The organism is Actinomyces johnsonii (assembly GCF_006546835.1).
Taxonomy (GTDB): Bacteria; Actinomycetota; Actinomycetes; order Actinomycetales; family Actinomycetaceae; genus Actinomyces; species Actinomyces johnsonii.
In genome coordinates, this window is the sequence record NZ_VICB01000025.1 from 1 (window position 1) to 57,671 (window position 57,671).

45 protein-coding genes, 3 tRNA genes and 2 pseudogenes (1 of these 50 running past the window's edge) are annotated in these 57,671 nt (G+C 68.4%); 21 read left to right on the top strand and 29 right to left on the bottom strand.

Annotation, left to right across the window (positions count from 1 at the left end):
- Positions 1–95: 95 nt before the first annotated feature.
- Positions 96–1,259: a YwiC-like family protein gene (locus FK256_RS13100; RefSeq protein WP_211343582.1), complete on the top strand. Its 1,164-nt coding sequence runs from the start codon at positions 96–98 to the stop codon at positions 1,257–1,259.
- Positions 1,260–1,318: 59 nt separating this feature from the next.
- On the opposite strand, the gene hisC is transcribed toward FK256_RS13100, so the two are convergent.
- Complete coding sequence (gene hisC, locus FK256_RS13105; protein ID WP_141425047.1) at positions 1,319–2,434, bottom strand: histidinol-phosphate transaminase; 1,116 nt, start codon at positions 2,432–2,434, stop codon at positions 1,319–1,321.
- A 46-nt stretch (positions 2,435–2,480) separates the two neighbouring features.
- Between hisC and FK256_RS13110 the strand changes: the two genes are divergently transcribed.
- Entirely contained in the window at positions 2,481–2,888 is a 408-nt protein-coding gene (locus tag FK256_RS13110; RefSeq protein ID WP_009234578.1) for a phage holin family protein, read from the top strand.
- 95 nt (positions 2,889–2,983) lie between these two features.
- Here the strand turns inward: FK256_RS13110 and FK256_RS13115 are convergent, their stop codons facing one another.
- From FK256_RS13115 to FK256_RS13125, 3 genes are all read right to left on the bottom strand, one after another.
- Positions 2,984–5,098 (bottom strand): hypothetical protein, encoded by a 2,115-nt coding sequence (locus tag FK256_RS13115; protein WP_141425048.1) that lies wholly within the window; start codon positions 5,096–5,098, stop codon positions 2,984–2,986.
- Positions 5,095–5,322, bottom strand: coding sequence for a hypothetical protein (locus FK256_RS13120; RefSeq protein WP_009234580.1), 228 nt, complete (start codon positions 5,320–5,322; stop codon positions 5,095–5,097). Before FK256_RS13120 ends, FK256_RS13115 begins: the two co-directional genes overlap by 4 nt.
- Positions 5,323–5,860: 538 nt before the next feature.
- On the bottom strand, positions 5,861–6,571 hold the full coding sequence (locus FK256_RS13125; protein ID WP_141425049.1) for a class I SAM-dependent methyltransferase: 711 nt from the start codon (positions 6,569–6,571) through the stop codon (positions 5,861–5,863).
- 506 nt (positions 6,572–7,077) lie between these two features.
- Here FK256_RS13125 and FK256_RS13130 point away from each other — a divergent pair.
- Together FK256_RS13130 and FK256_RS13135 are read left to right on the top strand one after the other, a co-directional pair.
- Complete coding sequence (locus FK256_RS13130; RefSeq protein ID WP_021605593.1) at positions 7,078–7,836, top strand: siderophore-interacting protein; 759 nt, start codon at positions 7,078–7,080, stop codon at positions 7,834–7,836.
- A gap of 78 nt (positions 7,837–7,914) precedes the next feature.
- Positions 7,915–8,286: a hypothetical protein gene (locus FK256_RS13135; RefSeq protein ID WP_075408047.1), complete on the top strand. Its 372-nt coding sequence runs from the start codon at positions 7,915–7,917 to the stop codon at positions 8,284–8,286.
- A 137-nt stretch (positions 8,287–8,423) separates the two neighbouring features.
- Here FK256_RS13135 and FK256_RS13145 read toward each other — a convergent pair whose 3' ends face one another.
- Entirely contained in the window at positions 8,424–8,885 is a 462-nt protein-coding gene (locus FK256_RS13145; protein WP_141425051.1) for a GNAT family N-acetyltransferase, read from the bottom strand.
- A gap of 250 nt (positions 8,886–9,135) precedes the next feature.
- On the opposite strand from FK256_RS13145, the gene FK256_RS13150 reads away from it, so the two are divergent.
- The 3 genes from FK256_RS13150 to FK256_RS13160 all read left to right on the top strand — a co-directional run bounded on the left by FK256_RS13150 (position 9,136) and on the right by FK256_RS13160 (position 12,889).
- Positions 9,136–9,552: a hypothetical protein gene (locus FK256_RS13150; RefSeq protein ID WP_141425052.1), complete on the top strand. Its 417-nt coding sequence runs from the start codon at positions 9,136–9,138 to the stop codon at positions 9,550–9,552.
- A 5-nt stretch (positions 9,553–9,557) separates the two neighbouring features.
- Positions 9,558–11,003, top strand: a complete 1,446-nt coding sequence (gene purB, locus FK256_RS13155) for an adenylosuccinate lyase (protein WP_141425053.1) — start codon at positions 9,558–9,560, stop codon at positions 11,001–11,003.
- A gap of 185 nt (positions 11,004–11,188) precedes the next feature.
- On the top strand, positions 11,189–12,889 hold the full coding sequence (locus FK256_RS13160) for an RNA-binding domain-containing protein (RefSeq protein ID WP_141425054.1): 1,701 nt from the start codon (positions 11,189–11,191) through the stop codon (positions 12,887–12,889).
- Between the two features lie 134 nt (positions 12,890–13,023).
- Here FK256_RS13160 and FK256_RS13165 read toward each other — a convergent pair whose 3' ends face one another.
- The 8 genes from FK256_RS13165 to FK256_RS13200 form a co-directional block, all read right to left on the bottom strand.
- Positions 13,024–14,178, bottom strand: coding sequence for a thiopeptide-type bacteriocin biosynthesis protein (locus tag FK256_RS13165; RefSeq protein ID WP_141425055.1), 1,155 nt, complete (start codon positions 14,176–14,178; stop codon positions 13,024–13,026).
- Complete coding sequence (locus tag FK256_RS13170) at positions 14,175–16,817, bottom strand: lantibiotic dehydratase (protein ID WP_141425056.1); 2,643 nt, start codon at positions 16,815–16,817, stop codon at positions 14,175–14,177. The genes FK256_RS13165 and FK256_RS13170 overlap by 4 nt, the downstream gene beginning before the upstream one ends.
- Positions 16,814–18,031 carry a PqqD family protein gene (locus FK256_RS13175; protein WP_141425057.1) on the bottom strand — a complete coding sequence of 406 codons (1,218 nt, stop codon included), beginning with the start codon at positions 18,029–18,031 and terminating at the stop codon, positions 16,814–16,816. Before FK256_RS13175 ends, FK256_RS13170 begins: the two co-directional genes overlap by 4 nt.
- 96 nt (positions 18,032–18,127) lie before the next feature.
- On the bottom strand, positions 18,128–18,331 hold the full coding sequence (locus FK256_RS13180) for a thiocillin family RiPP (protein ID WP_141425058.1): 204 nt from the start codon (positions 18,329–18,331) through the stop codon (positions 18,128–18,130).
- 195 nt (positions 18,332–18,526) lie between these two features.
- Positions 18,527–19,267 (bottom strand): nitroreductase family protein, encoded by a 741-nt coding sequence (locus FK256_RS13185; protein WP_141425059.1) that lies wholly within the window; start codon positions 19,265–19,267, stop codon positions 18,527–18,529.
- Positions 19,257–21,029: a TOMM precursor leader peptide-binding protein gene (locus FK256_RS13190; RefSeq protein ID WP_141425060.1), complete on the bottom strand. Its 1,773-nt coding sequence runs from the start codon at positions 21,027–21,029 to the stop codon at positions 19,257–19,259. The genes FK256_RS13185 and FK256_RS13190 overlap by 11 nt, the downstream gene beginning before the upstream one ends.
- Position 21,030: 1 nt before the next feature.
- Positions 21,031–21,768, bottom strand: coding sequence for a cyclodehydratase (locus tag FK256_RS13195; RefSeq protein ID WP_141425061.1), 738 nt, complete (start codon positions 21,766–21,768; stop codon positions 21,031–21,033).
- A gap of 66 nt (positions 21,769–21,834) precedes the next feature.
- Positions 21,835–23,190 (bottom strand): YcaO-like family protein, encoded by a 1,356-nt coding sequence (locus FK256_RS13200; protein WP_141425062.1) that lies wholly within the window; start codon positions 23,188–23,190, stop codon positions 21,835–21,837.
- 266 nt (positions 23,191–23,456) lie between these two features.
- On the opposite strand from FK256_RS13200, the gene FK256_RS13205 reads away from it, so the two are divergent.
- Positions 23,457–24,215, top strand: coding sequence for a response regulator transcription factor (locus FK256_RS13205; protein WP_141425063.1), 759 nt, complete (start codon positions 23,457–23,459; stop codon positions 24,213–24,215).
- Between the two features lie 20 nt (positions 24,216–24,235).
- On the opposite strand, the gene FK256_RS13210 is transcribed toward FK256_RS13205, so the two are convergent.
- Positions 24,236–25,177, bottom strand: coding sequence for a variant leucine-rich repeat-containing protein (locus FK256_RS13210; protein ID WP_141425064.1), 942 nt, complete (start codon positions 25,175–25,177; stop codon positions 24,236–24,238).
- Between the two features lie 166 nt (positions 25,178–25,343).
- On the opposite strand from FK256_RS13210, the gene FK256_RS13215 reads away from it, so the two are divergent.
- From FK256_RS13215 to FK256_RS13230, 4 genes are all read left to right on the top strand, one after another.
- Positions 25,344–25,625, top strand: coding sequence for a metal-sensitive transcriptional regulator (locus FK256_RS13215; protein ID WP_034472833.1), 282 nt, complete (start codon positions 25,344–25,346; stop codon positions 25,623–25,625).
- Between the two features lie 86 nt (positions 25,626–25,711).
- Entirely contained in the window at positions 25,712–25,981 is a 270-nt protein-coding gene (locus FK256_RS13220) for a heavy-metal-associated domain-containing protein (protein ID WP_141425065.1), read from the top strand.
- A 192-nt stretch (positions 25,982–26,173) separates the two neighbouring features.
- The gene (locus FK256_RS13225; RefSeq protein WP_170197972.1) at positions 26,174–28,174 is read left to right on the top strand and encodes a family 49 glycosyl hydrolase; all 2,001 of its coding nucleotides are present in this window, start codon (positions 26,174–26,176) and stop codon (positions 28,172–28,174) included.
- Between the two features lie 113 nt (positions 28,175–28,287).
- Positions 28,288–30,939: a heavy metal translocating P-type ATPase gene (locus FK256_RS13230; RefSeq protein WP_141425067.1), complete on the top strand. Its 2,652-nt coding sequence runs from the start codon at positions 28,288–28,290 to the stop codon at positions 30,937–30,939.
- A gap of 132 nt (positions 30,940–31,071) precedes the next feature.
- Here FK256_RS13230 and FK256_RS13235 read toward each other — a convergent pair whose 3' ends face one another.
- The gene (locus tag FK256_RS13235) at positions 31,072–32,067 is read right to left on the bottom strand and encodes an alpha/beta hydrolase (RefSeq protein WP_211343583.1); all 996 of its coding nucleotides are present in this window, start codon (positions 32,065–32,067) and stop codon (positions 31,072–31,074) included.
- A 556-nt stretch (positions 32,068–32,623) separates the two neighbouring features.
- Between FK256_RS13235 and FK256_RS13240 the strand changes: the two genes are divergently transcribed.
- The 3 genes from FK256_RS13240 to FK256_RS13250 all read left to right on the top strand — a co-directional run bounded on the left by FK256_RS13240 (position 32,624) and on the right by FK256_RS13250 (position 37,249).
- On the top strand, positions 32,624–34,060 hold the full coding sequence (locus FK256_RS13240; protein ID WP_141425068.1) for a MalY/PatB family protein: 1,437 nt from the start codon (positions 32,624–32,626) through the stop codon (positions 34,058–34,060).
- 103 nt (positions 34,061–34,163) lie between these two features.
- Positions 34,164–35,369, top strand: a complete 1,206-nt coding sequence (locus FK256_RS13245) for a PLP-dependent transferase (protein WP_141425069.1) — start codon at positions 34,164–34,166, stop codon at positions 35,367–35,369.
- 113 nt (positions 35,370–35,482) lie between these two features.
- Positions 35,483–37,249 (top strand): alpha/beta hydrolase, encoded by a 1,767-nt coding sequence (locus tag FK256_RS13250; protein ID WP_141425070.1) that lies wholly within the window; start codon positions 35,483–35,485, stop codon positions 37,247–37,249.
- 105 nt (positions 37,250–37,354) lie between these two features.
- Here FK256_RS13250 and FK256_RS13255 read toward each other — a convergent pair.
- From FK256_RS13255 to FK256_RS13270, 4 genes are all read right to left on the bottom strand, one after another.
- Positions 37,355–37,430, bottom strand: a tRNA-Arg gene (locus tag FK256_RS13255).
- Between the two features lie 161 nt (positions 37,431–37,591).
- Positions 37,592–38,881, bottom strand: coding sequence for a hypothetical protein (locus tag FK256_RS14465; RefSeq protein ID WP_244936452.1), 1,290 nt, complete (start codon positions 38,879–38,881; stop codon positions 37,592–37,594).
- A gap of 118 nt (positions 38,882–38,999) precedes the next feature.
- Positions 39,000–39,356, bottom strand: a complete 357-nt coding sequence (locus FK256_RS13265) for a hypothetical protein (RefSeq protein WP_141425071.1) — start codon at positions 39,354–39,356, stop codon at positions 39,000–39,002.
- A gap of 174 nt (positions 39,357–39,530) precedes the next feature.
- Positions 39,531–39,620 (bottom strand) — tRNA-Ser (locus tag FK256_RS13270).
- Positions 39,621–39,998: 378 nt separating this feature from the next.
- Here FK256_RS13270 and FK256_RS13275 point away from each other — a divergent pair.
- Positions 39,999–40,364: a hypothetical protein gene (locus tag FK256_RS13275; protein ID WP_141425072.1), complete on the top strand. Its 366-nt coding sequence runs from the start codon at positions 39,999–40,001 to the stop codon at positions 40,362–40,364.
- A gap of 815 nt (positions 40,365–41,179) precedes the next feature.
- On the opposite strand, the pseudogene FK256_RS13285 reads toward FK256_RS13275, so the two are convergent.
- The 3 genes and pseudogenes from FK256_RS13285 to FK256_RS13295 all read right to left on the bottom strand — a co-directional run bounded on the left by FK256_RS13285 (position 41,180) and on the right by FK256_RS13295 (position 43,781).
- A pseudogene (locus tag FK256_RS13285) lies at positions 41,180–42,555 on the bottom strand (ISL3 family transposase).
- A gap of 146 nt (positions 42,556–42,701) precedes the next feature.
- The gene (locus FK256_RS14700) at positions 42,702–42,875 is read right to left on the bottom strand and encodes a hypothetical protein (protein WP_244936454.1); all 174 of its coding nucleotides are present in this window, start codon (positions 42,873–42,875) and stop codon (positions 42,702–42,704) included.
- 294 nt (positions 42,876–43,169) lie between these two features.
- On the bottom strand, positions 43,170–43,781 hold the full coding sequence (locus FK256_RS13295; protein WP_141425073.1) for a hypothetical protein: 612 nt from the start codon (positions 43,779–43,781) through the stop codon (positions 43,170–43,172).
- Positions 43,782–44,165: 384 nt separating this feature from the next.
- On the opposite strand from FK256_RS13295, the gene FK256_RS13300 reads away from it, so the two are divergent.
- Positions 44,166–44,327 carry a helix-turn-helix domain-containing protein gene (locus FK256_RS13300; RefSeq protein ID WP_244936455.1) on the top strand — a complete coding sequence of 54 codons (162 nt, stop codon included), beginning with the start codon at positions 44,166–44,168 and terminating at the stop codon, positions 44,325–44,327.
- Positions 44,328–44,404: 77 nt separating this feature from the next.
- Entirely contained in the window at positions 44,405–44,608 is a 204-nt protein-coding gene (locus FK256_RS13305; protein ID WP_141425074.1) for a hypothetical protein, read from the top strand.
- 216 nt (positions 44,609–44,824) lie between these two features.
- On the opposite strand, the gene FK256_RS13310 is transcribed toward FK256_RS13305, so the two are convergent.
- Together FK256_RS13310 and FK256_RS13315 are read right to left on the bottom strand one after the other, a co-directional pair.
- Complete coding sequence (locus tag FK256_RS13310; protein ID WP_141425075.1) at positions 44,825–46,084, bottom strand: IS110 family RNA-guided transposase; 1,260 nt, start codon at positions 46,082–46,084, stop codon at positions 44,825–44,827.
- A 291-nt stretch (positions 46,085–46,375) separates the two neighbouring features.
- Positions 46,376–47,821: pseudogene (locus FK256_RS13315) on the bottom strand (IS256 family transposase).
- Positions 47,822–48,147: 326 nt separating this feature from the next.
- Between FK256_RS13315 and FK256_RS13320 the strand changes: the two are divergent.
- A complete protein-coding gene (locus tag FK256_RS13320; protein WP_141425076.1) occupies positions 48,148–48,603 on the top strand; it encodes a transposase in 456 nt (151 codons plus the stop codon).
- Between the two features lie 1,495 nt (positions 48,604–50,098).
- Here the strand turns inward: FK256_RS13320 and FK256_RS13335 are convergent.
- The 5 genes from FK256_RS13335 to serS form a co-directional block, all read right to left on the bottom strand.
- Positions 50,099–50,187 (bottom strand) — tRNA-Ser (locus FK256_RS13335).
- Positions 50,188–50,372: 185 nt separating this feature from the next.
- Positions 50,373–51,722, bottom strand: a complete 1,350-nt coding sequence (locus FK256_RS13340; protein ID WP_021606084.1) for an AGE family epimerase/isomerase — start codon at positions 51,720–51,722, stop codon at positions 50,373–50,375.
- A 93-nt stretch (positions 51,723–51,815) separates the two neighbouring features.
- Positions 51,816–53,453, bottom strand: coding sequence for an ABC transporter substrate-binding protein (locus FK256_RS13345; protein WP_141425077.1), 1,638 nt, complete (start codon positions 53,451–53,453; stop codon positions 51,816–51,818).
- Positions 53,453–54,640, bottom strand: coding sequence for an HAD family hydrolase (locus FK256_RS13350; RefSeq protein WP_141425078.1), 1,188 nt, complete (start codon positions 54,638–54,640; stop codon positions 53,453–53,455). The genes FK256_RS13345 and FK256_RS13350 overlap by 1 nt, the downstream gene beginning before the upstream one ends.
- A 12-nt stretch (positions 54,641–54,652) precedes the next feature.
- A complete protein-coding gene (serS, locus tag FK256_RS13355; RefSeq protein WP_141425079.1) occupies positions 54,653–55,933 on the bottom strand; it encodes a serine--tRNA ligase in 1,281 nt (426 codons plus the stop codon).
- 502 nt (positions 55,934–56,435) lie between these two features.
- On the opposite strand from serS, the gene FK256_RS13360 reads away from it, so the two are divergent.
- The gene (locus FK256_RS13360) at positions 56,436–57,368 is read left to right on the top strand and encodes a LysR substrate-binding domain-containing protein (protein WP_141425080.1); all 933 of its coding nucleotides are present in this window, start codon (positions 56,436–56,438) and stop codon (positions 57,366–57,368) included.
- A 140-nt stretch (positions 57,369–57,508) separates the two neighbouring features.
- A protein-coding gene (locus FK256_RS13365; RefSeq protein ID WP_141425081.1) for a diacylglycerol/lipid kinase family protein crosses the window boundary here: on the top strand, positions 57,509–57,671 show its start. The gene runs 1,064 nt beyond the window's last position; 163 of the gene's 1,227 nt are visible here — the first part of the coding sequence; its start codon is at positions 57,509–57,511; the stop codon falls past the right edge of the window.

Sequence of the window (57,671 nt, forward strand, 5' to 3'; positions counted from 1 at the left end):
GAATCTTGCCCCGGCCGCGTGAGGACGGCGTGACGCTTTCGCCCGTGCAGAGCGTCCCCGGCCGCACGCGAGGGCGAACGACTAGGGTGACGGGTGTGAGCCAGTCCCGCCCGTCGAGGCCGTCCAAGCATCACGTCGAGCGCTCCCCTGCGTCCGCCAGCCACGCAGGGTCCTTCCCCGAGTCACCCGTGTCCTCTGCCTCGCCAGAACTCGTCGATTCCGCGGAGGGCTCCACATTCGCTCCGACCGGCTCGCCCGACGGCGCCGCCTCCCCGGCGTCGAAGGGCACCGCCGCGCCGCGCCGCGCCCCCTCCCAGCAGTCCCGGCCCGGCCCTCAGGACGACATCATGCTGGCCACTGGCAAGCCCCGGCAGACCGAGCGCCCCAAGCCCCCAACCCAGGAGCAGATCCGCCGCCAGCCCGGCCGTAAGGCCTGGGTCCCCAACCAGCACGGGGCCTGGTCGATGCTCGTGCTGCCTCCGATCGTCGGCTGGACCGTAGGTGGCTTCAGTTGGGTGAACCTCCTGTTCCTGCCGGCGTGGTGGGGCGGCTACCTCACCTACTGGTGCTGGTCGCAGTGGCTGCGCACCCGCTCGGCCCGCAAGCGCGCCCTCATTATGCTGCCGCTCCTGGTCTACACCGGCTGGACGGCCTCCCTGGCCCTCATCACCCTGCTCGTGGCGCCCTACCTCATCCAGTGGGCGGTGCCGCTGCTTCCCCTGTTCGCCATCGCACTGCACCAGGTGTGGCGCGGCCACGAGCGCTCGCTGATCTCGGGATTGTCGACGACGGCGGCCGCCTCCCTCATGGCGGCCGTCACCTACAGCCTGGCGGTGCGCGGGGACGGCGGGTTCTTGGGGCTGGGGACGCCGAGCGCCCCCTTGCCGGGAGCCTCCCCCAACGGCGCACTGACGGGCTGGTCATGGATGTGGCTGGTGACAGCACTGACCGCCGCTTACTTCTGCGGCACTGTGCCCTACATCAAGTCGATGATCCGCGAGCGCTTCAACTACGTGCTGCTGGCGGGCACGGTGGCGGCGCACTCGGCGGTGGCGGTGGCGACGATCTGGCTGGCGTCATCGGGAATGCTGCCGTGGGGACACGCCGTCTTGTGGGTGGTGCTGACCGTGCGCTCGCTGGTCATGCCGCTGTGGCAGTGGAGCCTGGTGCGCAGGCGCCACCGTCCGCTGCACCCGGGCACCATGGGCATCGTCGAGGTCGTCATGTGCCTCGTCTTCCTGGTGACCATCTCGGTCTGACAACTGGTCTGACAACTCGGTCTAAGTCCGACGGCGCCCCGACACCTGCGCAGCGGTCCTCAGCGGTCGAGCCAGGAGGCCGCAGCGGCCAGAACCCTCTCGTTGTCCGACGTCGTCCCGATCGAGATCCGCACGCCCTCACCGTCGAAGGGGCGCACAAGGATGCCGGCGGCGCGGAAGTGCTCGGCCAACGCCGTCGTCTCGTCGCCCACACCCAGCCAGAAGAAGTTGCCCTGGGCGTCGGGCACCTCCCAGCCCTGGGCGCGCAGGGCGGCCACCACCCTGTCGCGCTCGGCGGCGATGGTGGCCGAGCGCTCGGCGGTGCGGGCCAGCTCAGCCTCCCCCAACGCGGCTGCGGCAGCCGCCTGCGCGGGAAGGTTGACCCCGAAGGGCGTGGCCACGGAACGGATGGCGGCGGCCAGGCCCGGCTCGCACACGAGGTAGCCCACCCGCATCCCGGCCAGGGCGTGGGCCTTGGAGAAGGTCCGCGAAACCACGAGGTTGGGGGCCCCGGCCAGCAGGGTGAGGGCGTCTCCCGCCTCGGGGTCGGTGACGAAGTCGAGGTAGGCCTCGTCGATGAGGACGACGACATCGCGCGGCACCCCGGCCACGAGCTCGGCCAGCTCGCAGGCGGTCAGGATCGTCCCGGTGGGGTTGTTGGGGGTGCAGGCCATGACCACGCGGGTGCGGGGAGTGACGGCAGCCAGCATGGCGGGCACGTCGTGGCGCGCGTCGGGGGTCAGCGGGATGCGCACGGCCCTGGCTCCGGCGACGGCGACGCAGATCGGGTAGGCCTCGAAGGAGCGCCAGGGGATGACGACCTCGTCGCCGGGCCGGCAGACGGCGTCGAGCAAATGCTGGATGAGGGCGACCGACCCGTTGCCGACGACGACCTGCTCGCTTTCGACGCCCCACCGGCGGGCCAGCGCCTGCGTCAGCGACTCGCCCGTCATCTCCGGGTAGCGGTTGGCTCCGGTCGCGGCGCGGGTGATGGCCTCGACAACCGCGTCCTGAGGCGGGAAGGGCAGCTCATTGGAGGAGAGCTTGGCGATCTCCACCGGGCCCTCGGCATCGGGACGGGCCCCGGGCACGTAGGCGGGCAGGGCGGCGACGTCGGGGCGGATGCGAACCGTCGTCGATGTTTCGCCGGGCGCTGGAGTCGCTGCGGAAGTCATAGCCCCATCTTGGCACCGGTGCAGGCTCACTTGGCACAATGGGCCTATGGAGATCGTGGCACGAACTATCGGAAATGCAGCCGGCCTGTGGCTGGCCACGCGCCTCCTGTCCGGGCTGAGTGTGCCCGAGGGGGTGGGTACCGCTCAGATGTGGCTGAACCTGGCGATCCTGGGGCTGGTGCTGGCCCTGGTGAACTCGCTGGTCAAACCCGTGGCGAAGTTTCTGACGTTTCCCCTCTACATCGTCACCTTCGGGCTGTTCTCCCTGGTGGTCAACGGCGCGATGCTCTCGCTGACCGGCTGGCTGACCGACCATATCGGGGCATTGGGCGCAGGCGGCTCGGTGCCACTGGGGCTGGAGGTCTCCACCTTCGGTTCGGCGATCATCGGCTCGATCATCATCTCGGTGATCTCCTCGATCATCGCCGCGATGCTCGTGAGCCGCGAGGACTGAGGCCGTTCGCGGCCTCCGAGGCCTCAAGCCCGCCCGCCTCCTCTCCTCCCGCACGGTGCCTCGCCCCGGGCTCGTCTGGTCGTTCTCCCTCGGTTTCAGTGCTCTCCCGTCGGTTCGGCCGACGGCGTCGGCAGTTCGTAGGAGGAGGCCGACGACGGCGTCTTTCCCGGGTGGTCGGCGCCGTCGGTGTAGACCCCGTTGGAGTCGGTGTTGCGCTGGATCGCGAAGACGTGCTCGGTGGTGGTCGCCCCTTGCTCGCCGGCGCCCGAGACGCGGGAGAAGGAGGTGCTCCAGTCGGCCAGCTCAGGGGCCCTATCCTCCAGGCCCTCGGTGGTCTGCGCGTAGACGCTGGAGGCGTGTGGGTAGCCGTCCACATCCATCTGGTGGGTGTCGATCATGGCGACCTGGCGGTGGGGGCCGGTCGGCGTGGGGGCGGCATCGAGGCCCGGGACGGCGTCGCCGGTGTTCTCCAGGTGCAGGGCGTGGACCTCCTCGGGGATGTCGGCTCCCGCGGTGGGGGCCCCGGCGGTGAGGACCGTGGTGATGTTGTACCGGCTCTGGATCTCCGGGTCGGCCGCGATATTGGAGACGGTGATCCCGCCCTGCGAGTGGCCATAGAGGGCGACCTCGTCGCCCGACTGGATGCCGGCCTGGCGCATGGCGGTGACGACGGCGCTCTCCATGACCGTGGGGGTGCCGCCCACGCCCTCGAGGTTGGTGAGCAGGTCCTGCGGCTCGCCGTCGCCATTGGTCCAGTCGGTGGTGCCGGGGACGTAGACGACCCAGGAAACGCGGCCGTCGGCGTGCTCGACCCGCTGGATGGAGATGACGCCCGCCTCCTCGTAGCCCTCCCCCAGGGATCCCCTGGAGGCCTGCAGCTCCTGGCAGTGGAGGATCGTCTCGGAGATGTTCCGCGGGGGCTTGGACTCCTTGCCCTTGCCGGTCATTCCGGCCTGGACCGGGCTGCCCAGCCCCAGGGGATCCTTGGTGGCGGGCGGAAGCACGGTGGCTCCGCTGCCGCCCATCGGGGTGACCGTGATGCCGGTCTGGCGTCCATAGACCGTAGAGCCCAGCATCGCCGCGTTCAGCCCCAGGTACTTGGTGACGCGCTGCATGGGTGTGAGGCTCTTGGTGTCCACGGTCTGCGTCCCCACGGTCACCTGGGCGGGGAGGCGCTGCATCACCCAGGGGTCGAGGCGCTCGGAGACCTGCTTGAGGTAGGCCTCGATCGTGGCTGACTCCCGGCCGGTGCGGGCCTTCTGGAGCCAGAGCGTCAGCAGGACGAGCCGCGCGGCATCGTCCTTGACCCACTGGGCGGTGGCCGGGTCCAAGGCCAGGAGCTGAAAGGCCTCGAAGACCGCCTGTCCTCCCTCATTGTCCTTCAGCAGCGGGTATACCGGGCTGTTGGGAGCCAGAAGCAGCACCGATAGGCCGACGGCATCGGGGAACATGGTGGCGAAGGTGATCCCCAGTGCCTGGTGGACCAGGCCTCCGTCGAAGGCTCGGATGTCCACGGGCCCCACGAGGTCGGAGTCGGGGGTGGCGCCTCCGTCGGCGAGTGTGTGGGCCTGAGAACAGGCGGTGACATCGGAGGCGATGCCGCGCAGGGTGTCGGCGACGTCCTGGAGCGACCCGGCTCCGGTATTCAGGGCGTTCAGCGAACTGATGGCGGTATTGCGCTCCTGGTCGAGGGCCACGGCCTCGGAGTAGGACAGCGCGTTGAAGTGCACGGCCCCCGTTTCATCTGTTTCGTAGAGTTGGTCGGAGTACATCGATCGTGGAAGCCGCTCTCCGGCGACGCACTGCATTCCGTCGTCGTGCCACACCTCATTGCCATGGGGCTGCAGGTCATAGGAGCCGTATATCTTCGTTCCCGGGGGAAGAGGTGCTGAATTGACGTCGGAAATCGCGCAATCGATCCAGGATCTGGCGTCATCGAGTGAGCCGGCGGCGGAGTTCAGATCGGCGGACAACGTGTCCAGATCAGCTGTATTGACCGAGACGCTCCCACCATTCACCACCAGCGGGGCCGGCCCCTTCCATATGTGCCATGGATGCCCCGTATCCTCCGGTGCAGGTCCGTTGTATGGGGCAGTGGGAGCTGCGGGCGGGGCTGGGGCCGACTCGGACTTGGGCGCCTGCGTTGCATGAGAGTCCTGCGCCCATGCCGGGTAGGGGTTGTCGGAGCTTCTCGTGGATAGCGGGCTCATGACGGGCTCGTTCCACTCGATGAGCTGCGGGCGTCGATGACACCGACGTCGGAGAACGCCGTGTCATAGCGGCTCGCCAGCGCGCTCAGGAGCCCGGAGGCGTCGTCGAGCGCCAGTTGACAGGCGGTCGAGTCCGCGCCCACCCAGCTGGCGGGGACCGAGGCGGGAAACCGAGTGACTGCGGTGTCGTAGTCCGTCTTGGAAAGATACAACGAGAATGACATGACTCGACGTTAGAGCGCCCTCGGGACGGCCGCAGTGGCCGTGGGCGGCCCTGTGGATCAGCCCTGCTGATTGGCGCCTGTGGCCCCCCGGAAATCAAGCGCGAACAGGACGCCGAGAAACTCGCCGGCCTGCCCCAGGCCGGGACGCGCGCATCTGCTCAGTTCTGCTCGATAAAGGACTCGGCCCGCGGTCCGGTTCTCCGGACCGCGGGCCCAAGCCTCGCGAGGTCCTCCTGCTACCCGGCTTCCCATAAGGCCGGGGAGGCGGAACCTCCTTCGCCAGAACGTCCAGTCCGGGCTCCCTAAGACCCGTTCCAAACTCGGATACCTGTCAGTCAGCGGGCTCCCCAACCCTCGTGACCGGTTCCGTCCGGCGGCAGTAACTATGTAACCCACCGATCCTGAGCGGACCCCCCGAAAACTCCTATGAACATGCTGAGAAATAGGCGCTATCCCGCCATATTCACGTTGACTGCACCACACTCTGACCGTCGGCCGAATATTTCCAGCACTTTCCCGGGCCGGTTCTCGCTTTCCTTCAGGATGCCGGGGCTTCCGGCCTGCGCAGGCACACGACGGCGTCGGCCCGGCTGCCCTCCTGGCCGTCGGGTCCCGTCGCCTGTCGCCTGCGCTCCTCGGCGACGACGATCTCCCAACCGGTCGTCGCCCCGGCCAGGCCCTCAAGGAGCTCATCGGCCGTATAGGTCCGGGCGTGGTGGGTGTGCCAGGGCGGGTTGACGGCGTGGACGGCCGTGAGCAGGTGCCCGCCGGGGGCGACGCGAGCGGCGGCGTGGGACAGGAGGGCCACGAGGTCGAGGGAGCCCTCCTCGGGCCCGCCGTGAACGTAGAAGCTCGTCACCAGGTCGAATGGCCCCTCCGGCAGGCCGGCTCCGACGTCGTGCACCCGGCCGGTCACGCGCGAAGCGACTCCGAGGCGCTCGGCATGTCGGGTCAGGCGCCCGATGGCCGTGGCGGACAGATCCAACCCGGTCACCCGCCAGCCACGCTCGGCCAGCCACAGGACGTCCGCGCCCTCGCCGCAGCCGATCTCCAGGGCGCTCCCGGGCGACCAGTTAGCGGCGAGCTCGGGCAACCAGTCGTTGGGACACCCCGACCAGAGCTGCTCGACCGAGGCGTAGCGCTCCTCCCAGCGAGAGGCCCGGTTGTCGTCGTCGGGCTTGGGAGTATCGGTCTGCGGTCCGCAGGCCTGTGCGCCGGCGCATTGAGGGTGCTGGTGGGACTGCGTCATGGCGCGAGCCTACCGGCGCCGGCTCGGCCGGTAGGCTCACCCTGGCACTCATCCAGTGACCGGGCGAGGTCTGCGCCCCTGCACGTGGCGGCCCTGAAGCTGGAGAGGGTCCACCAAACACTGCGCATCCGCCCGGGCGCCCCACTCAGCGAGTTCGTACGGCAGTACCGGGACAAGAACAGGGAGTTCCACCGGGTCGGGGCGCTCACCCGCACCATGTGCCTGGCCGGCGTCGACCTGATCTCCGGCGCCGCGCGGCGCCGGCGGGTGGAGAACCCCTGGGACGACTGGGAAACCGGCAGGAGTGCCGAGCCCAAAGGGTCAAAGCAGCCGACGGCCCCCAGTCCTCTGGATCAGCCGGTCGCCGTCGTCGTTCTTCTAGCGTTTTCCCGACGTTTTCTGCCCGTCTCCGGGCGGGCGGCCTCAAGCGAACTGGCCTGTCCACCAGTTAAGGTTCCCCTGAACTCGGGAATCGAAAAACACAGCATCGGGAGGAGAACGCGCGGATGGCACGTGGAGGACGTGGATTCCAGGGCACGGTGCTCAAGGCACTGCGCGTACCGGAGCACAAGCTCACGGTCACCGGAGTGCGCGACCTCCCGCCCTACACGGAGCTGACCGTCCAGTGCCCGAGCCTTCTGGGCGCCGCCGGCCCCAAGCTGCCGCCCACCGCCTGGGTACGCATGTGGATTCCTCAGGGCGACCGCGAGTACCAGCGCGCCTATACACTCACCCGCATCGACCGGACCCGGGCCAGCGCCAGGATGCTGTTCCTGCACCATGAGCCGGCAGGGCCTGCGTCGCTGTGGTCGAGCCGCGTGAAACCGGGCGCCACGATCGCCGTTCAGGTCATGGGCGGCACCAGCTACCGCCCGCCGTCCCACGGTGATCGACTGCTCTTCGTGGGCGACCGAGCCTCCGCGCCGGCACTCGCCGACGCCGTGAACGCCGCCCCGACGGGCAGCCTGGCCACGGTCATCATGCTGGCGCCCGAGGTTGGCTACCTGCCCAGGGCCGAGCGCGACCATGACTTCGTCCGTCTGGACCCCGAGGTGTCCGAGGACAGGCTGCTGGCCGCCGTCGACCACGCCCTGTGGGAGGACACCGGGGATATCTCGCTCGACTGGATCTGGATCGCGTTGGAGAGCAGCGCCACCAAGGCGGTGCGGCGCCACCTGGTCGCCTCCGGCATGAGTCGGCGCAGCATCCAGCACCAGGCCTACTGGATCCGCGGCCGCGCCATGGGCGTGGCCGCGGAGACCTGACCCGAGGCGGCACTGGGCGAGGAGCGGACTTATCCTGGAGCCGTTCATCGTCGCGATCTGTTCACCGAGGTGCTCGACATGCGACTCATCAAGCCCGCCATTCTTGTCCTTGCCCTGACCGTCCTGGTCACCTCGATCGGGAACCTGTTTCTCGGGTGGCAGTTCAGCAGCCTGAATACATCGCTGTGCATGCTCCTGCTCGGCCTGGTTCTGCTGCAAGCCCAGACCTCAGATCCGGGCGAACGCAACCTGTCGCCGTCGGGAATCCGGTTGCTGGGGATCGCCGGACTCGTCCTCTCCGGGCTCGTTCTCGCGCGCGGCCTCTACCGGTCCGACGTCGTCGCGCTCCTCATCCTGCCCGCACTGGTTCTGCTGGGTTACGTCCTGGTGCGCAGCCTGAGGGACCGGCGGCCCCGTGAGGTCGCCGCAAGCAAGCCTTCACCTCGATAGGCCCTATCACCCGCCGGCCCCGGCCAACAGACTCCTCGACGAGGTCGATCGAGAACGTACTTCCGCCGCGAGGACTGCGTCTTCCCGCAGATGACTGGGGACGGACCGCAGTCATCTGCGGGAGAAGTACGTCGTCGTCAGGAATCGCAGTTCTCGGCACGTGCCGTTCGGGGGAGGGGCCGCCTCACGCATCGGTAGCGGCGGCGCCCCGGCCAGCGCGAGTCCGACGGCGCAGGACCGATATCGAAGTCGAGCGCCCGGTAGAAGCCGACAGCGTCGTCGTCGGTCTCGGCGACGACCGGCTCAGCCCCGCCAGCCAGGGCATCGACGAGCACCCGCCCAACCCCGCCGCCACGCAACTCCGGAGCCACGGCGATGTACTCCAGCACGACGCCATCGGGTCGAGACACGTAGGCAGCTACCGACGTGGGCGCACCCTGCAGACCCGTGCCCACGACCTCCATGAGTGCTAGCTCCTCAGCAATGATCCTGCGCAGCTCGACGACGGGCAGTCCCGCGGCCTCGCGCATAAGCGCCAGCATTTGCTCACTGGCAAGGTCTTCCCCCACCAGCCGTCTGACCGTCGGTCTCGTCGACATCCGCGCTCCCTCCGAGGGCTCGTGATCTCTGAGTGGCACAGCACCTATGGCATCACAGAGCCATTGCATTTTCGCTGGCCAGAGCTAATTTTAGGGATACAGGACCGACCTGCCGTGCAGGTTGACGGCAACCGGGCAGTACTCCCCATCAACGACGATGGGTGAATTATTGAAAGTACCATAAGAATCCGGCAGGATCTTGCCTGGTTTTACCGCTCCCCATCATCTCCGCCCCTACGAGGTCACTACCATGCGACTCCTCCCTCCAGTCGTCTTCACTCTCGCCACGACCGTCCTGGTTCTCACCGTCGGCGGCGGTCTCTTCGGCTGGGAAACCTCCCTCCTGACGCCCCTGAGTCTGTTGACGGTCAGTCTCATTCTCCTTCAGGCCCAGCACGTTCAGCGGGCCGAGCCGGCCCAGCCCATCCCGGGTCCCTCGGTCCTCGCTCTGAGCGTCATCGGCCTCGGGCTGGCGATCGCCCTGCTCGGCTACGGCTTCTACAACCACGACGCCGCTGCCGCCGTCAACCTGCCGGCGGCCGGTGTTCTGCTCTACGTCATCATCAGCCAGTACGCCCGCCGCCAGCGCAAGCCCGCCCCGCAGACCGTCTTCGTGACCACCCCGGAGGCTCCCCTCGCAGAGATCGGCAACAGCCTGCCACAATAAGTGGCATGGTCGATCTCTCCACCGTCTCCCCCGCCATTGCCCTGGGCCCCCTGGACGGCCGCTACCGCGCCGTCGCGGCCCCATTGGTCAACCACCTCTCCGAAGCCGCCCTCAACCGGGCCCGCCTGCAGGTCGAGGTCGAGTGGCTCATCCACCTCACCGACGGCGGCATCCTGCCCGGCGCCCCCCGTCTGAGCGAATCGGAGAGGGCCTACCTGCGCGGCGTCGTCGAGGACTTCGGGGCCGAAGAGATCGCCGAGCTCGGCGCCATCGAGGCAGAGACCCGCCACGACGTCAAGGCCGTCGAGTACCTGCTCAAGCGGCGTCTGGCCGCGGCCGCACAGTCCCCCAGCGTCGTCGGCGCCGACGGCGGCCCCACCGTGCTGCCCACGGTCGGCGAGATCGTCCACATCTTCTGCACCAGCGAGGACATCAACAACCTCTCCTACGCCCTGACCATCCGCGCCGCCATCGAGCAGGTGTGGCTGCCGGCCGCCCGCGGCCTGGTCGAGGACCTGGCCGCCATGGCCCACGAGTACGCCGACGCCGCCATGCTGGCGCGCACGCACGGCCAGCCGGCCACCCCCACCACGCTCGGCAAGGAGCTGGCGGTCCTGGCACATCGCCTGCGCCGTCAGGTGCGCCGTGTCGAGGCCACCGAGTACCTGGGCAAGATTAACGGCGCCACCGGCACTTTCGGCGCGCACGTCGTCTCCGTTCCGGGCGCCGATTGGCAGGCGGTGGGCCGCGGCTTCGTCGAGCACCTGGGGCTGACCTGGAACCCGCTGACCACTCAGATAGAGTCCCACGACTGGCAGGCCGAGCTCTACTCCGACGTCGCCCGCTTCAACCGGATCGCCCACAACCTGGCCACCGACGTGTGGACCTACATCTCGCTGGGCTACTTCCACCAGCGCCTGAGCGCGCAGGGCTCCACCGGCTCATCGACCATGCCGCACAAGGTCAACCCGATCCGCTTCGAGAACGGGGAGGCCAACCTGGAGATCTCCTGCTCGCTGCTGGACACGCTGGCCACCACGCTCGTCACCTCCCGCCTCCAGCGCGATCTCACCGACTCCACCACGCAGCGCAACGTGGGGGTGGCCCTGGGGCACTCGCTGCTGGCCGTGGACAACATCCGTCGGGGCTTGGCCGGGCTCGACGTCGACCGCGCTCGCCTGGAGGAGGACCTGGAGGCGACCTGGGAGGTGCTCGGCGAGCCCGTCCAGCAGGCCATGCGGGCGGCCGCCGTCGCCGGGGCCACCGGCATGGCCGACCCCTACGAGCGCCTCAAGGAGCTCACCCGTGGCAAGAAGGTCACGCCCGAGGGGATGCGCGAGTTCATCTCCGGGCTCGGCATGCCCGACGACGTCGAGGCGCGACTGCTCGCCCTGACGCCCGCCACCTACACGGGCCTGGCCGCCAAGCTCGTCGCCCACCTGGACGACTGAGGGGCCGTCAGCCGTCCGGTCGACGGCCCCGGAGCCGCCGGCCGGCATCCCCTTCATGGACACATGACGTCCTTCATCGACACTCATGATCACTCATGGACACTTACGAACCCTTCATCGACACCTCATAGACACTTTATGCACACTCTGGAGCCCTTCATCGACATTTCATGTACAATCGACACGTGATTGTCGATCTGACTGACCTCACGGAAGCCCTCGCGCGTTTGGCGCTGGAGGGCGGCGACTGCCTTGAGATCGAGGCGAAGACGTTCTCCGAGTACTCCCGCAGCGCCCTCGGTCCCACACTGTCGGCCTTCGCGAATCTTCCTGGAGGCGGCACCATCCTCCTAGGCGTCAGCGAGGACCCGGTTTCCGTCGTCGGAGTCCAGGACCCGCACAAGCTCCAGCAGACCCTCATCTCACAGGCCCGTCAGGGCTTCTCCACCGAGATCGCTGTCGATACGCACGCCATCGCCATTGAAGGCAAGACCGTCATCGCCGCCAACGTTCAGGAAGCTCCCGTCAACAGCAAGCCATGCCGGTGGAAGGAGACGGGGGCGGCGTACCTCCGCCAGTACGACGGCGACTACCGCATGTCGCAGCAGGAGGAGCAGCAGCTCCTTCTGCGCCACCAACGTCCCCGGCAGGACTCCGTTGCCGTTCCCGGCACCTCCGTGGACAGCCTCGACAAGGCTCTGGTTCAGCGCTTTCTCCGAGCGGTTCGCACCGGCTCCACCGCGCTCAGCGGCCAGTCGGATACGGAGGTCCTCCTCAACTTGAACATCCTCACCGAGGACGGAGAGGCGACCCGGGCAGGGCTGTACGCGCTGGGCCGTTATCCGCAGAGGCAGTTCCCCGGCCTGTCCATCACAGCCGCCGTCACCGACGCGAACGACGCAGTCAGGGCAACGGATCGACTCACGATCGCCGGCCCCCTGCCGCAGATGCTCACCGACGCCGTCGACTGGGTCGCACGCACCACACAGACACGCATCCGATTCGGGGATGACGGACATGGTCGCGATGATCATGAGTTCCCACTCATCGCGGTTCGTGAGCTCATCGCCAACGCTCTCGTCCACCGAGACCTCTCCGAGCCCGCGCTCTCGAAAGGGATTGAGATTCGTCTGCTGCACGACCGCCTCACCATCTCCAGCCCAGGTGGTCTGTGGGGGCTGAGCGTGGATCAGCTCGGTACACGCGACGGGAAGTCTGCGGTCAACGAGCACCTCTACACCATCTGCACCTTCGCCACGGACTACGAGGGACGGCGCGTGATCGAAGGCTTGGGCTCCGGTATTCGGGAGGTCCGGCGCGCCCTGCTAGAGGCGGACATGGAGCCCGTTCGCTTTCAGGACACCGGCGTGCGCTTCACTGCTCTGCTCCCCCGAAGCGCCCTCCTCTCACTCGAGGATCTCACCTGGCTGTCCGATCTTGAAGCCCACGGCCTCGGCGTCGAGCAACGCCACGCACTGGTCGAGATGCGGCACGGAAAGTCATGGACGAACTCCTCCTATCGCTATCGCTTCGGCTGCGACTCCCAGCAGGCCCGTCGTCAGCTCCAGGAGCTGGTGAACCGGGGCTACGCCGAGGCCCGGGGACAACGCGGCTCCACCTCCTACGTCCTGGCCTCCGACGGCGCCCGGCCGGCTTCCGGCGCCACAGACATCACTGTTCCCGCAGAGATCTCCGCCCTGACCACCAATGCGCCCGCCGTCTGGACCAGTCTTGAGGCCGGGCCGCGCACGCGCCAACAGATCGTCGAGGCCACACGCCTGTCCCCACGCCAGGTGACGTACGCGCTCAAACATCTCGAGGAGGCCGGATTCGTTCAGAAGGACGGCCGTCGGGGTGACACCACCACCACGTACCACCGCGCCTGATGGGCTCGCCCGCCGAGCTCGTCGCCCACCTGCCCGACGACAGCCCCTTCATGAACACCTCATATACACTCCAGAGCCCTTCATGGACACTCTATGAACACCTTGGCGCTTCAGAGGCAGAGCGACGCTCGTGGTTACCCGGCAGCGGCTGAGGGCTGGGCCGGGGGCGCGGCGCCCCCGGACAGAAGCTGGCGGGCGCACAGCCCGGCGATGCACTCCTCGGCCGGGTTGAGACCGAGCCGGTTGACGTCGATGTGCAGCAGATCCAGGGCCCGGCGTCCGTCGGTCCCCGCGCCCATGGCCCCGATGGCCCGCCCGGCGTCGTCGGCCAGCTCGCCGAGGGCCCCGGCCGCCTTGCTCCAGGACGGAATCTCGTCGAACTGGAACTCGATGACCTCCAGCAGCTGTTGAACGATCGGCCCCAGGGCACTGCCGTCACGCAGATGCGCGGGCAGGCGAGAGCCCCACATCCGCAGGTGCGCGGACAACAGCTCGGCCTCGGGCAGCGGCGCGCTGCGGGCCGCCAGCGCCAGGAAGCGCGCCGCCAGGGCCGCCCGCGGCACCGGTCGGGGAATCTGCCAGATCTGGTGATCCAGGCACCACCGGCTGGATAGGTAGAAGTGGCGTTCGGCCTCCTCGACCCCGGCCACGCCCCCGTACTTGTCGTATTCGGGGCCGTAGACGCCGAAGGCGATCCCGGGCCGGCTGGCGCCGATTCCCCCGGTCATCGGGTCGGAGACCAGGCGCTCGACCGTGCGTGCCTCGGCTCGCCGGGCGACGGCGCCCAGCTCGCGCATGCTCGCATAGGCGTCATCCAGGACGCCCTGAACGGCCTTGAGCCGCAGTCGGATGTGGTGCCCGCGCAGGTCGACGAAGCGCAGGAAGTGCGCTGAGCGAATGTCCCACTGTCCGCGGGCCCGAGCCAGCCACTGGGCGATCTCGGGCAGCAGGGCGTCGGTGTCGTCCCCGCCGGCGCAGTAGATTCGCGCGTACAGCCAGCCGACGTCCTCGACCTGGTTGACCAGTGCCGATCCCCGCTGGCGCACCGAACTGTGCTGGGCGCGCAGGCTGCCGAAGTCGGCGGCCGCCATCTCCAGGGGCTGGATCCCCGGGATCGAGGCCCCAACCTGCGGAGATGCGTCTGCTTGGCCGCCCTGGACCGAGGGCTCGCCCGGCTCTCCCGCCCGCGAGCGCCCGCCGAGCCAGCGCAGGCGCCGGGAGCGGGTGAGTCGGCTGGGCTGGTTGCGCTGGTCGCGTCTGCTGGACTGGGCTTCGTCGCGCGTGCTCATGCCATTCCTCCCAGGTCCTTGGGCCACTGCAGCCCCACCAGGTACTCGGCCACGGTCGGCTCGCCGTCCTGCGTGAGTCCCAGGGCCTCGCCTCGGGCCGGAAGGGCCTCGACGAAGCTGATGTGTGCGGCGTCGGGATCGATCCACCCTCGCAGCGCCAGCAGCGAGACCGGCGAGCTCAGGTCCACGTAGCGGGGCTTGTGCTGGTCGAAGGTGGCTCCCTGGGAGGGCATGTGCTGGTGGACGAAGACCTCCACCGGAATCCCCCACTGCTTGCGCAGGTCGTCCATGTGCAGCAGGGTCGTGGTCAGGTCGCGGTCCATGAGCGGGGCGATCTGGGCGGCCGGGAAGGTCCAGGACTCGCGCCGTGTCACCAGGCGGCCGGCCACGGCCCGCTCGGAGTGCATGACCTCGTCGGGAAGAGGACCGTTCAGGTCACGACGCCGGCTGGTCCAGTGGTCCGCGAACGGGGGCAGCCGGGACCACGGATCGCTCAGCAGCACCAGCCAGGACAGGTAGCCGCCTAGGAGGTACTGGGGGGTCAGACCCAGGTAGGCCAGCCCCACGGGGCCGGCGTCGTCGGCCAGGAACAGGGTATTCGTGGCTGGGTCGTGGACGAGCCGCAGGGAGCTGAGGGGGACCATGTCCGGCGCGCCCGGCTCACCGGGTAGGCCCAGCGGCGGCAGAAGCCCGCAGGAGACGGCCTGGCCGGTGTTGCACTCGGTGCTGGCCTGGATCTCCAGGACCCGCTCGGTGCCCCAGGCGGTGCGGATCCGCGTGGCCAGGCGCTCCCGGAAGCTGGAGCCCAGGAGCCGGTGGAAGCGGGCCTGGAGCGAGCCGTTGGCGTTGGTGAAGGCGTTGACGACGGTCAGTCCTCCGCCGGCGGCATAGGTCCGGACGCTGGGGGCCACGGGCTGGAGGAAGGCACCCAGGTGCCTCGGGGAGCCGGAGAGCCCACCGGGCAGGGCGGCGCGCTCCGTATCGGGACCGGCGGCGTAGTCGAGCCCGGCGGCGCGCAGCATCTCCTCGTCGCCGTCGGGGGCGTGGGCGAGGGTCATGAAGAAGGCCAGCGGGTCCTTGCACACCCCACCGCTTCCGAACAGTGAGACGAACCGGGTCACCATGAGGTCGTAGATGTGGGAGCGGGCCACCCAGGGGTCGGCGAGCTCGCCGAGGACCTGCACGTCCTGGGCGAAGGGGGCGTCGTCGAGGGGATCAGTCCAGCTGCGGACGGCCTCGCGGTCCTCGTAGAGGAAGCCGCTGGGGCGCTCGCCGAGCTCGCCGTCGGGGAAGACGCGCTCGGCCAGCCGCACCGTGCGGTTGAGGAGCTCGGCCCGGGTGGGCCCGTCGGCGGCGCCAATGGCCTCGTCGAGCCGGGCCAACCAGGCCAGGTCCTCGCCCCACTGGCGCTGCTGGTCCGGTGAGAGCGTGGCGGCCAGCAGCGGGAAGGGGTTCTCCCCTCGGTACCAGGGCACCCGCGGCACGACGGCGCCCGAGGCCAGCAGCCGCTCCAGGCGCAGGCGGGGGTCGGCCCCGCCCACGCGCTCGCAGGCATCGCGCACACTGAGCACGGCGTGCATGCCGCCGCCGGTCAGGGCGTCGTGGGTCCCCTGGAGCCAGCGGGCGGGCTGGACGGTCTCCTGGCGGAAGACCATGCCGTTGCCGTACTCGTGCTCGCCGATGACGGTCAGCGTCTCCGCCTCCGGTTCGGCGGGCGGGTGCTGCCCGTATGCATTGGCCGCTCCCCCGCCGGAGCCGGCGCTGAAGGCCCGGCGCACGGGGGCGGGCTCGAGGTAGAGGGCGCCGTCAGACGCCAGATCCTGGGCGGTGGCGCTCAGAATGCGGTAGGCCAGGTGGGTCGCCACCATGCGGTGGCTGCGCCCGGCAGCGGGCTGGCCCGCCTCGTTGACGGTGGTCAGTCCCGAGAAGGGGCTGGTCTTGAGGGCGGCCCGGGTGGCCAGGGTGTAGAGAGTGCGCAAGACGCGGGGATCCTCGAGCCTACGACCGCGGGAGGCCAAGGTGGAGATGAGCGCAGGAGCGGCGATCGCCAGGGCCTCCTGGTAACCGGGCTCATCGAGACCGGCCGCCAGCAGCTCGCGGCTGCGATCGAGGTCGACGTCGACGAGGACGGCCAGACGCCCACGGGTCTCCTCCTTGCGGGCCACCAGGGCATCCCAGCGCTCCAGCAGCGCGCGGAGCTCAGTGGGTAGGGCAGCCAGGACCTCCTCGGACAGGCCGGTGGCCCGCCCCTGGAAGACTCGGCGCTTGGCGCGCAGGACCAGGCGGCGCTCGGTCTTGGCCAGGGTGGGGATGAGCTCGTAGAGCGGGTCGAGCAGCTGGTTCGCGGCGCCGTCGAGCACCTCGTCGAGCCGGCGCAGGTACTCCAGGTTACCGGTGACGGCAGCGGTGGTCTCGGGGACAGCCCGCACGGGGAGCCCGCCCAGGCGCACGAGGGTCGGCAGGGCCACGGCGGGCTGGGCCAAAGCCGGAGGTTCCGGCGCCGGTACCGGTACCGGAGCTGGTACGGCGGAAGACGGAGCGGATAGGACGGGCTCCCCGGGGGTCACGGCGGATGTGGAGTGCGGCTGTGGCTGTCGGGATGGGGAGGCACCGGTACGGGAAAGAACCGGCTGCGTCATAGGAGGAAACCTTTCACGAGGACGTACAGCCAGTAGCCTATCCATACAACGCTCATCGTGAAGGCCAGGAGACCGAGAAGACTGCACAGAAGCCCGTAGATGAAATAGCCCCAGCGCACCGCGGGCCGCATCCCGGCCAGGGCCGGCGGCAGGGGCTGGCGCGTGAGAGTGCAGCGCAGAACGAACATGGAACGCCCGCGCAGGTTGACCGAACCAGTGGCCGCCTCGACCGCGGCGACCCCGTCGGACTGGGTGAGGGGGTTGAGGTTGGTGATGAGCATCGTGAGCTGGAAGGCACACAGGGTCAGGGCCACCTGGCGCACCATCCCCGTGGAGGCCCAGGCGACGGCTGCCTCCAGACCGCAGACGACGCCGTCGGAGAAGATGCCGGCCAGGGCCAGCATGGTCAGCCCGCGCCGGGATCGCACCCGGTAGGAGTCGGTGCGGTCGACGTAAGCAATCGGGATGACCCAGAACATGAGCGCCACCCCGAGCCCGCGAATCGGCGTGCCCAGGTAGCCGGCGACGATGGCGTGCCAGGACTCGTGCAGCAGGATGCTCACCAGCTGGATCGCCACCGCCGTGATGAAGACGAAGACACTCGGGCGGGGGCCCCCGGCCAGGGAGCTCAGCGCCATGGCTCCGGCCGTGTAGCCGCAGGCGGCCAGGGCCAGGAAGACCCAGCTGAGCGCGCGGGCCGGCAGGTGCTGAAGCAGGGTGACAACGGGGGCGACGATCCGGTGGTACTTGCGGGCAATGATGATGCGGGGCAGCCACCAGCCCCCGCTGCGGCGGGGCTTTTCAACCTTGAGGTGGCGGGCCTGACGGGGCTGGGCGGTGTGCCGCCCACGGGTGCGCCTGGTGCGCGTCGGGGCCGCTGAGACGGCGGGAGCGGGCTCACTGCCCGCCAGGAGGCTTTTGTCGCGCAGGTTGTCGACCAGGCTCGTGATGCGTTTGGCGCCTGCTTCGTCGATGTCCTGGGGCAGCTCCTCGATGATAGTCGGCAGGGAGCGCACCCCGTCGAACTGGTTGACGATGAAGGCGGCGGCCGCACCGAGCCGGTGGTACTTGCCCGAGTCGGAGTCGAACAGCATCGGCTGGTTGTCCATCCCGACGATGAGACTCACGCCGCGGCGCAGGCGCGGGATCGGATTCGTCGGGGTGCTCCCAGGGCTCATCGGCGGGCTCGTCGCCGTACTCATCACCGTGCTCATCGTGGGCTCATGGCTCCCTCAGGTCGGTTCGCGATGTACCGGGTACCGCTGTGGCGGGCAGGAGACCCCGGTCTCCTGCCCGCCACTGTGGGGTCGTCAGCAGGACGTCGTCGACGCGCTGGCGGCGCAGGCCGGGCACGAGGCCGAGGCCGCGCTGGCCGGGCACGAGGCCGAGGCGGCGCAGGCCGGGCAGGACGCGCTGGCGTGGCTGAAGGCGCAACCCAGGGCGTTGCCCTCGGGGAGCTCCTCGACGCCGAAGTCACTGTCGGCGAGGGTGAGATCGATCGCGCTGTTCGTCATATGCTGTTCACCTCCTTCTCTCAGATGTCATGTGGGCAGGAGCGGGGCCCGATCGGGCCCCGGGGGTCCGGTCTGCCGGGACCGGGCCCCAAACCCCGCGAACGGGGTGGTCTGTGGAACTCTCTGACGCGGTATGTAGTTCTGGGTCGGTCTCGCCACCGGCGGGCCGTCGGCGCACGCAGGTGATGATCGGGGCTAACCGGCCGTCGGACTCGTCTCGGGCTCGGCCACTGGACTGGCCACGGTGACGGCGAACATCTGGTGGCGGCTGACGCCGTCGGAGTCCAGCAGATGGCGCACCGCTGAGGTGGCGAAACCGGCGAAGACAGTCCCCACCAGTCCTCGGGCGACGGCGCGCAGGTGGACCGAGTAGATGAGGGCCGCACTGCGGCTCATGGTGAAGCGGTAGCCGACCGCTCCGCCCCAGGTGTCCGCCTCATCGAGGTTGGCGGCCACCGAGACGATGGCGCCGGCGCGGGCGAATTCCTTCTGCACCGTCATGCCCTCAATCGCCTCGGCCTCCGGCAGGGGGCGGATGAGGTCGACGCCGTCGAGCCGGACCCGGTAGATGCCGGGTTCTGCTCCGCGCGGGCGCAGAAGGAGGACGAAGGGCTCCAGGGGGCAGGCCGCCGCGTCCTCGTCCCAGGTGCGCGCATCGTCGGCCAGGGCGTCACGGACCATGGCCAGGAGGGGTTCGGCCTCCAGCGGCTCGGTGCCGTAGCTGGTGGACGACGAGCGGCGCTCGAAGGTCTGATGCAGGTCGTGCGGGTAAGCCGTCTGGGGGCCGGGCACGAGCGCGTCCGGTTCCCGGCAGGCCAGCGGCGGGCGCGGACGGCGCGCGGCCAGGCCGTCGGAGGTCGGCTCGCCCGGGAGGCTTCCCGATCCGGATGAGAAGCCGTTGACGAGCTCGCGCAGCGTTTCGAAGTCAGTGCGCACGGCTGCCTCCCAGGTCGACGACGATGCAGGCCGGCTCGCGGGCCGGGTCGGTGCCCAGCGCCCGGGCGATCCGCTGCTCGTCCCAACGGGCCCGAGCCCGCAGGGGCACTCCCAGGGCGTCGGCGACGAGCCGGATCACCTCGAAGGAGCAGCCGCAGTCCTGGACCGCGATTCGCAGGGCGAAGGAGAAGTACTTGCGAGCCACCTTGTCCACGTTGCCGGTCAGGACGATTCTCACGCCGACGCCGTCGGGCACGACATCCGTCTCCGAGACCGAGGGGGCGGGCCCGATGAGGGCCAGGGCGTGGTCGCGCTCGATGTAGACGTAGGTTCCCGGGGCCAGCTGCTCCCCACCGACTTCACCCGCCTCCCCGCTCTCGGGGACGAGGACGTAGGCGGTCACCGAGCCGATATTGCCGCCGGCGGCCGTCCAGCGGCGCAGCTTGGCGCTCAGCGGGGTCTGTGCGGCGTCGGCCGCGCCCGGATCCGTGGACCCGGTGCCGAGGGGCTCGCGCACGCCGACCGACAGCGCCAGAATCGTGGCGAGTTCACTCAGGGTGGGGCGGACGGCGGCATCGGCATCGCCGCCTCCGATCGGATGCACGACGGGCCAGGGCTGATCCAGGCGCCCCAGGTCGGCGGGCGGCAACTGTGTGCGCGGGCAGACCGGCCAGTCGCGGAACTCGCGCTGGAGGCGCAGGTTGGAGGGCTTGTAGTGCTGTTGGTGGCCCTTGGAGTCCACGAAGGCCGCGGGCGGGATCACCACGGACTGCTCGTAGCGGGCGCCCACGGGGGCCGAGGGCGCCACCGGCACCAGGGTCTCGCCCTGCCCCGCCACGGAGCAGACCGGGCAGCCGGGGCGCGAGACGACCGGTCGATCGGAGTAGGTGAAGGTGGCCAGGTCGGTGCGCCGGGCGTCCCCGGGCAGGTGGGTGACGGTGGCGCGGGCGATGAGCGCGGCCACGGCCCGGGCGGCCAGGCCAATGACGATATCGCGGCGGGCGGCGTCGGGGCGGGGGCCGAGCTCGGGCTCGTCGGCACTCGCGCAGGCAAGACAGGGAGAGAAGCTCTCGTCGACGTAGGGGCCGATCGTGACCGCCTCATGTTCGGCGCGCACCCGCAGCAGCGGAATGCCGTCCTGGCGGCAGCGGCGCGCCACCTCCTCGGAGCGGTCGGAGAAGTCGATCGTCTCGATGAGGACGACGAGCGTGTCCCCCTGGCGGGGTGCGCCGTCGAGTCGCACATCGGGCAGCGTGGGCTCCAGGGCGGCGACCATCTCGCCGGCCAGCTCGGCGTCCCCGACGACGGCAACCCGGGCGGCTGCCAGGCGACGGGCGGCGTCCTGCCAGGAGTCGTTGACGCCGGTGGAGTCGCCCAGGCGCGAGAGGAGCCTGGCCAGCTCGGGGGCCGGCTCACCGGGAGCGGGCTCGGTGTCGCCCTCCTCGACGATGCCGCCGGTCCACAGCAGGGAGACGGCCTCGAAAGCGGCCTGGGGGCCGATACCGGTGGCCTCGCCGATCTCATCGAGGGTGCGGGTTCCGTCGCAGGCCTCGAGCAGGGGGCCCATGTGCTCGCGGGCGAAGGCTCCGCCCAGGACCTGGCTCTTACGGGCGCCGTCGACGATCCAGCCGCCCTCGTCGGGCCGGGCGCGCAGGCCGAGCCGGACCACGGGCTTGCGGGGGATGCGGAACTGCAGGTCGCGGCGGGCGGCGCGGCCGACGTCGCCGGCGCGCATGACAGAGCCTGTGGTGTCCCCGGCCATCTCAGGCCACCTCCCCTCGGCGTTCGGGCAGGAGGGCGGCGAGCGCGGGCAGACCATCGCGCCGGCCCTCGTAGCGGCCCGAGCAGATCTCGCAGCGGTCCACGGCCACGGTCCGCGAACAGGAGGTGAGGCCCGAGATGAGGTCGATGGTCCACACCCGGCCGCCGATCTCCGGGAGATCCCCGGTATCCGTGGTGCCGTCCTTGACGTCCTCGACGTCGTCGGCGCCGAGCGGGGTCTCCTCCCGGCGGTCGAGGGTCTGGAGGGCCAGCGAGATGAGCCCGGCGCCCAGGAGCACGTGGTGGTAGGCGTATCCCTGCTCCAGCGGGCCGAGCTCGGCACTCACCTCCGGGGGTAGCGGGCGGTAGCCGTGCTGGCGTCGGCGCCGGTCGTAGCAGCGGTAGCAGGCGCTGCGGCCGGGGACCACGAGCGGTCCGCAGCGCAGCTCAGTGGGGAAGAGTTCCAGGCCGAGGGAGGGCATGCCCCTGGTGAAGGACAGGGCGTCGAGGTCCTCGCGCAGGCCGGTCTGGTCGGGGTCGGCCACGAGGACGGCGCGGTCGGCGTAGGGGACGAAGGTGCTGACCAGCCCGTGGTCGACCGGCACGACGACGTCGTCCGGCCCGGCGAGCCGCCGCACGACGGCTCGTGCGAACCCACCCTGGGGCAGGTAGGCCGTCACCGGCCCCGAGGGGGCCTGCGGTGCCGGCCGCGCGGCCGGTGGGGGCGTCGTCGTACTCATGGCGGGTCGGGGCTCCTGAGAGTTGGACGGAGGCGTCGGGGACGCTGTTGACATCGGGGACAGGACTCAGGCGAAGGGTTGGCGGACGGGATTGATCCCCGCCTCGTCGTGGACGGTCAGGCCCATGGCCCGGGGGGCCTCGTAGAGGCGAGGCGTGGCCAGGTAGCGGGCGTGGTGGCTAAAGGACAGGGGCATGGCCTCGGGGATGAGGGCCTTGATGACGTGCATGCCGACCTGGCGGGCCTCATCAGTGGTGATGTCGACGACGATCGCCTCGGCGCCGGCCCTCTCCAGGTTGGCGACGACCTGTTCGAGCGGGTCGGCACCAGTCGAGGGCGCCCCCAGGGTGCCGATCTCGTCCAGGGCGTGGACGGGGCGCTCGCCCTCGAGGAGGAAGTCGAAGACGTGGCGCATGGACAGGTCGGCGTCGGCCAGGGCGCCGCCGACCACGGTGAGGTCCTGGCCCTTGATCTCTTGAGCGCGCGGGCCGCGGGCGTGGCTGCGCAGGGCGATGCGCAGGGAGGCGAGCTCGCGGTGGATCTTGGCCAGTGCCCGCTGCGGGTCGACGTCGCAGGTGGCGGCAACCACCTGGGCCAGCTCGGGGTCGACCTGGGAGGTCTGGACGGCGTAGAGGGTGGGGACGCCGTAGTCAGTGGTGGCGTCGAACAGATGGGTCTCCAGCTCGGTGGAGGTGCCGACCCGGTGGTACTCGGCGGCCGTCTCGCCCAGCGCGTCGGGGTTGACCGCGACCGCCGGCAGGCGCAGGCGCTGCAACCAGGTCAGGGCGATGGAGTCGCGCTCAATAACCTCGAGCAGGCCGCCCAGCACCGCCTCGCGCAGGTCGGAGTGCGCGGCGGTACCGGTGGAGATGGGGTTGACGAACTGCTCGGAGGGGGTGCGTACCGGGAAGTTGAGATAAGTCAGGACGGCTGGGACGAAGACCTCCCGGCCGCGGGTCAGGGACCAGCCGCGCACCCAGCGCATCGGGACGCGGGGGTCCGAAGCGATGAGCCCGCAGTCGGGGTCCGCCAGCTCCGTGGCCGAGCACGCCGGCCAGCGTTCCGGTCCGATCGCGGCTTCGCCGAGACCGGCGGGGGTGTCCCACACCAGCTCCTCCTCCGTCCATGAGCAGCTGGAGTAGCGTTCCATCGTCTCCACGATCGCGATGTGTCTGGCGCGATCGGCATCGATGGCCCCGCCGGCCCCGTCGAAGTTGCCCGCCTCGGCACGGTGATTCCAGCTGCGCTGTGACCTCAGCGCCTCAGATGGATCACCCAGAAGACCGGTCCAGATCGCGAAGACCGGCTCTCCGGCCGCCTGGGGCAGCTCGGTGGAACGGGAAACCAGGCCGAAGGGCGACTCAAGAGACGCAGCGCGAGCCAGTGATGGCGCCACGCCCTCAATGAGCGCAGAGCGATACACGGAGCCCTCCTTCCTGGGAACGACAGAGGAGGCACACTTGGGGGAAGTGCCGTCGGCGAAGAGCCTGCCCGAAGCCTTGAGGGCTTCACATCGGTCTTTGATCTACTACTTGTTCCGCTGTTTGGATAGGCCCACCCGTCCTTTCGTCGAAACGCGTCTCGAGACGTTTACACGGCGGAGGCCTTTCTTCAGGTAGTTTGTTCCCTGTTCCCAGCAGACCGCGACCCCCACTTCCGCGACCTGCACACATCTGCCCAAGGAGACACATGTCTTCCCAGATTTCTCCCGAAAGAATCGGCCTCGCCCTGGTCGACGACGATGCGATGGCCTTGGCCCATCTCGAATCCTATTTTTCTGACGTTGAGGACCTCACCGTCCTCACAGCGACGCGCTCGCCCCACGCCGTCCTGAGGTTTCTTCAGTCGCGTCAGGTCGACGTCCTCATCACCGATGTTCATATGGAGAGCATGGACGGCGTGGAAATGACCAGGGAGGTGATCCGCGTCTCGCCGTCGACCAGAGTCATTCTGCTGACCACCGTCGATACCGACGAGGACCTCCTTCAGGGGTTGGGGGCGGGAGCCAGTGGCTTCCTGCTCAAGAGCGCCCCGGCCGAGGAGATCACCGCAGCAGTCCGCACAGTCCATTCCGGGGCGAAGGTCGTGGCCCCGACGCCGACGACGCGCCTCATCGACTACGCGTTGGCTTCCGTGCGCGGCGCGGATGGGAGCGTCCATCTGTCGGATCGGGAGCGCGACGTGCTCCACCTCCTGTGCGAAGGGGCCTCGAACCGCAAGATCGCCTCCCTGCTGGCCATTGCCGAGGCAACAGTCAAGTCCCATATCACCGGCTTGTTCCACAAGACGGGCACGACCTCGCGTCTGGAGATCGTGGTGTGGGCCTTCAAGCACGGCTACGCCTCCAACAGCCCCTTCACGATCCCGGTCACCAGTGCCCCCAGCAGCCCGACCCCGGGCTCGAGCCCCAGTCCCTCAGAGGCCCGCAGCATCGGCCGTGAACACTGACGTCCATCTGTTCGCTCACCTCAGCGGGCCAGCATCCGTATGAGCGTGACGATGAGGATGAACAGGCCCCAGCCGACTACCTTGCCCAGGCTCGTGCCGGAGCCCGAGGACGACGCCGAGCCACCCGGCCGGCGCGAGACCCCGTATCGCCCCGCCGCCCCGTAGGAGGGAGGGGGGCCGGGCGGCACGGTCGGCTGTGGGCCCCCATAGCCCGGGACCCCGCCCGGCACCCAGGGGTCGCCCTGCGGACCTCTGCCGTAGGAGCCGTGCCCGGGCCCGCCATAGCCCGGCGCAGCAGGCCCGGCGGGGCGGCCGGGCACCGGCACCTGCCCCCCGGGCTGCGCGTTGCGTCCGGGCCGGGCGCCCGAAGGGGCGGCAGGCATCGGTGGAGCCGGATGCGGCCTGGTCCGTTGAGACGAGGCGCGTGGCGCCGAGGTCCGAGGCGCGGCCGTCGTGGAGGAGGAGCGAGCGGCGGTGTGCGCCACGGCCGTGCGCCGGCTTGTCTCCCGCTGCTGCCCGCCGACCTCGTCGGAATCATCACCGCGGCCGCCGTCGTCGAAGAGTGGCGAGCCCATAAGTGGGTCTCCCAGGACGGAGCCGAAGGGGTCGTCGCCCAGGCCGATGTCGGACGGCTCCCATCCCGTGGGCGCCAGCGACAGGGAGTCGTCGAGGCCACCGTCCCAGGCCGAGTCGGCCCCGGAGCCGGGACTCGCCCCGTCGCCGGGACCGACCGAAGACGTTCCCATACGGCCGACCCAGGTGCGCAGCTCCGGGGAGCAGGCCGGGTTGTCGACGATGATCCGGCGCAGATCGGGGCGGACGCCGGCCAGCACCATGAGCCGGCCGGCGTCCGCCCTCGGATCCCGGGCGAGTTGAAGGTCGGGGTCTTCAGACGCCCCCGCCCTCTCGGTTGCGGTCCTGTAGCCGATTGAGCCGGAGGCGGCATTCGCAACGGTGGTCATGACACGAGCATCCCACGCCGCCCTCCACCTTGTCCCGGATCCGCGCCCATCCGGCCGCACGAACGGACCGGGCGGGCAGCCACCACCACATACCCCTAGGGGGTACTTGACGCATCTACCCCCTAGGGGTATGTTCGGCGTCGAACGAGAAGGAGAGGCGACAGAGATGGCCGGATACACCGGGACCAAGGAGGACTACCTCAAGCGCCTGCGCCGTATCGAGGGGCAGGTTCGGGGCATCTCCCGCATGGTCGAGGAGGACACCTACTGCATCGACGTCCTCACGCAGATCTCCGCCGCCACCAAGGCGCTCCAGGCCGTGAGCCTGGGCCTGTTGGAGGATCACATGAGCCACTGCGTCCTGCACGCGGCCCAGGCGGGCGACGAGGAGGGTATGGCCAAGATCCGCGAGGCCTCCGACGCCATCGCCCGGCTCGTCCGGTCCTGAGCCCCAGCCCGGGCCGCTGGACCGGGCCGCCTCGTTCCCGTTCCACTTCAATCGCCTTTCTTCACACACTTCCCAAGGAGTGAAAGATGACCGAGTTCACCGCCGACGGCGTCGACCGCACCACCACCCTGAAGGTCTCCGGACTCACCTGCGCACACTGCGTCGCCCACGTCACTGAGGAGCTCGAGGCGCTCGACGGCGTCAAGGATGTCTCCGTTCTGCTCAACAAGGGCGGGCAGTCCACCGTCACCGTGCTCTCCGACGTCCGCCTCGAGGACGCGGCCCTGGCCGAGGCCATTGATGAGGCCGGGGACTACACGCTGGACGCCGTCGAGCGCGACGTCCGCGAGAGCTGAGCCGACCGACCGCCATTCAGTCACCGGCGCGCCCCGTAGCTTTCATGCCGTCTCAGTCGGCGGACATCCCGCGTGCTCGACATACGATCTCCCGATCGTGTCGCCGCGAGGGACCGGCCGGCCGAACGGGTTTGTCGCGCCCCGCGGGACCGGTACCGGATCATGCCCTGAAGATCGCATTGGAGAATGCTCATGCCGATGTCCCGTCCCCGACGGCTCCTCGGGGCGGCAGCGCTCGCCGTCGCCCTGACAGCCCCAGCCTTCACCACGGCACAGGCCGTGCCCCGCAGCGCCGAGAGTCCGGCCGCCGGCCCGGTGACCACAGCCATTGAGGCGCCCGACGCCCAGCTGGCCGCCGGCGAGCACAACGGTATCCGCACCTGGACCCATGACAAGGCCAGCAAGGCGACCGAAGGCGCCGTCGCCCCTGAGGAAGTGCGCCAGTCCCCGTTCTACTCCGTGCGCGTGGCCCCGGTCTCCGCACCCGATCAGACGCAGGACTCTTTCACCTACCTGAGCGTTCCACGCAACGGCAAGGATAAGGAGGGCTACACGGCCGAGGACGGCGCCGACTACGCCGCCACGACGAAGGCGACCATGTCCTGGTCGACCTTCGAGTACAGCCCGCAGGTCAAGGAGGTCTTCGTCTACGTGACGCTCCTGAACGGGGCCTCAGTCAAGGACCCGAGCGACATCACGATCCGCCCCACCTCCACAGAGGACAAGAACATCAAGGTCGAGGCCATTGAGAACGAAGGCCGCACCGCGAAGATCCGGGTCCCCTACTCTCAGAACGGCTACCGGCTCTCGGTGGAGTTCCCCTCGCAGACGGTCAGCACCTATGCCGACAAGGACGGCGTTCTCGGCGAGGAGTCGGACTCGAGGACCTTCCTGGAGTCCGAGCCCCGCAACGCGATGCTCCTGTTCGCTCAGCCCCAGGCCCCTGAGGGCACGGTTCCTGATGCTGGCGCCCCCGAGGTCCTGAGGGTGACGCCGGGCGACATCAGCGCACTCGACGAGACTGCCCGTGCGGACTCCTCGAAGAACACCCTCTACTTCGGGCCGGGCGTCTACTCCATGGGCTCAACGCACCTGCCCCAGCTGCCCGGCAACATCAGTCGGGTCTATCTGGCGCCGGGCGCCTTCGTCAAGGGCGGCTTCCACTTCGCCGACAACGGGGCCGCAGAGTACCGGGTGACGGGGTACGGCGTCCTGTCCGGAGAGGAGTACGTCTACGAGGCGGACACGCTCGACGGTTTTAAGTCCTTCCAGGACTCGACTCACTCCAGGAACGGCGACTGCCACGCGGACTGCGCCAAGCCGCTGCGTTTCAGCTCCTCCAACGCAGCGCAGCACCTCACCCTCCAAGGAGTAACCATGAAGGAGCCCCCGTACCACTCCTTCGTGATCTACGGCAACGAGAACACCTTCCGCATGAACGTGAACAACTACCAGCAGGTGGGCGCCTGGTATTGGCAGACCGATGGCCTGGAGATGTACTCCGACCCCGACCAGGGCAGGTCCACCCTGGAGAACTCCTTCTTCCACGCCAACGACGATGTCTTCAAGCTCTACCACTCCAAGGTGGATCTCCGTAATAACGTCGTCTGGAAGGGCCAGAATGGCCCGGTGTTCCAGTGGGGGTGGACTCCAAGGAACATCGACGACGTCACCACAACCGACACGGCGATCATTCACAGCCGGATGTTCTCCCGCGACGTCGTCCACAACTCCTGTGTCTTCAACTCGGCCCGGCACTTGGATGCCCCGGAAGCGACGAACACAGCCAATCCGTCCACAACGGTCAGCAACATGACCTTCACGAACACCCGAGTCGAAGGCAGCGTCAACTGCGCGATCCGCATGTACGGACTGTCCAACACCGAGAACATCACGATCGACGGGCTAGTCATTGACGGCTGGAACGGGCAGAGCACCGACCTCGCCCAGAGCCGGATCCAGATGCTGACCAACAAGAACGGTCAGAAGGTGCGTTTCGGCTCGGCCGACAGCACCGTCAAGGGCCTGAACATTCGCGATTACAAGGTGGGACAAGGGGGTGGCGCCACCGGAGCCAAGCCGGCTACCTACACCACCATCACCCTGGACCAGAACAACTGGCAATCAGACAAGCCCGGGCGGCTCAACTTCGACGCCGAGCTCTGGGGGCGCTGGACAGCAACCGGCCAGTGAACGGCCAGTGATCAAACACTGGCCAACCAGCAGCCGCCCAGCGACCAACCGTTGACGCCGCCTCCCACGGTTCCCGGCGGGACGCCGTCGGGCGGCAGCAGAAGGAGACTCGTATGAGTACATCAACCGCTCAGGAGCAGGACGAGCAGCTGCGCACCGTCAACCTCTCCATCGGGGGCATGACCTGCGCCAGCTGCGTGGCCCGGGTCGAGAAGAAACTGGGCAAGCTCAACGGCGTGACAGCCTCGGTCAACCTCGCCACCGAGTCCGCCCGCGTCACCGCCCCGAGCACGGTAAGCGTCGATGATCTCCTTGCTGCTGTCGCCCGCGCCGGCTACTCCGGCGCCCTGCTGGGCACCGGCTCGCAGGACGAGTCCGCGAAGGAGAATTCTCAGCGTCCGTCTGCGGACTCGGCGGCAGCGGCGTCGGCCCCGGCCAAAAAGACGCCGACCCCGACGTCAACAGGCCCTGAGGCCTCGGCGACGACATCCTCATCGGCCACCTCGGCCTCACCAGCGACCCCTGCCGCACCGTCGGGGACGGCAGCGGCGTCGGAGTCCTCCCGGCCGGCCTTGGGCGCCTCGCACGTGGAGCGGGCCGCCGACCTGCGCCTGAGGCTCATCTACAGCCTCATCCTGTCGGTGCCGATCATGGCGATCTCCATGGTGCCGGCTCTCCAGATGCCCGGCTGGCAGTGGACGGTGGCGCTTATGGCGCTGCCGGTGGCGACCTGGGGGGCGTGGCCCTTCCACAAGGCGGCCTTCCGGGCGCTGCGCCACGGCGCCTTCACCATGGACACCCTCGTGTCGCTGGGAGTCATCGCGGCGACCGGTTGGAGCCTGTGGGCGCTGCTGCTCGGCGGGGCCGGGCACATCGGCATGCGGATGAGCATGGAGCTGCTGCCGCGCTCACAGGGGCACGCCGCCCACATGTACTTCGAGTCGGCCGCCTGGGTGACCACCTTCCTGCTGGCGGGCCGCTATGCCGAGGCGCGCGCCAAGTACCGCTCCGGCGACGCCCTGCGCGCTCTGCTCGAGCTGGGTGCCAAGGAGGTGACCCGAGTGGTCCTCACCTCGCCTTCGGGCAGTCGCGACGCCATCGACGTCCTGGATGCCGACGGCACGCCGCGCGCGGAGGTCTCCCGCACCGAGGAACGCATCAGCATCGAGGATCTGGCTGCCGGGGACCTGTTCCTCGTGCGACCGGGCGAGAAGGTGGCCACCGACGGCGTCGTCGTCGAGGGCCGCTCGGCCGTGGACGCCTCGCTGCTGACCGGCGAGTCCGTGCCCACCGAGGTCGAGGCCGGGCAGGCCGTCACCGGGGCGACCGTCAACACCTCCGGTGTCCTGCTGGTACGGGCCACGGCCGTGGGCGAGGGGACGACGCTGGCCCGGATCGGCCAGATGGTGACGGCCGCGCAGGCGGGCAAGGCCCCGGTCCAGCGCCTGGCCGACAAGATCTCTGGGGTGTTCGTGCCGATCGTCCTGCTGCTGTCGGCCGCGACCCTGGCGGGCTGGCTGCTCACCGGCAACAGCCCACAGGCGGCCTTCACCGCCGCGGTGGCCGTGCTCGTCATCGCCTGCCCCTGCGCGCTGGGACTGGCCACGCCGACGGCGCTGCTGGTCGGCTCGGGCCGGGCGGCCCAGCTCGGCGTGGTCATCAAGGGCCCGGAGGTACTGGAGTCGACACGGACGCTGGACACGATGGTCATGGACAAGACCGGGACGGTCACCCAGGGGCGCATGAGCCTGGACGTCGAAGCCTGCCGCGAGGTGTGCGGGCCGGCCGCTGGCTCGTCTGAGGAATCGCACGGCGCTGCGGGCCCGGCCCCGCTCGGGGACGAGGCGCTGCGCCTGGCGGGCGCGGTCGAGTCGGCCTCCGAGCACCCGGTGGCCGCGGCGATCACGAAGGCCGCCCGCGAGCGCCTGGACGCCCTACCGGCGGTTACCGGCTTCTCCAACCACGAGGGCAGGGGCGTATCGGGAACCGTGGAGGGCCAGCGGGTGGCGGTGGGCCGGCCGGGATGGCTCGCCGACGAGATGGGCGTGGAGGTTCCTAAAGCTCTCAGCGCCGCCGTGGAGGAGGCCCAGGACTCCGGGGCGACCGCCGTCGTCGTCGCGGTCAGTGCGGCGGATACCACCGACGCCACCGACACCGTCGAGGCTGGGGCCGACGCCGACAAGGAGCCGCTGCAGGCGGTGGCGGTCCTCGTGGTGCGCGACACGGTGCGGTCCTCCTCGCGAGCCGCCGTGGCCGCGCTGCGGGAGCTGGGGATCCGCCCGGTGCTGCTGACCGGGGACAACGCCCGGGCCGCCGAGCACGTGGCGGCCCAGGTGGGGATCGACGCCGCCGAGGTGCGCGCCGAGGTACTGCCCACCGACAAGCGGGACGTCGTCGCCGCGCTGCAGGCCGAGGGCGCGGTGGTCGGCATGGTGGGCGACGGGGTCAACGACGCCGCCGCCCTGGCCCAGGCCGGCACGCAGGGGCTGGGCCTGGCCATGGGGTCGGGGGCGGACGTGGCCATCGAGGCCGCCGACATCACCCTGGTGCGCACGGATCTGGACGCCGCGGTGGCGGCGGTGCGGGTGTCGCGGGCGACCCTGCGGATCATCCGCCAGAACCTGTTCTGGGCCTTCGCCTACAACGTGGCCGCGATCCCGCTGGCGGCCGCCGGACTGCTCAACCCGATGATCGCCGGGGCCGCCATGGCCGCCTCCAGCGTCATCGTGGTCACCAACTCCCTGCGCCTGCGCCGCGCAGGCTGACCGGGCCTGGTCCGATGTGAGGTCTCGGCGTCGAGAACCGCCGCATGAGTGGTTCTCGACGCCGAGCCCCTGGGCCGGGTACACCGTTGCGCGCCTGCGGGCCTCGTGAGTCCGCAGAGCGGCGCGGTGCGCTCAGCCCGCCTTGGTCAGGTGGGCGATGATGCCGTCGATGTCCTGCTGCAGCCGCTCCGGGCGCACGAAGTGGGTCCCCGAGTCCTCATAGCGCTCGTGAGGGATACCAGCGGCCTCCAGGGCACCGCCGAAGGTCCTCTGGGTCGGCAGAACAAAGGTCTCATTCACATCGGGATCGGTGCCGGAGACGAGGAAGATGCGCTTGCCCCGGTAGCTCTCGATGTGCTCCATCGGGTTGTCGGCGCTCACACGCGCCTCATCCCAGGGGAAGCCATAGATGGTGCCGCCCTTGAGCTCAACCAGCGCGGAGGAAAGATTGGCCCAGTTGGTAACGGTGCCTCCGATTGGCCCCCGCAGGTCGGCGGGTCCCGAGTGGCTGGAGACGGAGGCGAAGTGACCGTAGTACTTGGCGGTGTACTTCAGGGCCCCGAAGCCGCCCATTGAGAAGCCGGAGACGGCGCGCCCCGAGAACTCCGCGATGGTGCTGAACGTGGCGTCGACCCAGGGGATGAGCTCGCTTATGTGGAAGGTCTCCCAGTTGCGCGGCCCGGCATTCGAGGACACCGGGTTGGAGTACCAGCCGGCCCTGCCGCCGTCGGGCATGACGACGATGAGATCGCGACCTGCGGTCACGTCCCGAATGCCCAGGTTGTCGAATGCCCTGAAGTCGGCATCGCCTCCGTGGAGCAGGTAGAGCACCGGGTAGCGGCGCGAGGAGGTATAGCCCTCGGGCAGGAGCACGTTGACGGCCGGATTCCACCCGATGGACGGCGTGGAGAACCGGTAGTACTGCATGCGGCCACCGTCCTGGTACTCCACAATGTTCAGGCCCGCGGCCTGGGCAGGGGCCGAGGCGCCCACGGAAGCGCCGGCGCCCATAGCGACGAGGGCGGCGACCCCGCCCACGCCTTTGAGCATGTTGCGTCGATTGATTGCTCGGCCGCCCGAAGGGAGGGGCGGGGCTTCGGTCATCGGTTGGTCAGATCTCTGATTCATGGGATGTACAGCTCCTTGCTGTGTCATTGATCGCGAAGGAGGGGAGCCCTCTCTCAGACCGCCTCCATCGGCTGATGGCTGCGGCGACGGCCGTCGCGACCCCGTCATGGCGTTCGCGACCGCCATCGCCAATAATACTCATTATTTACCGGTATAAAATATAGATTGGCTCCTTCCCGGAGAATCCCTCCCGCCCCTCAGGAGGCCCGGGCGATGGACCAGCGAGGTGGCGCCGACCGCGGCGCGCCCGCTATGCTCTGCGCCATGACGACTTCTCTGCCCCAGGCCCGCACGATGATGGTGCGCACCCTTGGCGAGGGTCGAATGTGCATGCGCTGACAGCGCCAGCCGTCGCTGTCTGACAGATAACGGTGAGAGTCCGAGCCGCTTGAAACCGGTTCGTCGCACTCCGCGGAGGCCCCGCCGCCTCCGTGTTCATCTCTCCAGCACCCCGCCACCCCGGCCGGCCCGCGCGCCGGCCGCCCCGGAACGCCCTGTGCCGACGCACCGCGTCCGCGCACCAGGTCGCGCCCGGGCCCCGAGAGGACCCTCAGCCATGCACGCCCACCTCACCCCCATCAACAGCTCCAACGCCCCCATTCCCGCTGAATCATCGTCCGGACCTGACGACGGCGCCTGTCCCACCCGTCCAACGCTCACACCGACGCCGACCCGGGCATCCGCCGCCGTCTCCTCCCCCGCGGCCGCCTTCACCTCGACGGGCCGCTCCCCCTTCTCGGGCGCTCCCGACGTCGACGCCGCCGCCTTCGACGTCGTCCCCGACCGCCGCGGCACGTCCAGTCTCAAGTGGGACTTCGCCGTCGAGCGTGGACGTCCCGCGGACGTCCTGCCCCTGTGGGTGGCGGACATGGACCACGCCACTGCGCCGGCCGTCACCAGCGCCCTGCTGTGGCGCACCCGCCACGGCATCTTCGGCTACTCCGATCCCGATGACGCCTACAACGAGGCCCTGACCGGCTGGTTCTCCCGCCGCTACGGCTGGCGGGTGGAGGCGGGCTGGAACACTGTGACCCCCGGTGTTGTCCCGGCCCTGGCCCTGGCCGTGCGCGCCCTGAGCGCACCGGGCGAGGCGGTCATCATCGAGGAGCCCGTCTACTATCCCTTCCGCGAGGTCGTCGAGGACAACGGCCGTAGCGTCGCCGCCGTACCGCTGGTCCGCGATGCCGACGGCGTCTATCGCCGTGACCTGGCCGCCTTGGAGGCCACGATCGAGGAGACCGGCTCGCGCCTGCTGCTCCTGTGCAACCCACACAACCCGGTCGGCCGGGTCTGGAGCCGAGATGAGCTCGCCGCTCTGGATGAGGTGGCGTCCCGCCACGGCGTCGTCATCGTGGCCGACGAGATCCACGCCGATCTGGCCCTGCCGGGCTTCGCCACGACGCCCTTCGCCTCCCTGGGCGAGGCGACTGCCGCCCGCACGATCACCTGCACTTCGCCGTCGAAGTCCTTCAACCTGGCGGGTCTGCAGGTCGCCAACATCCTCATCGCCGATGCGCGCCTGCGCGAGGCCTTCCGCCGCGAGCTGGCCGCCACCGGCTACTCCCAGCCCAACGTCCTGGGCCTGACGGCGTGCCGGGCCGCCTACGAGGGCGGCGAGGCCTGGCTCGATGCCCTGCGCGAGCACATCGCGGCCGCCCGCGCCCATGTCGAGGCGCGCCTGGAGCGGATCGAGGGGATCGAGGCGGCGCCCTGCGAGGGCACCTACCTGCTGTGGCTGGACTGCTCGGGCCTGATCGATGCCGCCGGCCTCGAGCCCGACCAGCTCGACGACTTCATGCTGCGCCAGGCCGGGCTCTGGCTCGACGACGGCCGGATCTTCGGTGCCGGCGGCGAGGGCTTCACCCGCATCAACGTCGCCTGCGCCCGCACCACTCTCGACGCCGCCCTGGATCGGCTCGAGGCGGCCGCCACTGCGGTCATCGCCCGCGCCGCCAAGACCGCTCGACGCGGCCGTATCGCCCTGTCCGCCTGAGTTGGCCCGCCCGGCGTCCGGCCACCGGTCGCCGCCCGCGCCGGCGGCCGGTCATCAGACATCATTCCCTCCCGCCCTCCCCTACCTCGAGGAGAAACCGCCCATGACCAGCCAGTCCACCTCACAGTCCAGCGACCGTTCCGACTGCCCCCGCCCCACGGCCGCCCGCACCTTCCCCGTCCACCACCACCCGTCGTCGGCCCCGACCCCGCAGGTCCACCTGGAGACACTGCTGGTGCGCGCCGGAACCGGGACGGACCCGGCCACGGGCGCGATCACGACGCCGATCCACCTCTCGACCGCCTACGGTCACCCGGGTCTGGGCGAGTCGACGGGCTACGACTACACGCGTTCGGCCAACCCCACCCGCGACGTCCTCCAGGACGCCCTGGCCCGCCTGGAGGGCGGGACGGCCGCCTTCGCCCTGTCCTCGGGGATGGCGGCCCTGGAGCTGGTGACGCGCACGCTGGCGCCGCACGGCAGCCGGATCGTGGCGCTGCGAGACCTGTACGGCGGCTCCTTCCGATTCCTGGAGGTCCTGGCCGAGGAGGGGACGGCCGACGTCGACTTCGTCCTGGGGATCGATGGCCTGCGCGCGGCCCTGGCTTCCCCGGCGGACCTGGTCGTCATCGAGACCCCCACTAACCCGATGATGGTGGAGATCCCGATCCCGGAGGCGGCCGAGCTGGCCCGCGCCGCCGGGGCCCTGCTGGTCGTGGATAACACCTTCTACACCCCGGTGGTGCAGCGGCCCCTGGAGCTGGGGGCCGACGTCGTCGTCCACTCCGGTACGAAGTACCTGGGCGGGCACAACGACGTCATGGCGGGCGTCGCGGTGGTGGCCGACGACGTCCTGGCCGAGCGGCTGAACTACCGCCTCAACACCACCGGCGCAACGCTGGGCCCCTTCGACTGCTTCCTGCTGCTGCGCGGGCTCAAGACCCTAGCACTGCGCATGGAGCGCCACGAGGCCAACGCCACCGCGATCGCCGAGTTCCTGCGCTCCAGCCCGCACGTGACGCGCGTGCTCTACACGGGGCACTCGGGCATGGTGAGCTTCGATTTGGCCGAGTCGGTGGATGTGTCCCGGTTCCTGGCCTCGGTACGGGTGTTCACCTTCGCCGAGTCCCTGGGCGGGGTGGAGTCGCTGGTGACCTGCCCGTCGGTGCAGACGCATGCGGATGTGCCCGCCGAGGTGCGCGCCTCCTACGGGTTGAGCGACCGACTCATGCGCCTGAGCGTGGGGATCGAGCACGTCGACGACCTCATCGCGGACCTGGCCCAGGCCTTCGAGGCGGCCAGCGCCTGAGCCCGGGCCGCGCCGGGCACCGATAGTGGAGGTTCTCGGGTCGGGCTACCCCGACATCAGCTGGCCAGGCTGCCGGATGGTTCATATTCGCCGGAAACACAAGGCTTGTTTCCATGAGACACCTACGAAAGACCTCGCCATCGCACGCCACCTCAACCCTCGCCGTCCTCACCCTGCTCGGTACGCTCACCGCCTGCAGCATGCTCGGTGCGAACGCCGCGGCCGCCGCGAGCCCGCCCTCGCATGACCCCCATCAGACCGGCGTCGTCCTGGACAGCAGCGCGACCTCCAGCAGCGCCGCAGGCACGTCTCAGACCACCGGCAGCAATAACTCAAACAGCTCCGGGGGATCCACCGGGTCCAGGGGGACGGGCGTCCCCAAGGGACTGGAGTCCTTCTACAACCAAGACCTCACCTGGACCGACTGCACCGACGACGCCACCGGCACCGCCTTCCAGTGCGCCACCGTGACCGTGCCCCTGGACTATGACAACCCGCAGGGGCAGACCATCACCGTGGCTCTCAAGAAACTGCCCTCGACGAACCCCTCCCCTCAGGGCTCGGTCTTCCTCAACCCCGGCGGCCCCGGGGGAAGCGGCATCTCCCTCATCGAATCCAACGCCGAGCTCTACAAGAGCGGCGATCTGTCCGAGGTCCTGGCGAACTACGACGTCATCGGCTTCGACCCCCGCGGCGTCGGCCAATCCACACCCATCACCTGCTGGACCCCCGAGGACGTCCAGGCGATTCTGGCCGGACAGGCTGAGATGCCCTCCTACTTGACGGCCGGCAGCGCCGCCGACATCGTCGCCCAGGGCTCACGCGAGGCCACGGCCTGCCAGGAGCACACGGAGGTCCCCGAGATCCTCGATCACGCGGACACCCGTTCGGTGGCCCGCGACATGGATGTCATGCGGGCGCTGGTAGGAGACAAGGACCTGAACTACCTCGGCTACTCCTACGGAACCTACCTGGGCGCGGTCTACACCGAGCTCTTCCCCGACAATATCGGACGCGTCGTCCTGGACAGCGCCATGGACCCCACCATGAATCGCCAGGAGGCAATGGAAGGTGATGCAGCAGCAGCCGAACAGGCCCTGCGCACCTATATCGAGTCCCAGCAGGGCCAGGCCGGGTTCCCCCTGAGCGGGACAACGGATGAGGCGGTCGCCCAGCTCGCGGCATTCCTCGATGGTCTGGACGCCAACCCGCTGACAGTCTCCGACTCCGTTACACCCCTGGACCGGACCAAGACCGTTAACGCCATCGGCAAGCTCGTCAACTCCTCGCCCGATAAGTGGCCGCTGCTCAACGAGGGACTGGCCCAGGCCATGAACGCGCACGACGGCACCGCACTGGCGAAGAGCGCCGCCTCCCTCGCGGGCAATAGCGCACCTCCTCCCACGACCGAGAAGCAGGTCGTCGAGCAGCTCCGGGGCCTCAAGGCCTTCTCGGCCAACCGGTGCCTCGACTTCCCCGACACCGGGAATGAGGCGAGCTGGGACACGGCACTGGCCTCCTACCGCCACGACTACCCGGTTTTCCACAGCGCGCTTCCCCAGACCGACGCCTTCTGCCACGGCTGGGGGCACACCAGTAAGACCAAGGCGGTCGACGTCGACGTCGAGGCCACGAACCCGATGCTCGTCATCGGCATCCTGCACGATCCGAACACTCCCTACCCGTGGTCCCAGGCACTGGTGTCGAGAATCCGCAACAGCCATCTGCTGAGCGTGGACATGTACGGGCACGGAGCCACCGGTCGCAATGCCTGCACGAGCGCGAAGGTCAGCGACTTCCTCGTCAACGGAACGCTTCCCTCTAACGGCGAGGTCTGCGCGGCCGACCCGGAGCCCGGGGCTGAAGGTGAGAAAGACTGACGTGGAGATTCAGCAGCGACTCAGCTGAGCCGCGCCGTCGGAGCCGGGGAATCCCAGAAATGGAAAACACCCCGGCTCCGACTCATTCAGCCGAGGGCGGGGTGTTGGTGCGCCCGAAGGGATTCGAACCCCCAACCTTCTGATCCGTAGTCAGATGCTCTATCCGTTGAGCTACAGGCGCTTGTCGTTGCCGACGGGTAGAAGATTACTCAGCGTCCACCCGGGGGACAAATCCACGCCCCGTGAGGATGGGCACAGGGCCGGAGCACCCGCCGCCGACGGGACTCCGGCTCTACGAATGCAGTTGCGGCAGCGGCGCTCACACTGCCAGCAGCAGAACGCTCATCCCCCACTGGCGGACGAGTTCAGCATCGACCACAGCGCGGCCCCGACCACGGCATAGACGACAATGCTCAGGACGGTGGCGATAACCGCCCAGATGAGAGTGGCCCTGGCCCAGTTCTTCTTGGCGATGGAGCGGCCACTGCCGAAGGCGAGCATCAGCAGGTAGACAAACCCGATTAGCGGAATGGCCATCAGGAACATCGTCAGCATCCAACTGCCGACCGAGTCGACGCTGCCGGCACTCTCACCCCGGGCTGCGGCCGGCGCACCACCCGCCGGCTGCCCGAACGGCGCTCCCGCCGCGGAAGGGACCATCTCGGAGAAAGAGGGGGCCTGCCCGGCCGCGGCGTCGGAGGAGGGCGCCGACCCCCACTGGGGCGCCGAGCCCTGCGACTGGATGGAGGGGGCCGACGACGGTGCCGACTGGGCGACCGGCTGAGCAGCGCCCTGGGGGGCGAAGGCCTCCGCCGCCTGCTCGGCCTCGGCACGCGCCGTCGCGGTGGGGAAGACCGAGGACATGCCGACCTCCCCTTCCTGGCGCCCCCCGCTGAAGGGATGCGAGTGCGGCACGGGTTGTTGGGCGAAGGCCTGCTGATCCTGGGGAACGGCGGGCTGGGGCTCCTGCGCCGACGCCGACCAAAACAGGGGATCCTCGCTGGAGATGCCCGGCCGTCCAGCGGCGGGCGCCGAGGGGGTTCCGGGCGCCGACTGGGCGAATGGCGAGGCGGCCGCGGCACCGTCGTTGACCTGGGGCGCCCCCCAAGCCGGCTGGGCCGGCTGGCTGCGCGGCGCCGGCTGGGGCGGTTGCTGGGCGGCGGGCTGCCCGGTCTGGAACGGCGAAGCGCCGAGCCCGCCGAATCCCGCTCCGGCGGCCGGGTCTTGGCCGAACTGGGCCGACTGAGCGGGCTGGGCTTGCTGGGCGGGCCTGCCGAACTGATCGACCCCGTTTTGCTGCGCGAAGGGGCCGGACTGGAGGCTGGGGTCGGCCGAAGCGGCCGCCTGCTGAGCGCCCGTCCGTCCGGCACCGGCGGGGTAGGCACGCGTCTGTTCCTCGGGGGGAGGCCCGGTGGGAAGGTCGGGCTGCGCGGGGCGCCACGATCCGGCCTGGGCCCCGGGCATCGCGCCTGGAGCGGAGCCGGGAGCCTGTCCGGCGGCCTGCTGCTGCTCTGCGCGCGCGGCGTCGAGCATGCCCTGGTTGATGAGGACGGTTCGGGCACTGAACTCGTCCCCCTCACCGGGGTGGGGCGATCCGGAGGCCGGAGGCTGGGTTGCGTCGTGGTCAGACATGAGGTCCCTCTCAGTCGAGTACAGCATCACGCTATCCCGGATTGGCGCGGGAAGACACGCAGGCGCTCCGATCGGCCAGAGGCGAACGCTCTGACCGAGGCTAATTCACGTGCCCCAGTCAGTGGGGAGTGGCCGCCGAAGTGGTTTCGCCGGCTCCCGATCCAGCCGGATCCCTCCAGCGCTGCCAGCAAGCGACCCCGACGAACATCACCAGCGGACCGATGGCGCCGACGGCGGAGCCCGCGTGGGTCCGCAGCGCGACGAACGGTAGCGTCGCCAGGAGGATGACGGCTGCGATCACGGCGAGACGCGATCTGGTTCTGATCGCTAGCAGTGTCACCACAACGGCCACTGCGGACACGAGCGACAGGACCCGCCCGGGGCCGGCCCAGTTGAGGACGATGAAGAGGGCGACGAAACCGCCAATGAGCGCGTATCCGACGATGGCCTGTCTTCGGTTGTCCATGTCAGTCATGGCCGCTCACTCCCAGCACGATTGATGGGTTACTGCCAGGGTAGACCGCAGGATGCGAGCCGTCGACCGTTCGGTCGGTTGAAAGGAGGTCGGCCCAGGCACAGCCCCCTCTGCGGCAACGGCTGGGCCGACGACGAAGCCCCGGCGCGCTGCTGCGCACCGGGGCTCTTGCTCTGGCGGAGATGGGGAGATTCGAACTCCCGAGGGGCTTCCACCCCAACCTCCTTAGCAGGGAGGCGCACTAGGCCACTATGCGACATCTCCAGCCTTCCCACAGCTCCGCCGTGGGACGCACGGGCAGCCTACCGGGAGGGCACCCCTGCGAGCAAACCGCGGAGGTGGCGCACCGGAGCGCACGCCCGAGCAAGCACCTGAGTGGATCAGCTCCCCGCAACCGCAGAAGTCGAGCCCGCAGCACTGCCACGGTTTCGATCTGCCTGGTCGCCGCCGTCTGACACCCCCGCCACACGGGGGTTGTCTCGTGTGCGGGCAGCACGCGCCATTTGCGTTCGTATTGCTCGCAGCGACCGCATCAGGGGATTGATCCCCCTGGCATCGAATTGGATTCTGAGGTCACATGGTTACACCGAGACAAGCACCGAAGTCATCCCAACTTCAATCTAGACAAAAGGAGGCATCCCCATGCGATTCACAAAGCAAAACCTCATCAAGACTGCCGCCATCGGCTCAGCATTCGTCGGCGCACTGGCGGTCGCGGCGCCGGCCTCGGCGAACTCCTTCGGCCCCACCGATTCACACGGCGTGGTGAAGGTCAATTACAACGACGGAGAAGACGAGTTCTGTGTGACGGGGAACTATCACCACGGTTCAGTGGTATATCTCGTACCAGAAACGAGTGGCCGCGGGCCAAGCCACAAGATTACGGTCAGTGATGGGGAAACCAAGTGCGTCAGCCTGGCAACCGCTTACGAAGACAGCCGGTATTACTACCAGACGGGAATCCCGCTTATTGGAGGAAGGTATAGCGCGGAGTACTTCTACAGCTGACCCGGGCACACCCCGAATCACTCTCCTGACGATCGCGGCGCAGCCGCCACCTCGCATCCCCTCCCACGACTCTCGAGTCCTCGGCAGCACTTCTGCTGCCGAGGACTCGAGAGCATGTTCACGTTCCTGAGCGGAGATCTTGCAGGCTTAGTCCAGATACGACTACACGCCGGTGGCGACCCGATGCGCCCCAGCACGCCCACCCTCTTCGCACACGAACCACAGGGGATTGATCCCCCTATCTTTCATGCCGATTTCAAGCTCTCATAGTTGTACGACAACAAGCACGAAGCACCCGGACTTCAGCACCCAACAAAAGGAAACAGTCACTATGCGATTCACCAAGCGAAACCTTATCAAGACCGCCGCCATCAGCTCAGCTTTTGCTGGAGCACTAGCAGTTGCAGCGCCAGCCTCAGCGAACTCTTTCGGTCCCACCGACTACGGCACAGACGGGAGCGCAATAGTTAGTTACAATGACGCAAGCGACCAGTTCTGCGTAACTGAAAGCTCTGGGTGGTATAGGGGATATATTAACGTCCGCCTTTATCCTGAAACAAACAGTCGCGGCCCAAGCTATAATTTCAACGTTTATAGTGGTGACACAAAATGTGTTAGCCTGAGCAGCGCCTTCGAAGACAGTTACTACTACTACAAAGTAGGCGACGGCAGTCCGGTCAACTTCTACAGTTGATTCGCACACACAATCCTGGCGAGGATCGCGATATGGCCACTATTTCCGTCTCCCCACTCCCGCGACACTCAAACCGGCTCTTCGTGTTTGAGGGTGTTGTAGGTGGGGCTTATCGGCTGGTTTAGGTGGTTGTTGTCGGGTGGTCTTTGAGGCGTCCGGTGTGGACGAGGCTGCGGATGGTGTAGTGCGTGAGGTTGCGGAATCCCAGGGCGATGCCGCGTAGGTGCTCCAGGCGCCCGTTGATCGCCTGGCGTGGGGCCGTTGGAGGTACGGGGGAGGTCGAAGTAGGCCAGAACGTCCTGGCTGCGGCTGATCAGGGTCTTAGCCAGTGTCTGGATCTCCTCCAGCCCGTCGGGGATGGCCTATTTCAGGGAGCCACGGCCTGTTTCAGAGAGTCGATGAGCCGTTGCATCAGGTACTTTCCCAGGCCCGGGTCCTCGGTGCGGTAGGCCTGGATGAGGTGCTGGTAGACGCCCCAGGCAGCCTGGACCGCAGCGTGGCGCTCATCGGCGAACAGGGTCTCGAGACGCTCGGCCTGGGCATCGGTGAGCAGGCCGGCCCCGGTCAGCAGGGTGCGCCTGGCCCGGTTGAGCCGGTCACCCGCCCGGCCCCGCCGCCCCGTGATCGCCCGCTGGATCCGGCGGCGGCACTCATCGAGCTTGCCGGCAGCCAGGGCTACGACATGAAAGGGATTCATGACCTCCCGGGCCTGTGGGACCTCCTGGTCGGCGGCGCTGTTGAAACCGCTAAGCCATCCATCGCCACCACCTGAGCAGCCTATTTCCAAAGCTCGTCCCGGGCGGCGAGCCAGGTCTTGAGGACCTTCTTGGACCGACCCGGGACCACGCCCAGAAGCCGAGCCGGACCACTGCGATCGCGCACGGGGGTCATGTCGATGACCACGGCGGGCGTACCGGTCGCCCCGCCTGGTGTGGCGCCACACAGAGGGAGCACCTCCCACATGGGAGCGAAGCGCGCGGGAAATTATCAACCCCCGAGAACCTCCACCCCCTAGAACCGGTCGGACGCCTCGTTGAGGATCTGCTCGGCCCAGGTCAGGACCGCGGCTGGTGGCGGCGTACCAGGCCACTCCCAGAGCGGCTGCTACCCGGGAGACCAACACGGACTCACGGCCCAGGGCACGCAGCCCCCACTCCACCGCCGAGCGGGTCAGCCGCACTCTGCGCTCAGCCAAGCTGGAGGTCTCTTACCTCCACACCCGGCAGCAGCGGGTACAGGCGAAGCGCCGCCCACACACCATCAGCTGCGTGAGCCTCCACCCCACCGGCACGTGAACCCAGACACCGGGCCACCGTCCCACGAGCCTGCCCCTGGGCCCCGCAGGCCCTACAGAACGGGTCCTCGAACCCCGGTCCGCATGCGACACTCGATCACCGCGCACTCAACTGTGAGGTGCTGGCCCACCACGGTCAGCCCCAGGGCGTCCAGCCCCAGGAAGGTCGTCAGATCAGGACCAGTGAAGGTAGTCTCAGACACGTCGAGGTCTCCCGTGACGGTTGTGTAGCAGCTCCCATCATCCGGGGACCTCGACCCCTACCCACCACAACAACGCACCCACCCCCACCCCGAACACATCAATAAGCCTTACTTACCACACCCTCAAACACGAAGAGCCAGATTGCTCAGTTGGAAAGGGCTCGGTGACCTTCCAGACCCAGGCCACGGGCGCGATGTGCCTCCAGCGCCTGCCTACCGAGATGCTCACTACCCAGAACCTCGCCGACGATGCGGACGGCCTCATCCCAGTCGATCGGTTCTGGCGCATAGGCCTTGGCTAGGGCGGGGTAGTCTTCCAAGAGCGCTTTACTAGCACCTAGGTCAAGTGGGCGTGCGGCTCTTCGCGCTCGGGCCAGCACCCCATTGATGGCCCCATTCAGCGCGACTCTTCGCCGTCCAGTGATACCGTGCTCTGCCTGAAAGGCCAGATAGGGCTCCTCCTTTCGATACTGGACCGCTATAGACAAGGTGTGCAAGGCATCCTGTAGTTCTTCGATGCGTTGAGACTGCTCCTCAACTCGGCGACGCAACTCATCTAGCTCTGCGCTGGACTCTGACATTCGCTGTAATCTCCTCTCGCTCCTGGTAGGACTCTAGAGTAGTGCCCACATGGCCCACTCGACGGAGTCGGCGATAACTTTGGCGGTGCCACCACCTAAGGAACCTTCGAGTGCATAGAAGAGTTTCTCGCGAACTATGTGCCCAGCAAGGTCAGGCAAGCCTGCTACATCGTCGATAGCATCAGCAATCTGCCCGGACGATCTACGTAAGGCAGTTTCAGCGGCATCATCTAAGAAACTTTTTGTGAGGTCGATGAAGGCATTAGGGCTTTTTCGTATCATCCAGCCGACAGCCTTCAAAGCCTTTTTGAAGGCGAATGACCTTATTCCGACAGGTTGGGCGTCACCACCAACCTGAGCCTGCGGGTTTAGGGGAAACTCAGAGAGGGTTGTGATATCGGCAGGTCCTGTTGCGTTCTGAGCCTCATTCGCCCAACCTCTGAGAGTGGTTGCCGATTCAATATCGTTTGCTTGTTCAGCAGCATCGGCGGCTTGCTTGAGGGCGTCAGCCTTCTGCTGGTTAGTCAATTCGGCGCTGCCTGATTGGTTGGCGCCTGAAGCGGCGACTTCAGATTCAGCAGCACTGGCCGGAACTAGTGTGCCGAAAGCAGTTAGGCCAAGCGAGATTGCTATTGCCGTTGCCATGGTTGCGAGAATGAGTCTGCCGAGATAATGGTGTCGTGTTGCGCGCTGTGACCGCATTGTCTGCACTCCTCTTAGGCTCGGTCGTGACGAACTGGCGAATGTGGCGAGATGCCACTCTCATATTTATGTCATACTCAACATAAAAACCGTGGCAAACTGCTGGGTACTCCATCAAAATCGAACCTTCAGCATCGCTGTCGTGCCATGCCTCAATGTGAACCGTCATGGTGTTGCCGCGGCTAGTGGAGGCGAGGCCGGTGTTCGTCACTGCCATGCTGCGGGACAGCGCGCCAACGACTGAGTGAGACCACGAGAGCTAAGCACATCTCGCCAGTCGAGGCGATACACACCATACTCTCCAGAAGACGGTGGGCAGGAACCTGCATGCCTACCGCACAGAGAGATCTGAACCAAGAAGCCTTCGCAGACCAACTTGGCGTCCACCGCACCTACATGGACGGGGTCGAGCGAGGCGAACGCAACCTGACGCTTAAGAACGTGGAGAAGATGGCGGAGAAACTGGAGGTTGAGATGTTGGAGAGTTGATGAGGCAAAGCACTAACCTTGAGTTTTCATTGTTGGGGTGTTGAAGATGGGGTGAAGGTGTCGCTTCGCCTGGAATAATGCGGGTTGCTGAGATCCGAGAACTCCAGGGGAAGGACACCTTCGCGGTGAAGAATAGCGGGTTGTACCCGGCTGTGGGTGTGGAGTCCGGGGATGTTCCTGCGGTGGGGCTGACCGGGGCGAGGCTGCTGACCGAGACGAGCAGAGTCACAGGCCTGGGCAACGAGCTCTCGCGGGCCCTGACTGCATGGCGGCGGACGTAGTCGGTGCACGACCCGGGCAAGATCATGGCGAATCTGGCGGTGCGCGCGGCCCTAGGAGGCCATTGCCTGTCAGACCTTTCGCCGCTGCGGTGCGACAAGGAGCTCTTCGGAGCCTGTTGCCTCCGACCCCACGGCCTGCAGGCTGGTGGGGACCCCGGCCGACCACATCAAGACCATCCGCCAGGTACCGGACCAGACCGGGCAGACCTGATGCTCTTATTGTGTGTCAAGGGTGGTGAGGTATTGGTGGTAGCGGTGTGTGAGTTGGGGTAGTGGGCGTCGGTGGTTTTCGATGTCGGAGATTCTGGCGGGGTAGGTGTTCAGTGCGTGGGCTACGTCGGTTTGGGTCAGGTGGTGCCGTTTGCGGTGTGCTGCCAGGGTGCTGGTGGTGTCGGTTGGTGGGGGTTGGGTCAGGGCGCGGTAGACCTCGCGGGCGATGGCTCGTTTGAGGCAGCGGATGATTTCTTTGGTGGTTTTGCCTTCTTGGGTGCGTCGGTTGGCGTAGTTCTTGGTGGTGGGGTCGTGGCGTAGGCGTACCAGGGCGATGCGGTGCAGGGCGGCGTTGGCTCGTCTGTCGCCGCCTGGGTTGAGGCGATGACGGGTGGTTTTACCGCTGGATGCGGGAATGGGGGCGGTGGCGCACAGGTGGGCGAAGGCGGCTTCGTTGTGGATGCGTCCGGGGTTGCCTCCGGCGGTGACGGCGAGCTGTGCGGCGACGGTGGTGCCGGCGCCGTAGACGGCTAACAGGCCGGGGTAGTGGGTGGTCAGGATGTGATGCATCTGCTGGTTGAGCCGTTCGGCTCGGTGGTGCAGGTCCTGGTGGGTGCGGGCCATGTGGTGCAGGGCGCTGGTGGCGGCCTGCTGGGGTGTGGTGATGGTTCTGGTGGGACGAGTTCGAGCGAGGCGGGTGATCAGGGCCGGGGTGTCGAGCCTGCGGTAGCGCTCGCGCAGGGGCTCGGGGGCGGTGGTCAGCAGGGAGTGGATACTGTTAGTGATCGCGGTGGCGGCTGAGATCAGGCGGGTGCGGGCTGCCAGCAGGAGCCGGAGCTGCTCGGCTGGGCCGGTGGTGTCCTTGGCCTGGCTGACACCGTCTCCGGACAGGACGGTGCGAGCCGCGGCGATGGCGTCGATCGGGTCGGACTTGCCGTGGTGGCGTCTGACCCGGCGGCTGGGGCGCAGCACCTCGACGGTGTCGTAGCCGGCCTGGCGCAGGGTACGGGTCAGTCCTGCTCCGTAGGAGCTGGTGCCCTCTACGCCGACGGCCATGAGGGGACCGAAGCGGTCGAGGTGTGCTGTCAGATCGTCGTAGCCCTGCTGGTCGGAGGGGAAGGAGCTGGTTGCGATCACGGCGCCCTGGGCGGTGAGCACCGCCAGGGTGTGAGTGTCCTGGTGGGTGTCGACTCCAGCGACCAGTCCCGGAGGTGGGGCCGGGGACGCTGGCTCCGTGTCTGTGCTGGTAAGGTCCGTCAGATCCATGGAGCGTGCCTCCTGTCTTGGTGCTTCCTTGGTCGGGAGTGCCACCGGCTCGGGCCAGGCAGACAGGACGCTGACGGGACCACACCTGTGGCGACTGGCGCACTGCGGTGTGGTCATGCTCCTATGAGGTCATGCACCACCCGTGCCTGTGGCGGCGTCTGCGGGACAGGACAGATCAGGCTCAGGACAGCCCTCCTGCACCGGGGCAGGCGGGGGTGTCAGTCAAGTTGCGGGTCACCGCCACGCAGGCTCCTACACCATCATCAGCGTCCAGTTTTCTGTGTAAGCGTTTTACAGGTAGGGGTTGATTCGGTCGGGGTAGGCGGTGGCGGGGCTGGGCCAGGGCCTTGTATCTGGTCGGTGGTGATCTGTCCTTCGACGAGCTTGCCCTTGGCCCTGCGCTTGGATGCTGGCAGTCCTTTCTCCTTGTAGCGTTCTCGGGCTCGCTTGTCCACGGGTGTCGCAGATCGCCAGCCACAGCAGCTTGCTCACCGCCTCATCGGAGGGGAAGTGGCCGCGGTTCATCGGTGATCCTTAGTGCAGCTGGTAGCTCGCAGCCTCGATGCGTTGGTGGAGGGGGTACCTCCCACGAAGTGGGGGAGAGATGACGCGCCTGAGCATCGACGGGAAGGCCAGGAAGGGCGTGAACCTCTCCCAGGCCCGCGCCCAGGTCGCCGCCGTCTCGGGGTACTTGCCCCCCAGGTCGGAGGCAGAGAAGTCGGTCAGGGCCTGCCGGGCGGCCTCCTGGTGCGGGGCGGTGCAGGTCGGCCTTGAGAGCGGCGGCGACCTTCTTGCGGTCTCCGTAGGAGACGAACCGCATCCAGGGGCGCGGAACCGGGTGGACCACACAGGTCTGGACCGTCGCCTGGGGCCAGGTCGCATCGATCGCCTCAGGCAGGCCCGCCGGGCCCGTCGCATTCCCCCCGCGCTTCGCTCCGGTGCGGGAGGTGCACCCTCTACGATCAGCACGTCGCTCACGCTTCTGTTGTGCCGGCACGGGCGCACACGAGCCGCCCTTGAAGGAGGCTCCCTCCTCGGCCCGGGGCCCAGATACTTAAGCCACGTGCTTGATACCGTCCATGCCCCGCCCCGACCGCGATGTGAGCCGAGCGGGAGGCGACCCGGTGAACAGACGCGGACCATCGGCCCGGATCGCGCCCGTGGTAGACCACCGGGAAGAGGACTCCTCTAACGGGCGGCGCTGCCACCCGCGGGACAGCCTCGGCTACCGCGTCGGTGATCCTCGAAATGGTCCCCGCGGACAGCTCCACGCTGAGTGCGGAGGCCAGGTGGTGCTGGATATCCCGCACTTCTCAATTCCGCCGGCGCATCAGGCCTGGTGATTCACTCGCATCCAGCCCGTCCAGACGGCGCTGGCCCTTACACACCAGGCGCGGGGTGAAGGTCCCGGCCCGGTCCCGAGGCACCTCGATCTCGAAGGGCCCCACCTCAGAGTCCACCGTCTTGGACGTGGTTCCGTTTCTGGCGTTACCACGAGCCTGGGAGGTTGGCTCGCCCCTGTCGTAACCCAGGTGCTCGCTCAAGCCAAGCGGCCAGGCCCCTCTCCAGGGCCTCCTTGACCAGTGCCGGCAGCAGACCATCAGTCCCGGTCATGCTCACCTGCCCGGAATCAATCTGCTCAAACAAGCCATCCAGAGCCCCAGCCGAGCGCAGCTGGTCGACCACATCCCGACCACCAGCAGAAGCCCTGTTGTCATCATCAGTAGCAGTCATCAGTGTCAGTCCTTCCACAAGGGCTTACACAAACCATTGAACAGGCTCGACCGGGCTCAACCCCAGACCCAGTAGAAAGGTGCTGGTGCGCACCGATGGGGCCGGAGGCACAAAGGAGACCATTGAGTTCCTCACCCACCGCCGGGTGTCCTACAGCGTGGGGTTCACGCTGCCAGACCACACGCCGCAAATCCACGAGCACCATCCCCGAGAACCACCTGGGCCCCGGCCTACAACGCTGACGGCCAGCCCAGACAGGGTACAGACGTCGCTGAGACCCGCCGACCTGCTGAACCTGACCGCCTGGCCGGACGGTATGCGGCTCAACCGTGCGCCGAGACCGGCCCCACCAGGGCGCCCAGCTGCGCTTCGAGGACATCGGAGACTACCGGCCCACCGCCTTCACCACCAACACAAAAGTGGGTCAGCTCGCCGACCTCAAGGTCCGCCACCGACTACGAGCCCACTGCCAGGGAACCGCATCGACTGCGCAAAAGACACCAGGCTCAACCACTTCCCCCCTGCAGGGCATCGCGCAAAACCATATCTGGAGCCTGAACGTGACCCTGACCTGTGACCTGCCGGCCTTCTCCCAACTGCTCACCCTGACCTCCACCCCCGCCCGCGCCTGGAAACCCAGGACAATCCACCTACGGCTGATAAGCATCCCCGCTACCACCGCCCACCACACCCGCCGCACCATCCTGCACTACAAGACCGACCACCCCTGGACTGATCTCCTCCTCACCGGACTCGAACACCTCCAGGCCCCACCAGCTCCATAGACACACAGCTCCCGCATCTTGTCCACCACAATCCTGAAGAAAGAACCCCGGCCCCCAGAAAGGCCCGACCACCACGACCCGACACGAGGCAAACCGTCACACCCACACACCACAACCCCACCCACAACACCAACAACAACCCCACCCAACCAGCCCACGAAAGATCGAGGCTAGTGCATGTACCACAGGGGATTGATCCCCCTACCGTTCGGACTATTTTCGAGGTCTCATGGTTGTGCAGCAACAAGCAGAGAAGTCACCCGGACTTCGAAGGCCTACCCAAAGGAGGAGACCCCCATGCGACTCACGAAACGAAACCTCATCAAGACCGCAGCCATCGGCTCAGCTTTTGTTGGAGCACTAGCAGTCGCGGCACCCGCTTCAGCAAACTCCTTCGGTCCCACTGGCTCTGGCACAGGAAACCTTGGAACAGTTAGCTATGACGACGGGGCCGATCAATTCTGCGCTACAGCCACCCAGCACTACGGCCTCAGCGTTGAGTTGAAGCCAGAAAACAGCCGTCGCGGACCTAGCTACACAATTCGCGCAGCGCAAGGAGAGACGAAATGTGTCAGCTTGGCGAGGGCGTACGAGGACACTCGCTACTCCTACCAAGTGACTAATGGTTTCTGGCCACCCCGCCTCACTCCGGTGTATTTCTACAGCTGACCCGGGCACATCCCGAAGCGCTCTCCTGACGATCGCGGCGCAGCCGCCATCTCGCATCCCCTCCCACGACACTCGAGTCCTCGGCAGCACTTCTGCTGCCGAGGACTCGAGAGCATGTTCACGTTCCTGAGCAAAGATCTTGCAGGCTTAGTCCAGATACAGCTACACACTGATGGCTGCCCGATGCACCTCAGCACGCCCCCTCTTCTTACGCAGACCATAGGGGATTGATCCCCCTACCGCAAGGATGCATTCCAAGGTCTCATAGTCATACGGCAACAAGCACGATGCACCCGGACTTCAGCACCCAACAAAAGGAAACAGTCACTATGCGATTCACAAAACGAGGCCTCGTCAAGACCGCAGCGGTCAGTTCAGCACTTCTAGGAGCAATTGCTGTCGCCGCACCAGCCTCCGCCAACTCTTTCGGGCCGACCGACTATGCCACAGGAGGCTACACAAAAGTCAGTTACGACGACGCGAACGATCAATTCTGCGTCACAGGAACCGGCACGGATTACGCAGGAGTCACCGTAGCACCATCAAACGGGCGACGAGGGCCGAGCTATTATATTTCAGTCGGCCCAGGGGCAACGAAGTGCGTCAGCCTAGCACGAGCCTTCGAGGACACTCGCTACTTCTATCAGGCAGAAAATCCTCTGACTGGAGGAAATTACGATCCAGTCCAATTTTACAGCTGACCTGAGCATGTCCTGAAGCGTTCGCCTGACGATCGCGCCATAGCCGCCACTCCCATCTCCCCACTCCCGCGACACTCGAACCCTCGGCAGCCGAATTGCTACCGAGGGTTCGAGTAAGCATGAGATGGCGGAGAGAGGGGGATTCGAACCCCCGGTGCGCTAGGCGCACAGCGGTTTTCAAGACCGCCACATTCGGCCGCTCTGTCACCTCTCCAGGCCGCGCCCCCAGGGCGCGACAGGCACAGACCCTACCATCCCGGTGAACCCGCGGTCACCGCGAGCCCACCGGCGGCCGACGTCGCGGTCGTACCTTAGGACTCGCGTTCGAGGGGTAAAGGGCACGAACGCGCGCCCTACCCTACGAACACGAGGTCCTCCAGCCTACTTCCGCAACAGACCCTAAGACCTGCTGAAGAACCCGCGCCGGTGCGGCTTGCTGGCGCGCGCAGGCAGCAGCGAGTTCGGCTCGTCGAGCCGCCCCTCGGCCAGCGCCTGCCCGATCGCCGGCCACACCGGCAGGCGCGCCATGAGCGTGGCCTGCAGGGCGTGGTAGATGTCCGGATGCCCGGCCCAGGTGCGGGTCGAGGGCCGGTTGTCGCGGTCGAGCTCGTGGGTCCACACGCCCGGCTCCTCGATGAGGAACTCCTCGGCGTAGTCGATCCAGGCGCGGTAACAGTGCTCGTAGTGCTCGACGTCGATCTCCCCGCGCCCGTCGTCGAGCAGGGCCTGGCGGATGGCGGCCGAGGCCGAGATGCCCTCGCAGACCACCCAGTGCATGCGCTCGTGGACCACCGGCTCGCCATCGAAGTCCGTCGTGTAAACGAAGCCGGGGGCGCCGTCGATGCGCCAGCCATCGGTACGGGCCTGCTCGAAGATGTGCTCGGCGGCATCCAGCATCCAGTCCGGCGCGCTCATGGACCGGTTGATGAGGGCGCCGTGCAGCTGCACGGTCAGGCGCGCCCATTCCAGGCCGTGACCGGGGGTGACGCCGTAGGGCCTGAAGGGGTGGGCCGGCTCATCGCGGTTGTAGTCGAGTCTCGGCTTCCAGGAGGTGGAGTAGTGCTCGGGCAGGCGCCAGCCGTGCTCGCGGGCCTGAACGTTGACGGCGAAGTCGGCGATCTTCAGGGCCCGCTCCAGCCAGCGCACCTCGCCGGTGACGTCGGCCGTGGCCAGGTAGGCCTCGACCGTGTGCATGGCGGCATTGATACCGCGATAGTCCTCGGGGTCGGTGAAATCGAAGGCGTAGGACTCGATCGGCATCTGCTGGGGCTCGTCCCACCAGTAGCGGTCCTGGATCTCCATGGCATCGCGCAGCAGCTCGTGGGCGCCGGGCCGATCCGCGGCCGTCGCGGTGGCGGCGGCCAGGAGCACGAAGGCGTGCTGGTAGCACTCCTTGCGGGCCTCGGGGTCGATCGGGACGCCCCGCCCCTCGGCGTCGGGATCGGGGCCGATCGCCGAATACCAGCCACCATTGACCGGGTCGCGCAGGGGGCCGCCCAAAGCGCGCACACCGTGGTCGGCGTAGCGGCGACAGCCGGGGATGCCCATGAGCGCCCCCAGGGAGAAGGCGAAGGTCATGCGGCTGGTGATCCACAGCTCGACCGGATGGGAGGGGTCCACCTCGCCGTCCTGGCCGATCCACCCGAATCCTGTGGGCACCTGCGAGGCGCGCGCGTAGTGCAGTAGTGCATGCGTCTCGTAAGCCAGCCAACGCTTGTGCTCGGGAGCGCCGAACCATCCCAGTCCCATGAGTCCTCCTTGATCCGCTGGGGATTCAAGGCTATCGACCCGCCCCGTGCGGATCAATGCTTCGGACCGAGCCCTGCGGAGCCCGCGCGTCGGCTACTTCTGCTTGGGCCAGGCGGACTCGCCCTGTGCGAGCGCCTCCTTGGGGGTCATCGCACCGGTCGACCAGCGGCTCAGCCCCAGCCACAGGGCGCTGCTGCCCACGCCCACGGGCATCGAGTCCGAGGCATCCATCTCGACGGTCGTCTGACGCGACTGGAGCAGCCTGGTGGCGCGCTTGCCGACGTCGCTGGGCGCCAGGTCCGGGTCGACGCCCTGGTAGGCGGTTGCCACCCCGCCCATCGCCATCCGCGTGCGCGCCCAGTTCTGGGAGGTCAGGTAGGCCATGACCGCATTGGCCGCGTCCGAGCGGGTGAAGGCCACGAGGTAGTCGGTGCCCACGAGCACGGCCTCCGATCCCCGGTCCGCCGCCGGAGTGACGAAGGCCGAGATCTTGACGCCGTTCGACGTCGGCGACGCCGTCGCCGCAGCGGTCGTCTCCCCCGCTGCCTGGGCGGAGTCCGTCGAGGCCGTGGCGCCCCCGGTGGGGCTGGGCGCCTGGACCGTCACCGGGTTGGCGCCGTCGGCGTCGGTGATGGCGGTGCCCTCGGGGAACCGGCTCTCGAAGGAGGAGGAGGCGTGCAGCATGAGGCAGCTGCCCTTGACCAGGTCGGCCCCGGCCTGCGCGGGGGTCCGCGAGATGACCGAGCCACGCCCCCCGGCCACGCTCCCATCGGCCAGGACCAGGGAGTCGACGACGTCGAGGGCCTCCACAGCGCCCGAAGAGTCGACGGGCACCCTGTGCGAGGCCCACGTCTCGTAGGCGCCGGAGCCCTGCGTGGACAGCATGGCGTCCTCGAGCCAGTCGGTCATGACCCAGCCGGTGGACTCCCCGTCTGAGGCGCCTACGCACCAGGGGGTTACGGAGCCGTCGGGGTGGTCGGCGCGGACCTTGCGGGTGAGGGTCTCCAGTTCCGCCCAGGTGGCCGGCACCTTATAGCCGGCCTTGGCGAAGGCGTCCGGCGAATACCACACGAGGGACTTCACCGAGGCCATGAGCGGGGCGGCGTAGGGCACGGAGGCGTGGATACCCACCTGGATCCAGTGCCGGTCCCACCCCGCCTCCACGTTGCTGTTAACCGTGTTCGGCAATGGGTGGACCACGCCGGTGTCGACGAGCTCGGCCACCATCGCCGGCTGCGGCACGATCGCCAGGTCGGGCAGGTTCTCGGGGTTGTCCTGGCTCGACGGCGAGGCCCCCTTGTTGGTGGACAGGTCCGCGCCCGAGCCGTTGAGCAGCTGGGAGCGCAGCTCGGTGGTGCCGGTGTGGGCGACGTCGATGCCCGTGCACTTCTCGAACTCGGCCACGGAGGCCTCGAAGCGCTCTGCCTCGGTGCCGGTCAGGCTGCTGGAGACGGTGACGGTGGAGCCCTCGTGGCCCTGGTAGGCCTTGTAGGCGGCGCAGCCGGTGGCCGATGCGGAGTGGGCCCCGCCGGCCGAGCAGGCGGCGGTGGCGGCGCAGACCAGGGTCAAGGCGCTGGCGGCCGCGAGAAGACGGCCGCAGCGCCGCCGTCTGCCGGTTGAACGTCGTCGGACCGGGGCGGCCCCGCCGGGCAGACCGGTGCCCGCGGCGGTGACGTCGTTGATGGGGCCGATGGAGTTGTGATGGGAGATAGGGAGAGGGGACTGTCGCATCAGGGGTGCCTTACTCGTTCGATGACGGCGTCCAGGACGGCGGCGCAGCCGTCCCGCCACACGGGCTCGGTCAGGATATCGCCGCGGTCGCGCACCCACTGGGGCGCACTACCCATGACGACTCCGGCCCCGGCCCACTCGATCATCTCGACGTCGTTGGAGCCGTCCCCGACCGCGAGGGTGCGGGCGGAGTCGACGCCCAGGCGGGAGATGAGCGCCTCGAGGGCGGAGGCCTTGGTGACGCCTTCGGGGGCGACGTCGAGCCAGGCCGTCCAGCCGATGGCGTACTCCACCGAGTGCAGCCCGGAGTCGGCCACGATCTCGGAGAAGCGCTCCACCGACATGCCCGGGGCCCGCAGGACCACGCGGGTGACGGGCTGGGAGACGAGCTCGTCGAAGGAGACGACCTGCTGGTCCTCGATGAGCTCGCCGTCGGGGAAGAGCCGGGAGACCTTGAACCCGACGCCAAGGTCCTCCACGGCGATGATCCCGTCGGGCACGGCGGCGAGCAGGGTCTCGATGGCGGGGCGCGGGTCGAAGGTGCGCGAGTCGACCACTTCGTAGCCGCCGGGGGCGTCCGGGTCGAGCCGCAGGGTCAGGGCGCCGTTGGCGCACACCATCCAGCCCGAGCTCAGCCCCAGGTGGCGCACCACCGGCATGGCGGCGGCGATCCCGCGCCCGGTGGAGATGACCACGGGCACCTCGTGGGCGCGCAGGCGGGCGATGGAGGCCATGACCCGCTCCGAGACGCGCCCGTCCATGTCGAGGATGGTGCCGTCGACGTCGAGGGCGACGACGAGCCCTCGACCGGGCGCGAGCCGGGCCCCGCCGGAGGCCTCCAGCGCGTCGAGGTCCCGCATCCGGTCCTGGACCAGGGCGTGGTACTCCTCGTGGTCCAGAGCCCGACGGCGCAGCATGCGCCCGCCGGTTCCCCCGGCGGAGCCGGTGGTCTTGGCGGTGCTCTCGGGGTCGCCGCGATGCCCGATGCACTCAGCCGAGCCGCCCAGGCGGGTCAGCGGTTGACCACCCGGGACGATCCCGGTGTCGGGGTTGACGGCCGGGCCGTTGGCCGTGGGCTCGGCGGCGCTGGAGCCGCCCGCGGCGTCGGCCGTGCGGCCCGCACCGGCGGTCCCCGGCGAGGGGTCCGACGGCGTCGACGGCGAGGGGGCGGATGGTGTGGGGCTCATGCGCGGCCGGCCTCAGGCGGTGGCGCCGACGGGCTCGATGGCCTCCAGGCCGCCCAGGTAGGGGCGCAGGCCCGCGGGCACGCGCACCGAGCCGTCGGCCTGCTGGTGGTTCTCCAGGATGGCGACCATCCAGCGGGTGGTGGCCAGGGTTCCGTTGAGGGTGGCCACGGGGCTCGTGCCGCTCTCGCGGCGCTCGCGCACGGCCAGGCGGCGGGCCTGGTAGGTGGTGCAGTTGGAGGTGGAGGTGACCTCCATCCAGCGCTGCTGGGTGGGCAGCCAGGCCTCGCAGTCGAACTTGCGGGCGGCCGAGGAGCCCAGGTCCCCGGCGGCGGTGTCGATGACCCGGTAGGGCAGCTCGACCAGGGCCAGCATCTCCTCCTCCATGGCCAGGAGCCGGGCGTGCTCGGCCTCGGCGTCCTCGGGGCAGCAGTAGGAGAACATCTCGGCCTTGTTGAACTGGTGGACGCGGATGATGCCGCGGGTGTCCTTGCCGGCGGCGCCGGCCTCGCGCCGGTAGCAGGTGGACCAGCCCATGTAGCGCTTGGGCCCGGCGGTGAGGTCGAGGATCTCGTCGGCGTGGTAGCCGGCCAGGGCCACCTCGGAGGTGCCGGTGAGGTAGAGGTCGTCGGCGGGCAGGTAGTAGATCTCGTCGCTGTGGGCGCCCAGGAACCCGGTGCCGCCCATGACCTGCGGGGTCACGAGGGTGGGGGTGGTCATCGGGGTGAATCCGTGGGCGACGGCGGCGTCCAGGGCAGCCGTCATGAGGGCCAGCTCCAGGCGCATGCCCCAGCCCTTGAGGTAGTAGAAGCGGGCGCCGGAGACCTTGGCGCCGCGGCGGGTGTCGATGATGTCCAGGCCCTCGCCGATCGCCAGGTGGTCGGCGGGCTCGAAGCCCTCGGCGGTGAAGTCTCGGGGCTCGCCGCCTTCGTGGCGCAGGACGACGTAGTCCTCCTCGCCGCCCGACGGCGCTCCCTCGATGAGGTTGGCGAACTGGCGGGCCAGGGCGTCGAGCTCAGCGGCCGCCGCCGAGGAGGCGGCCTCGGCGGCCTTGACCTGCTCGGCCAGTTCCTTGGCACTGGCAAGAATCGCCGGGCGCTCCTCAGGCGATGCCTTCCCGACGGACCGGGAGACGGCCTTCTGCTCGGCGCGGAGGTTCTCGAAGGCGGCCAGCGCCTGACGGCGGGTCTCGTCGGCGGCAATGACGCGGTCAACGAGATCGACGTCGGCGCCGCGGGCTCGCTGGCTGGCGCGGAAGGGCTCGGGGTTCTCACGAAGCGCACGCAGGTCGATCATGACCCTGAGTGTAGTCAGGACCGTGCCCGAGGCCGCACTCGGATCACTTTCCGGGCGACATCGGGCCGCACGCGAGGTGGTCACCAACCAGTGACGGACCCGACACTCGAGTCGGATCGACCCGTTTCGCCGTCGGATCCGCACCACTGACGAGGCGGACTCGCGGGCCCGAAAGCCAAGAATTAACCGGAAGGCCAGGGGTGGATGGCGCGCGTGCGGGCCATACACGTTCACCCCTGCACACACCACCCCTCGAGCGCGAACGTGACCTACTTCCCTCTACCAACGTAATCCACCTGTGAATACAATCCATTTCAATCGGTGTACCCTATAGTTCCCGACGGCGTTCTCGGGCCGCCATGTTGGAGGCCCGCCCACGCCGGATCCCACACCATTCTCCCCGCTTCTCCCGGCCATTCGTCTGCCTTCGACTTTCTGTCACTCCGTCATATCAGGCTCGCCGATCGCGTTGGTGCGGGCCCCGACCACAGGACCACAACTCATGCCGATCTCATCATCTCCGTCCTTCTCGCAGTTACGGGCCTTCGTAGCCCTGTGCGACCACCAGCACTTCGGCGAGGCCGCCACTGCGCTCGGCGTCAGTCAGCCCAGCCTGTCGCAGGCCATCACCGCCCTGGAGAAGCGCGTTGGCGGCGAGCTGGTGGAGCGCACCACCCGCCGCGTGCTGGTGACCTCCCTGGGCGAGGCTCTCCTGCCCTTCGCCCGCGACGCCGTCCTGGCCGCCGAGGCCTTCAACGAGGCCGCCTCCAGCCAGGGGGCCGCCCTGAGCGGCACGATGCGTCTGGGCATCATCCCCACCATCGCACCCTACCTGGCCCCCATTCTCATCGACGGTCTGCGCGAGGCCCTGCCCCAGATGGAGCTGGATCTGCGCGAGATGGTCACCGGGGACAACCTCGACCAACTCGCCCAGGGGCGTCTGGACGCCGCCATCATCGCCCTGGAGGACGACCTCCAGCGCACCACCGCGATCCCGATGTTCGACGAGCAGCTCGTCGTCCTCACCGCCGCCGACCACCCCTGGGCGGGGCGCCGGGACGTCAACCCCGCCGAGCTCGATGACCAGCCCCTCCTCCTACTCGACGAGGGCAACTGCCTGCGCGACCAGACCCTGGCCCTGTGCCAGCGCTACGGCACCCGGCCCCCGGTCGCGGTGGCCACCACCCTGTCGACGGTGACCCGCATGGTCGCACACGGCTCCGGCGTGACGATCATTCCCGAGGGGGCGCTCCAGCTGCTGACCCCCTCCTCGGAGTACGGCGTTGCCCGTTTCGCCGACGAGGCGCCGGTGCGCCACATGGGCCTGGTCCACCGGATCTCCTCCTCCCGCGGCGCCGACTTCGCCCAACTGGCCGCCCTCATCTCACGCCTGGTGAGCCAGGCCGGCCTACCCGTCACCCCGATCAGGACCTGAGTCGGGGCGGGAACACGGGCGGAAAGTCGGCGCCGGGCCGCAGCCCGGACCACGCCCCGGATCCGTCCGGCCCCCCTCGATGACGTCCGCGCGGCTCCGGTGACAGTGACCGGGGCCGCGCGGACGGTTAACCTGCCCCTATGACCGGCTTCACCGACGGCGGGGCCCGGGCGACGACGCGCACCGGGCAGCCACTGGCCTGCGTCGTCGTCAACCCCTCCAAGCCGCGCGCCACCGCCGCGGTGCGGGGCCTGCTGGAGCGCGAGCTGCGCGAGGCGGGCTACGCCGGACCCGTCTGGCTCG

What these genes read in the sequence shown, in the direction of transcription:
- hisC (WP_141425047.1), bottom strand. Translation starts at nt 2,434, where the DNA reads ATGACTTCCGCAGCGACTCCAGCGCCCGGCGAAACATCGACGACGGTT.
- FK256_RS13110 (WP_009234578.1), top strand. Translation starts at nt 2,481, where the DNA reads ATGGAGATCGTGGCACGAACTATCGGAAATGCAGCCGGCCTGTGGCTG.
- FK256_RS13115 (WP_141425048.1), bottom strand. Translation starts at nt 5,098, where the DNA reads ATGAGCCCGCTATCCACGAGAAGCTCCGACAACCCCTACCCGGCATGG.
- FK256_RS13120 (WP_009234580.1), bottom strand. Translation starts at nt 5,322, where the DNA reads ATGTCATTCTCGTTGTATCTTTCCAAGACGGACTACGACACCGCAGTC.
- FK256_RS13125 (WP_141425049.1), bottom strand. Translation starts at nt 6,571, where the DNA reads ATGACGCAGTCCCACCAGCACCCTCAATGCGCCGGCGCACAGGCCTGC.
- FK256_RS13130 (WP_021605593.1), top strand. Translation starts at nt 7,078, where the DNA reads ATGGCACGTGGAGGACGTGGATTCCAGGGCACGGTGCTCAAGGCACTG.
- FK256_RS13135 (WP_075408047.1), top strand. Translation starts at nt 7,915, where the DNA reads ATGCGACTCATCAAGCCCGCCATTCTTGTCCTTGCCCTGACCGTCCTG.
- FK256_RS13145 (WP_141425051.1), bottom strand. Translation starts at nt 8,885, where the DNA reads ATGTCGACGAGACCGACGGTCAGACGGCTGGTGGGGGAAGACCTTGCC.
- FK256_RS13150 (WP_141425052.1), top strand. Translation starts at nt 9,136, where the DNA reads ATGCGACTCCTCCCTCCAGTCGTCTTCACTCTCGCCACGACCGTCCTG.
- purB (WP_141425053.1), top strand. Translation starts at nt 9,558, where the DNA reads ATGGTCGATCTCTCCACCGTCTCCCCCGCCATTGCCCTGGGCCCCCTG.
- FK256_RS13165 (WP_141425055.1), bottom strand. Translation starts at nt 14,178, where the DNA reads ATGAGCACGCGCGACGAAGCCCAGTCCAGCAGACGCGACCAGCGCAAC.
- FK256_RS13170 (WP_141425056.1), bottom strand. Translation starts at nt 16,817, where the DNA reads ATGACGCAGCCGGTTCTTTCCCGTACCGGTGCCTCCCCATCCCGACAG.
- FK256_RS13175 (WP_141425057.1), bottom strand. Translation starts at nt 18,031, where the DNA reads ATGAGCACGGTGATGAGTACGGCGACGAGCCCGCCGATGAGCCCTGGG.
- FK256_RS13180 (WP_141425058.1), bottom strand. Translation starts at nt 18,331, where the DNA reads ATGACGAACAGCGCGATCGATCTCACCCTCGCCGACAGTGACTTCGGC.
- FK256_RS13190 (WP_141425060.1), bottom strand. Translation starts at nt 21,029, where the DNA reads ATGGCCGGGGACACCACAGGCTCTGTCATGCGCGCCGGCGACGTCGGC.
- FK256_RS13195 (WP_141425061.1), bottom strand. Translation starts at nt 21,768, where the DNA reads ATGAGTACGACGACGCCCCCACCGGCCGCGCGGCCGGCACCGCAGGCC.
- FK256_RS13205 (WP_141425063.1), top strand. Translation starts at nt 23,457, where the DNA reads ATGTCTTCCCAGATTTCTCCCGAAAGAATCGGCCTCGCCCTGGTCGAC.
- FK256_RS13210 (WP_141425064.1), bottom strand. Translation starts at nt 25,177, where the DNA reads ATGACCACCGTTGCGAATGCCGCCTCCGGCTCAATCGGCTACAGGACC.
- FK256_RS13215 (WP_034472833.1), top strand. Translation starts at nt 25,344, where the DNA reads ATGGCCGGATACACCGGGACCAAGGAGGACTACCTCAAGCGCCTGCGC.
- FK256_RS13220 (WP_141425065.1), top strand. Translation starts at nt 25,712, where the DNA reads ATGACCGAGTTCACCGCCGACGGCGTCGACCGCACCACCACCCTGAAG.
- FK256_RS13225 (WP_170197972.1), top strand. Translation starts at nt 26,174, where the DNA reads ATGCCGATGTCCCGTCCCCGACGGCTCCTCGGGGCGGCAGCGCTCGCC.
- FK256_RS13230 (WP_141425067.1), top strand. Translation starts at nt 28,288, where the DNA reads ATGAGTACATCAACCGCTCAGGAGCAGGACGAGCAGCTGCGCACCGTC.
- FK256_RS13235 (WP_211343583.1), bottom strand. Translation starts at nt 32,067, where the DNA reads ATGAATCAGAGATCTGACCAACCGATGACCGAAGCCCCGCCCCTCCCT.
- FK256_RS13240 (WP_141425068.1), top strand. Translation starts at nt 32,624, where the DNA reads ATGCACGCCCACCTCACCCCCATCAACAGCTCCAACGCCCCCATTCCC.
- FK256_RS13245 (WP_141425069.1), top strand. Translation starts at nt 34,164, where the DNA reads ATGACCAGCCAGTCCACCTCACAGTCCAGCGACCGTTCCGACTGCCCC.
- FK256_RS13250 (WP_141425070.1), top strand. Translation starts at nt 35,483, where the DNA reads ATGAGACACCTACGAAAGACCTCGCCATCGCACGCCACCTCAACCCTC.
- FK256_RS14465 (WP_244936452.1), bottom strand. Translation starts at nt 38,881, where the DNA reads ATGTCTGACCACGACGCAACCCAGCCTCCGGCCTCCGGATCGCCCCAC.
- FK256_RS13265 (WP_141425071.1), bottom strand. Translation starts at nt 39,356, where the DNA reads ATGACTGACATGGACAACCGAAGACAGGCCATCGTCGGATACGCGCTC.
- FK256_RS13275 (WP_141425072.1), top strand. Translation starts at nt 39,999, where the DNA reads ATGCGATTCACAAAGCAAAACCTCATCAAGACTGCCGCCATCGGCTCA.
- FK256_RS13295 (WP_141425073.1), bottom strand. Translation starts at nt 43,781, where the DNA reads ATGGCAACGGCAATAGCAATCTCGCTTGGCCTAACTGCTTTCGGCACA.
- FK256_RS13300 (WP_244936455.1), top strand. Translation starts at nt 44,166, where the DNA reads ATGCCTACCGCACAGAGAGATCTGAACCAAGAAGCCTTCGCAGACCAA.
- FK256_RS13305 (WP_141425074.1), top strand. Translation starts at nt 44,405, where the DNA reads ATGCGGGTTGCTGAGATCCGAGAACTCCAGGGGAAGGACACCTTCGCG.
- FK256_RS13310 (WP_141425075.1), bottom strand. Translation starts at nt 46,084, where the DNA reads ATGGATCTGACGGACCTTACCAGCACAGACACGGAGCCAGCGTCCCCG.
- FK256_RS13340 (WP_021606084.1), bottom strand. Translation starts at nt 51,722, where the DNA reads ATGGGACTGGGATGGTTCGGCGCTCCCGAGCACAAGCGTTGGCTGGCT.
- FK256_RS13345 (WP_141425077.1), bottom strand. Translation starts at nt 53,453, where the DNA reads ATGCGACAGTCCCCTCTCCCTATCTCCCATCACAACTCCATCGGCCCC.
- FK256_RS13350 (WP_141425078.1), bottom strand. Translation starts at nt 54,640, where the DNA reads ATGAGCCCCACACCATCCGCCCCCTCGCCGTCGACGCCGTCGGACCCC.
- serS (WP_141425079.1), bottom strand. Translation starts at nt 55,933, where the DNA reads ATGATCGACCTGCGTGCGCTTCGTGAGAACCCCGAGCCCTTCCGCGCC.
- FK256_RS13360 (WP_141425080.1), top strand. Translation starts at nt 56,436, where the DNA reads ATGCCGATCTCATCATCTCCGTCCTTCTCGCAGTTACGGGCCTTCGTA.